The 57,671-nt window shown below is 41.1% G+C and carries 48 protein-coding genes and 2 pseudogenes (1 of these 50 running past the window's edge); 31 read left to right on the forward strand and 19 right to left on the reverse strand.

Translation table 11 applies throughout. The features are described from left to right. Nucleotides 1-605: 605 nt before the first annotated feature. Entirely contained in the window at nt 606-794 is a 189-nt protein-coding gene (locus V7K21_RS12375; protein ID WP_335174574.1) for a hypothetical protein, read from the forward strand. Here the strand turns inward: V7K21_RS12375 and V7K21_RS12380 are convergent. After that, on the reverse strand, nt 772-1,011 hold the full coding sequence (locus tag V7K21_RS12380) for a helix-turn-helix domain-containing protein (RefSeq protein WP_335174576.1): 240 nt from the start codon (nt 1,009-1,011) through the stop codon (nt 772-774). The genes V7K21_RS12375 and V7K21_RS12380 overlap by 23 nt on opposite strands. Nucleotides 1,012-1,132: 121 nt before the next feature. On the opposite strand from V7K21_RS12380, the gene V7K21_RS12385 reads away from it, so the two are divergent. Next, on the forward strand, nt 1,133-2,197 hold the full coding sequence (locus tag V7K21_RS12385) for an aldo/keto reductase (protein WP_335174578.1): 1,065 nt from the start codon (nt 1,133-1,135) through the stop codon (nt 2,195-2,197). After that, nucleotides 2,194-3,243 (forward strand): aldo/keto reductase, encoded by a 1,050-nt coding sequence (locus V7K21_RS12390; protein WP_335174580.1) that lies wholly within the window; start codon nt 2,194-2,196, stop codon nt 3,241-3,243. The genes V7K21_RS12385 and V7K21_RS12390 overlap by 4 nt, the downstream gene beginning before the upstream one ends. 81 nt (nt 3,244-3,324) lie before the next feature. Here the strand turns inward: V7K21_RS12390 and V7K21_RS30685 are convergent. Both V7K21_RS30685 and V7K21_RS12395 read right to left on the reverse strand, forming a co-directional pair. Next, nucleotides 3,325-3,524: pseudogene (locus V7K21_RS30685) on the reverse strand (IS701 family transposase); the annotation flags it as partial. 224 nt (nt 3,525-3,748) lie between these two features. Then, a complete protein-coding gene (locus V7K21_RS12395; RefSeq protein WP_335174582.1) occupies nt 3,749-4,696 on the reverse strand; it encodes a 1-aminocyclopropane-1-carboxylate deaminase/D-cysteine desulfhydrase in 948 nt (315 codons plus the stop codon). A gap of 221 nt (nt 4,697-4,917) precedes the next feature. Between V7K21_RS12395 and V7K21_RS12400 the strand changes: the two genes are divergently transcribed. From V7K21_RS12400 to V7K21_RS12410, 3 genes are all read left to right on the forward strand, one after another. Next, nucleotides 4,918-6,648 carry a diflavin flavoprotein gene (locus V7K21_RS12400; RefSeq protein ID WP_335174584.1) on the forward strand — a complete coding sequence of 577 codons (1,731 nt, stop codon included), beginning with the start codon at nt 4,918-4,920 and terminating at the stop codon, nt 6,646-6,648. Nucleotides 6,649-6,782: 134 nt separating this feature from the next. After that, nucleotides 6,783-7,295: a phosphate-starvation-inducible PsiE family protein gene (locus V7K21_RS12405; RefSeq protein WP_334797468.1), complete on the forward strand. Its 513-nt coding sequence runs from the start codon at nt 6,783-6,785 to the stop codon at nt 7,293-7,295. A 125-nt stretch (nt 7,296-7,420) separates the two neighbouring features. Beyond that, the gene (locus V7K21_RS12410; RefSeq protein ID WP_335174586.1) at nt 7,421-9,157 is read left to right on the forward strand and encodes a diflavin flavoprotein; all 1,737 of its coding nucleotides are present in this window, start codon (nt 7,421-7,423) and stop codon (nt 9,155-9,157) included. Between the two features lie 96 nt (nt 9,158-9,253). On the opposite strand, the gene V7K21_RS12415 is transcribed toward V7K21_RS12410, so the two are convergent. Further along, on the reverse strand, nt 9,254-9,580 hold the full coding sequence (locus V7K21_RS12415; protein WP_335174588.1) for a hypothetical protein: 327 nt from the start codon (nt 9,578-9,580) through the stop codon (nt 9,254-9,256). A gap of 183 nt (nt 9,581-9,763) precedes the next feature. Here V7K21_RS12415 and V7K21_RS12420 point away from each other — a divergent pair, with 183 nt between their 5' ends. The 7 genes from V7K21_RS12420 (at nt 9,764) to V7K21_RS12450 (ending at nt 16,114) form a co-directional block, all read left to right on the forward strand. Beyond that, nucleotides 9,764-10,768: an ABC transporter ATP-binding protein gene (locus V7K21_RS12420; RefSeq protein ID WP_335174590.1), complete on the forward strand. Its 1,005-nt coding sequence runs from the start codon at nt 9,764-9,766 to the stop codon at nt 10,766-10,768. Next, nucleotides 10,769-11,581, forward strand: coding sequence for an ABC transporter permease (locus V7K21_RS12425; protein WP_335174592.1), 813 nt, complete (start codon nt 10,769-10,771; stop codon nt 11,579-11,581). A 127-nt stretch (nt 11,582-11,708) separates the two neighbouring features. Continuing rightward, nucleotides 11,709-13,373 (forward strand): GldG family protein, encoded by a 1,665-nt coding sequence (locus V7K21_RS12430; RefSeq protein WP_335174594.1) that lies wholly within the window; start codon nt 11,709-11,711, stop codon nt 13,371-13,373. Nucleotides 13,374-13,475: 102 nt separating this feature from the next. Beyond that, nucleotides 13,476-14,099, forward strand: coding sequence for a DUF4340 domain-containing protein (locus V7K21_RS12435; protein WP_335174596.1), 624 nt, complete (start codon nt 13,476-13,478; stop codon nt 14,097-14,099). Continuing rightward, the gene (locus V7K21_RS12440; protein ID WP_335174598.1) at nt 14,096-14,305 is read left to right on the forward strand and encodes a hypothetical protein; all 210 of its coding nucleotides are present in this window, start codon (nt 14,096-14,098) and stop codon (nt 14,303-14,305) included. The genes V7K21_RS12435 and V7K21_RS12440 overlap by 4 nt, the downstream gene beginning before the upstream one ends. A 33-nt stretch (nt 14,306-14,338) precedes the next feature. Further along, the gene (gene purU, locus V7K21_RS12445) at nt 14,339-15,193 is read left to right on the forward strand and encodes a formyltetrahydrofolate deformylase (RefSeq protein ID WP_335174600.1); all 855 of its coding nucleotides are present in this window, start codon (nt 14,339-14,341) and stop codon (nt 15,191-15,193) included. 237 nt (nt 15,194-15,430) lie between these two features. Then, on the forward strand, nt 15,431-16,114 hold the full coding sequence (locus V7K21_RS12450; protein ID WP_335174602.1) for an ATP-dependent Zn protease: 684 nt from the start codon (nt 15,431-15,433) through the stop codon (nt 16,112-16,114). Nucleotides 16,115-16,119: 5 nt separating this feature from the next. On the opposite strand, the gene V7K21_RS12455 is transcribed toward V7K21_RS12450, so the two are convergent. Further along, a complete protein-coding gene (locus V7K21_RS12455; RefSeq protein WP_335174604.1) occupies nt 16,120-17,145 on the reverse strand; it encodes a GGDEF domain-containing protein in 1,026 nt (341 codons plus the stop codon). 911 nt (nt 17,146-18,056) lie between these two features. Then, nucleotides 18,057-18,257, reverse strand: a complete 201-nt coding sequence (locus V7K21_RS12460) for a heavy-metal-associated domain-containing protein (protein ID WP_335174606.1) — start codon at nt 18,255-18,257, stop codon at nt 18,057-18,059. 251 nt (nt 18,258-18,508) lie between these two features. On the opposite strand from V7K21_RS12460, the gene alaS reads away from it, so the two are divergent. Continuing rightward, nucleotides 18,509-21,151 (forward strand): alanine--tRNA ligase, encoded by a 2,643-nt coding sequence (gene alaS, locus V7K21_RS12465; protein ID WP_335174608.1) that lies wholly within the window; start codon nt 18,509-18,511, stop codon nt 21,149-21,151. 275 nt (nt 21,152-21,426) lie between these two features. Here alaS and V7K21_RS12470 read toward each other — a convergent pair whose 3' ends face one another. From V7K21_RS12470 to V7K21_RS12490, 5 genes are all read right to left on the reverse strand, one after another. Further along, nucleotides 21,427-21,921: an ureidoglycolate lyase gene (locus tag V7K21_RS12470; protein WP_335174610.1), complete on the reverse strand. Its 495-nt coding sequence runs from the start codon at nt 21,919-21,921 to the stop codon at nt 21,427-21,429. Between the two features lie 116 nt (nt 21,922-22,037). Next, nucleotides 22,038-23,057, reverse strand: a complete 1,020-nt coding sequence (locus V7K21_RS12475) for an RpoD/SigA family RNA polymerase sigma factor (protein ID WP_335174612.1) — start codon at nt 23,055-23,057, stop codon at nt 22,038-22,040. 647 nt (nt 23,058-23,704) lie between these two features. Beyond that, nucleotides 23,705-23,893: a DUF3172 domain-containing protein gene (locus tag V7K21_RS12480; RefSeq protein WP_335174614.1), complete on the reverse strand. Its 189-nt coding sequence runs from the start codon at nt 23,891-23,893 to the stop codon at nt 23,705-23,707. A 285-nt stretch (nt 23,894-24,178) separates the two neighbouring features. After that, nucleotides 24,179-24,607: a bifunctional diaminohydroxyphosphoribosylaminopyrimidine deaminase/5-amino-6-(5-phosphoribosylamino)uracil reductase RibD gene (locus tag V7K21_RS12485; protein WP_335174616.1), complete on the reverse strand. Its 429-nt coding sequence runs from the start codon at nt 24,605-24,607 to the stop codon at nt 24,179-24,181. A 72-nt stretch (nt 24,608-24,679) separates the two neighbouring features. Further along, nucleotides 24,680-25,096, reverse strand: coding sequence for a hypothetical protein (locus tag V7K21_RS12490; RefSeq protein WP_335174618.1), 417 nt, complete (start codon nt 25,094-25,096; stop codon nt 24,680-24,682). 1,222 nt (nt 25,097-26,318) lie between these two features. On the opposite strand from V7K21_RS12490, the gene V7K21_RS12495 reads away from it, so the two are divergent. From V7K21_RS12495 to V7K21_RS12545, 11 genes are all read left to right on the forward strand, one after another. Beyond that, entirely contained in the window at nt 26,319-28,523 is a 2,205-nt protein-coding gene (locus V7K21_RS12495; RefSeq protein ID WP_335174620.1) for a GumC family protein, read from the forward strand. An 80-nt stretch (nt 28,524-28,603) separates the two neighbouring features. Further along, on the forward strand, nt 28,604-29,557 hold the full coding sequence (locus V7K21_RS12500) for a glycosyltransferase family 2 protein (RefSeq protein WP_335174621.1): 954 nt from the start codon (nt 28,604-28,606) through the stop codon (nt 29,555-29,557). Between the two features lie 106 nt (nt 29,558-29,663). Continuing rightward, entirely contained in the window at nt 29,664-30,986 is a 1,323-nt protein-coding gene (locus V7K21_RS12505; protein ID WP_335174623.1) for a flippase, read from the forward strand. A 24-nt stretch (nt 30,987-31,010) separates the two neighbouring features. Further along, complete coding sequence (locus V7K21_RS12510; RefSeq protein ID WP_335174625.1) at nt 31,011-31,955, forward strand: glycosyltransferase family 2 protein; 945 nt, start codon at nt 31,011-31,013, stop codon at nt 31,953-31,955. Between the two features lie 5 nt (nt 31,956-31,960). Continuing rightward, a complete protein-coding gene (locus V7K21_RS12515) occupies nt 31,961-33,199 on the forward strand; it encodes an O-antigen ligase family protein (RefSeq protein WP_335174627.1) in 1,239 nt (412 codons plus the stop codon). A gap of 47 nt (nt 33,200-33,246) precedes the next feature. Then, nucleotides 33,247-34,518, forward strand: coding sequence for a glycosyltransferase family 4 protein (locus tag V7K21_RS12520; RefSeq protein ID WP_335174629.1), 1,272 nt, complete (start codon nt 33,247-33,249; stop codon nt 34,516-34,518). 24 nt (nt 34,519-34,542) lie between these two features. Continuing rightward, nucleotides 34,543-35,559 (forward strand): hypothetical protein, encoded by a 1,017-nt coding sequence (locus V7K21_RS12525; protein ID WP_335174631.1) that lies wholly within the window; start codon nt 34,543-34,545, stop codon nt 35,557-35,559. A gap of 51 nt (nt 35,560-35,610) precedes the next feature. Beyond that, nucleotides 35,611-36,591: a glycosyltransferase gene (locus V7K21_RS12530; protein ID WP_335174633.1), complete on the forward strand. Its 981-nt coding sequence runs from the start codon at nt 35,611-35,613 to the stop codon at nt 36,589-36,591. A gap of 61 nt (nt 36,592-36,652) precedes the next feature. Further along, a complete protein-coding gene (locus V7K21_RS12535; protein ID WP_335174634.1) occupies nt 36,653-37,546 on the forward strand; it encodes a glycosyltransferase family 2 protein in 894 nt (297 codons plus the stop codon). 11 nt (nt 37,547-37,557) lie between these two features. Continuing rightward, nucleotides 37,558-38,760, forward strand: a complete 1,203-nt coding sequence (locus V7K21_RS12540; protein ID WP_335174636.1) for a glycosyltransferase family 4 protein — start codon at nt 37,558-37,560, stop codon at nt 38,758-38,760. Between the two features lie 41 nt (nt 38,761-38,801). Continuing rightward, nucleotides 38,802-39,626, forward strand: a complete 825-nt coding sequence (locus V7K21_RS12545) for a WecB/TagA/CpsF family glycosyltransferase (RefSeq protein WP_442948875.1) — start codon at nt 38,802-38,804, stop codon at nt 39,624-39,626. A gap of 449 nt (nt 39,627-40,075) precedes the next feature. On the opposite strand, the gene V7K21_RS12550 is transcribed toward V7K21_RS12545, so the two are convergent. Continuing rightward, nucleotides 40,076-41,155 carry an endo-1,4-beta-xylanase gene (locus V7K21_RS12550; RefSeq protein ID WP_335174638.1) on the reverse strand — a complete coding sequence of 360 codons (1,080 nt, stop codon included), beginning with the start codon at nt 41,153-41,155 and terminating at the stop codon, nt 40,076-40,078. Nucleotides 41,156-41,543: 388 nt separating this feature from the next. Between V7K21_RS12550 and V7K21_RS12555 the strand changes: the two genes are divergently transcribed. The 4 genes from V7K21_RS12555 (at nt 41,544) to V7K21_RS12570 (ending at nt 50,464) form a co-directional block, all read left to right on the forward strand. Further along, entirely contained in the window at nt 41,544-42,941 is a 1,398-nt protein-coding gene (locus V7K21_RS12555) for an aromatic ring-hydroxylating dioxygenase subunit alpha (protein WP_335174640.1), read from the forward strand. Between the two features lie 488 nt (nt 42,942-43,429). Further along, entirely contained in the window at nt 43,430-47,020 is a 3,591-nt protein-coding gene (gene nifJ, locus V7K21_RS12560) for a pyruvate:ferredoxin (flavodoxin) oxidoreductase (RefSeq protein WP_335174642.1), read from the forward strand. A 553-nt stretch (nt 47,021-47,573) separates the two neighbouring features. Continuing rightward, the gene (locus tag V7K21_RS12565) at nt 47,574-50,057 is read left to right on the forward strand and encodes a beta strand repeat-containing protein (protein ID WP_335174644.1); all 2,484 of its coding nucleotides are present in this window, start codon (nt 47,574-47,576) and stop codon (nt 50,055-50,057) included. Nucleotides 50,058-50,221: 164 nt separating this feature from the next. Then, nucleotides 50,222-50,464: a hypothetical protein gene (locus V7K21_RS12570; RefSeq protein WP_335174646.1), complete on the forward strand. Its 243-nt coding sequence runs from the start codon at nt 50,222-50,224 to the stop codon at nt 50,462-50,464. A gap of 28 nt (nt 50,465-50,492) precedes the next feature. Here V7K21_RS12570 and V7K21_RS12575 read toward each other — a convergent pair whose 3' ends face one another. Continuing rightward, nucleotides 50,493-51,404 carry a DUF1338 domain-containing protein gene (locus V7K21_RS12575; protein ID WP_335174648.1) on the reverse strand — a complete coding sequence of 304 codons (912 nt, stop codon included), beginning with the start codon at nt 51,402-51,404 and terminating at the stop codon, nt 50,493-50,495. Nucleotides 51,405-51,578: 174 nt separating this feature from the next. After that, nucleotides 51,579-52,910 (reverse strand): acetyl ornithine aminotransferase family protein, encoded by a 1,332-nt coding sequence (locus tag V7K21_RS12580; RefSeq protein WP_335174650.1) that lies wholly within the window; start codon nt 52,908-52,910, stop codon nt 51,579-51,581. A 465-nt stretch (nt 52,911-53,375) separates the two neighbouring features. Between V7K21_RS12580 and V7K21_RS12585 the strand changes: the two genes are divergently transcribed. Beyond that, complete coding sequence (locus V7K21_RS12585; protein ID WP_335174652.1) at nt 53,376-53,552, forward strand: hypothetical protein; 177 nt, start codon at nt 53,376-53,378, stop codon at nt 53,550-53,552. A 10-nt stretch (nt 53,553-53,562) separates the two neighbouring features. On the opposite strand, the gene V7K21_RS12590 is transcribed toward V7K21_RS12585, so the two are convergent. Further along, the gene (locus tag V7K21_RS12590; protein ID WP_335174654.1) at nt 53,563-53,805 is read right to left on the reverse strand and encodes a hypothetical protein; all 243 of its coding nucleotides are present in this window, start codon (nt 53,803-53,805) and stop codon (nt 53,563-53,565) included. Nucleotides 53,806-53,927: 122 nt separating this feature from the next. Between V7K21_RS12590 and V7K21_RS12595 the strand changes: the two genes are divergently transcribed. Then, a complete protein-coding gene (locus V7K21_RS12595; RefSeq protein WP_335174656.1) occupies nt 53,928-54,629 on the forward strand; it encodes a DUF1003 domain-containing protein in 702 nt (233 codons plus the stop codon). A gap of 75 nt (nt 54,630-54,704) precedes the next feature. On the opposite strand, the pseudogene V7K21_RS30690 reads toward V7K21_RS12595, so the two are convergent. The 4 genes and pseudogenes from V7K21_RS30690 to V7K21_RS12610 all read right to left on the reverse strand — a co-directional run. Beyond that, a pseudogene (locus tag V7K21_RS30690) lies at nt 54,705-54,836 on the reverse strand (IS701 family transposase); the annotation flags it as partial. A gap of 42 nt (nt 54,837-54,878) precedes the next feature. Continuing rightward, nucleotides 54,879-56,096: a M20 family metallopeptidase gene (locus tag V7K21_RS12600; protein WP_335174658.1), complete on the reverse strand. Its 1,218-nt coding sequence runs from the start codon at nt 56,094-56,096 to the stop codon at nt 54,879-54,881. A gap of 267 nt (nt 56,097-56,363) precedes the next feature. After that, a complete protein-coding gene (locus V7K21_RS12605; RefSeq protein ID WP_335174660.1) occupies nt 56,364-57,056 on the reverse strand; it encodes a DUF4337 domain-containing protein in 693 nt (230 codons plus the stop codon). Between the two features lie 138 nt (nt 57,057-57,194). Beyond that, nucleotides 57,195-57,671 carry the 3' portion of an undecaprenyl-diphosphate phosphatase gene (locus tag V7K21_RS12610; RefSeq protein WP_335174662.1) on the reverse strand. The gene runs 426 nt beyond the window's last position, so the window shows 477 of its 903 coding nt (coding positions 427-903); its start codon lies beyond the right edge, outside the window; the stop codon is at nt 57,195-57,197.

Here is a 57,671-nt window from a genome sequence, read left to right on the forward strand (position 1 = left end):
ATTTAAATGCTATGTATGCAGCAAAACTCACATCTTTTAGCGATCGCCTACATTTGTGATGACCCATAGGGAAAAATGGATAAAGTCGAGCTTAGGTTTACTTCGGAATTTTGATATCCATCTCTATGTCAGCCTACCTGAGAATTATTTCAACATAAATATCACAATTTCTTTATTACGATACAATTTTGCATTTCCTTTTACTAGGAATTGCTGCTTACTTGAGTCATCTAGCATTAAACAAACGTCAAATTCCAATATCGAACCGCCAAGCCGCCTTCTCTACAAAAGGCTTTGCCAACGCGTAGCGTCTCGTAGATAAGAGCGCCTTTCCTTCGGAACGCTTTGCGTTCCGAAGGAAAGAAAAGAAAAGGATTTCAGAAATCATTTAGGACTGCTATATAGATAGCAAATTTTACTTCATCCTCTGCACTTTTGTCCTTTCTGTGGTAGCTTGCGGTAATTCGCTACATGTGTGCGTTAATCAAAATCACGCAATCCGGTGAATCAAAAGGGTGAGGTACAAGAAATATAAAATATAGTAGCTTAAGGCTATAAATGGTTGCTAAATACACCAATTTATAGCCTCAGGAATTAGAAAGTGGATGATAACTATAAACCAAATTATTGGAGATTCACCAAATCAGATTTGTGCCAACTTTGGTAAACGTTTTTTCGCCTGGATGATGGCTCAAAGTAGCGGCACTGCTGGCTTTGCTAGTGTGAATTATGAGCGATTTGATACACAAGTGCCGATTATTAGTTTTCATATTATTGGTGTAGCAACAAAGTGAAAGAACCTTTTGCAGTTGCTGAATAAAACGTCGGTATAAGATGAGAGCGTCGTACTGTCTCTAAACCAGGCTTGTCATATTCTTTTAGATAAGGCGATCGCATGGCATGGCTCAAGGCAGAGGCAGACATGCCCAACTTCGCGGCGGCGCGTGTAAAGCTCATCTCGTCGGCAACTACGACGAAGGCGGCTAAGTCGTTCAGTTCATCCCGCTTCATTACTGCATATCTTTCATTAGTCCATGCTGATTATGCCATCTAGTTAAGAAATTGTATTCGATCTATTGTTAAAGTTCAGTTAGTATTCAAAGTTGCAATACCCATTTATTCGGAGCTATCAATGCGCTACAACAAATTGGGTTCTACAGGACTCTTTGTTTCAGAACTGTGCTTCGGCACCATGACCTTTGGAGGCAGAGGACCTACTAGTGTCATCGGCAAGGTGCAGCAGACAGAAGCAGATACCTTGCTCGCGCGGTCCTTTGAGGCGGGCATCAACCTGATCGACACCGCCGATATTTACTCAGAGGGTAATTCCGAGCGGATCACCGGACAGGTTTTGAAGAATTTGGGGACAAAACGCGATGAGGTGATCGTAGGGACCAAAGTATTTGGCAACATGGGTTCAAAGCCGAATCAGCAAGGATCTTCACATGGTCATATTCTCGATGGCGCAAAGGCAAGCCTTGAACGGCTGCAATTGGAGTACATCGATTTGTATCAGCTCCACGGGTTTGATCCCGCCACTCCGATTGAGGAAACCCTCGCAGCCTTGAACGATCTGGTCAGACAGGGACTGGTTCGCTACATCGGGGTTTCAAACTGGGCGGCTTGGCAGATTGCAAAGGCATTCGGCATCTCCAACCTCCACAACCTGGCAAAATTTGCTTCGCTTCAGGCTTACTACTCGATCGCAGGTCGAGACTTGGAACGTGAGATCGTGCCAATGCTGAGTAGCGAAGACCTCGGTCTGCTGGTCTGGAGTCCTCTAGCTGGAGGACTGTTGAGCGGTAAATATAATCGAGAGCAGCAGGAGCATGAAGGAAGCCGCCGCACTACATTCAAGTTTCCGCCTGTGGAGATGGAGCGCGCTTACAACATTATTGATGTTTTGAAGGAGATGGCTCAACACAAACAGGTTTCTGTGGCACAACTTGCTATTGCGTGGTTGCATCAGCCCCACGTCACGAGCGTCATCCTCGGAACAAAACGGATTGAGCAGCTAACGGACAATTTGGGCGCGATCAATATTCTTCTCTCCGAAGAGGAGTTGCGATCGCTAGATCAAGTGAGCCAACTTCCTGCCGAGTACCCTGGTTGGATGCTGGACTTTTGGAGTCAAGCGAGAGTCCAGCAGTTAAAAAATTCACGCCCCGTTGTTCCAGTTAAAAGAGAAACTCCATGAACCTTACTGCTTTTCGCACCCTCGGTCGCTCTGGCTTGATTGTCAGCCCGATCGCCCTTGGCACTATGACCTTCGGCACACCGCAATGGGGTGCGCCCGACGAAGTTGCTGAGTCTATCTTTCACGCCTACGTCGATGCGGGCGGCAACTTCATTGATACGGCTGACGTGTATGCCAAGGGACGCAGCGAAGAATTGATCGGCGGCTATGTACGTGATCGCAGTCTGCGCGATCAACTGGTACTAGCAACTAAGTTCAGCTTTCACGGCGGCGAACCTAGCAATCCCAATGCAGGTGGTAACGGACGCAAGAATATGTACCGGGCGATCGAAGGGTCACTGCGCCGACTGCAAACCGACTACATCGACCTCTACTGGATGCATGTTTGGGATCTGGTGACACCCGTTGAAGAAGTCTTACAGTCGCTCGGTGATCTCGTCCGTGCGGGTAAGATACGCTACTTTGGATTTTCAGACTTACCTGCCTGGTACGCTACCAAAGCCGTCACACTAGCGTCAGCACACAACCTTCCCGCACCGATCGCCCTACAGCTTGAGTACTCGCTCGTCGAGCGCAGCATCGAGCGCGAACATTTGCCTGCCGCGCGCGATGGTGGACTTGGCGTGTGTCCTTGGAGTCCTCTAGCAGGCGGCTTTCTGGCGGGTAAGTACCAGCGTGCAGATGCCGGAGCCACTGGAGAGGGGCGGCTTGGCGGCAGTAATCCGTTTGGCAACACAAAGTTTACTGAGCGCAACTGGCGCGTACTCGACACCCTGCGGATAGTAGCGGCACAGGTCGATCGTCCACTGGTGCAGGTTGCCCTTGCCTGGATCTTGGCGCAGTCCGGCGTTACCTCGCCCATTCTGGGTGCCAGCAAGCTAGAGCAACTGCACGACAACCTGTCCTCGTTAGAGATTCGCCTCACCCCCGAACAGTTTCAGATGCTAGACGAGAGCAGTGCGCTCGACCCCGCCTTTCCCTACGGCATCTTCACGAGCGAGGTGAACCGTAGCATCTTTGGCGGCGTGATCGTTCAGGGTTGGTAAGTCTTGCAAAGAGCGATCGCACAGTCTTTGTTCTACAAAAGCCAAAATCATCACGCTACTGCGTGAGTTCTTAGCCCTCTTTGGGCTAACTTCATTAAATAAATCCTCGGGTTCATTCCGCTCACGTAACAAAAATCTGTTGACACTATCGAAAAGACAAATCTTCCATTATTTCTGCCAAACGTGTACAGCCAGGATACAAAGATTGCTGCCAGTAGAAACAAAGTATCCTGGTTCAGGCCACACTTGGCGGTGGATGGCTTGGTATTCGCACGGAACAGTCTGAACCCTATAATACAAGATGACCTCAATTATCCGTCTTTCCAGTCCAAGAGTGGTTAGCGTAGGCGTAGGCTGCCGTAGGCATCCCCTGTTTTTCCCTGATTCTCCTAATCGCATTTTTTGTCTAATTTGTCCATGTGTAAGTTCTATGACCCTCAAGAACAGCGCATTGTCTATACTAATTTTGAGGATGAGCTAGGAGAGATTGTTGAGACTGATGTACTTAGTAGCTCTGTAACCTTTCCTCCATCCCAATGTTGCCCTGTAAGCCACCTGTGTGTACCAGCAGCAAGCGATCGCCTTGATAAAAAAATCCTTGCTTTAGTAAATCCATCACTCCGTAAAACGTTTTAGCGGTATATACGTAATCAAGGGGTACGCCATGTTCCTCCCTGAACTGTTGGCTGAACAGTAGCAGCTCATCGTTTACCTTTGCATAGCCGCCAAAGTGGTAATCACATACCAATTCCCAAGATGCCGGACTATATGTTGCGGGTAAACCAGAGGCGAGGTAATTTGCCAGCAGACTTTCGATTTCTTGTGCAAGAAAAGCTCCATTTTTCAATACTGGAAAAGCGATCGCTTTTTGTCCTTGATGCAACGAAAGCGCAATACCAGCCAGTGTGGTAGCTGTACCGCAGGCTACGCATATATGATCAAATGCGTAGGCGTAGCCAGCCGTAGGCATCGCATCACCAATTATCTCTGTACAACCGCGCACACCATTTAAATTACTTCCACCTTCGGGAATGATAAACACCTCACCGAAACGTTGTTGCAGATATTCCTGTAACGCTGCTGTGTTGCGCTGTCGATACATCTCACGGTTGAGATACACAAGCTGCATACCCTGCTGTACAGCAAAACTCAGTGTCGGATTCAATGGTAGCCTCTCCTCTCCACGAATTACACCAATAGTGCGAAAACCGAAAAGATTACCAGCAGCCGCAGTTGCATAGATGTGATTGGAATAAGCGCCGCCAAAGGTGAGTAACCTCGTGAAATTTTTCTGCTTGGCTTCTAAAAGGTTGTACTTTAGCTTGAACCACTTGTTGCCGTTAACCCATCGGTGGATCAGATCGAGGCGCAGTACATACAGATCAACACCAGCGTGGCGGACAATTTCGCTGTTGATTTGTTGTAGAGGAGGAGAAAGAAAAGTTAACGACATGCCTAAATATTATAACTTATTATTCACATTTTCTCACATTCATTATTAAAGATAAAAGTAATGATAAACATTGAGTAATTCCAATGGTAAATCAATTTCAATGACCAATAAATCTTTCTGATGATTAGCTTTAGAAATTAACATTTTACTAATTGAGTATTTCAGGTAAATATAATAAACATAACTTTCGCTTCAAATAATAATCTTTTTGGAGAAAACAAATGGTTGCACTCATCCAGCCCACTCAAGTTACTCCCAACCCAGGACGTTTGACGATTCAAACTGTTGAAATTGCTCCTCAAACGACTGCTATCCGTTGTCTCGACTGGGATAGAGAACGTTTTGATATCGAGTTTGGTTTACGGAATGGGACAACCTATAATTCTTTCTTAATTCAAGGAGAAAAAGTTGCTTTAATTGACACATCTCACCGCAAGTTTGAGCAGCTATATCTTGAGATACTGGTGGGATTAATTGATCCGACTAAAATAGATTACTTGATTATTAGTCATACAGAACCCGATCACAGTGGCTTAGTGAAAAATATTTTGCAATTAGCTCCCTCCATTACTATTGTCGGTGCTAGGGTAGCTATTCAATTTTTAGAAAATATGGTTCACCAGCCTTTTAAATCAATCCAGGTGAAAAGTGGACAGCTATTAGATTTAGGCAAGGGACACCAATTAGAATTTGTTTCTGCACCTAACTTACACTGGCCTGACACAATCTTCACTTATGACCACAAAACTCACACTCTCTATACCTGTGATGTGTTTGGGATGCACTACTGTGATGACCACACCTATGATGAAAATCTTACCTTAATAGAGGAAGATTTTAAATATTACTATGATTGTCTCATGGGCCCCAATGCCCGATCTGTTTTGGCAGCTTTAAAGCGGATTGAAAAGTTAGAAATAGGAACAGTTGCCACAGGACATGGCCCTTTATTACAAAATTATATCTCGGAATGGCTTGCACACTATCAAAACTGGAGTTTAGAACAAGCAAAAACAGAGACTTTAGTGACTCTCTTTTATGTAGAAGATTATGGGCATAGCGAGCATTTAGTCCGTAATATAGCACATGGATGTGCAAAAACAGGCGTGGCAGTAGAATTATTTCCTCTCAATAGTTCTGAGCCTCAAGAAGTTCGAGAATTAGTTGCCCAATCTTCTGGTTTAATAATTGCAATGCCACCCCAATCTTCGGTGATGGCTCAAGCTTCTTTAAGTACAATTTTAGCTGCTGTTCACAAGAAACAGACAATTGGTTTATTAGAGTCGGGAGGAGGAGAAGATGAACCCGTTTACCCTTTACGTAATAAGTTTCAAGAACTAGGATTAACTGAAGCTTTTCCACCTATATTAGTTAAGGAAATTCCTAGCCAAACAATGGAACAGCTTTGTGATGAAGCGGGGACAGATATGGGTCAATGGTTAAATCGCGATCGCACCATTAAACAGATCAAATCTATCAATAGCGAGCTAGAAAAAGCTTTAGGGCGTATTAGCACAGGATTATACATTATCACCGCCAAAAAAGGAGAAATTCAGAGTGCTATGTTGGCCTCTTGGGTGACACAAGCGAGTCTTGAGCCTTTAGGAGTAGCGATCGCAGTATCCAAAGATCGGGCAATTGAATCTTTGATGCATGTTAACGATCGCTTTGTTTTAAACGTTTTAGAAGAAGGTAAATATCAAGGATTAATGAAACATTTCCTGAAGCGTTTTGCTCCTGGTGCAGACCGCTTTGCTGGAGTGAAAACATATCCAGCAAACAATGAATCGCCCGTTTTAGCTGAAGCCCTAGCTTATATGGAATGTGAAATCACTAGCCGTATGGACTGTGGAGATCATTGGGTAATTTATAGCACAATCCAAACTGGAAGAGTTGCCAAGCTAAATGCACTTACCGCCGCCCATCACCGCAAAATTGGCAATCATTACTAAATAGGGCATTGGTCATTCTCCTTGTCCCTTTGCCTCCCTTATTTCCCCGACTTCTACTGCTTCTTAGAGATGCGATTCATCGCGTCTCTACCCACTCTTGTACAAACGCGATGAATCGCGTCTCCCCAAAAACTATGTATAAATCTGTTGAAAATGCCCCGATTACCATGTACGAAATCAATCGGGGGCGCGTTGTGCGAACCTTGGAATTTATCCAAGATGTAATTGTAATTTCTTTGTGTATCGGTTTATTTTGCTTCATGGTGCTTCAGGTGAAAGATATGTTTCTCTCCTTACTTCCGCCTCTAGATTTTCATGCTGTTACTGCCGATATTCTCTTTTTACTTATCTTAGTTGAGTTATTCCGACTGCTAATTATTTACCTACAGGAACATCGAGTATCTATTGGGGTAGCTGTTGAAGTTTCCATTGTTTCTGCTTTGCGAGAAGTCATTGTTAAAGGGGTTTTAGAAACAAATTGGAGTCAAGTTTTAGCAACTTGTGCCTTTTTATTAGTGCTGGGAATACTACTGTTCCTACGAGTTTGGCTACCCCCGACCTTTGAAGGTATCGATCCGGAACAAGAAGCATCTAAACGCTATAGAAATCTAGCAAAATCTGAATTAACACAAACCAATAGTCATTAGGAACAAGCAGGGGGAGTAGGAAAGGCAGACAGAGAAAGAACTATTAATTATTCATCCATCCCTAATGTCCAATCTCCAATCCCCAATGCCCAATGACGCCACTTGCCCAATTAAGAGAGGTTATTATGTCTGCTGTCACATTAACGCCCAACCATAGCAGAGATGTACAAGTTGCTGAAATTGGTAAAAATACTCTGATTCTGCGATCGCGGACTTGGGACCGACTAAAATTTGAGGTGGAGTATTCCCGCCAACGGGGAACTACAGCAAATTCTTATCTGATTCAAGCTGATAAAAAAGCTTTAATTGACCCTCCCGGCGAATCTTTTACCGAAATTTACCTTGAGCAACTAGCACAACATCTAGATTTTATCTCCCTCGATTACATTGTTCTCAGTCATGTCAACCCGAACCGCAGAGCAACCTTGCAAGTATTACTCTCTCTGGTTCCTCAAGCCACTCTCATTTGTTCTCGTCCCGCCGCCAATGCTCTAAAAACTGCCTTTCCCGAATTTGAATCAACTATTCAAGCGATGCGATCGCAAGATACTCTAGATTTAGGACAAGGACATCTTCTATCATTTATCACTGTACCAACTCCCCGGTGGGCAGATGGACTTTGTACCTATGATTCCGCCACAAAAATTCTCTACACAGACAAACTTTTCGGCGCTCATATTTGCGAAGATACTTTGTTTGATGAAGATTGGAAGGGATTAGATGCGGAACGTCGTTATTATTTTGAATGTCTTCATGCACCCCAAGCCAAACAAGTTGAAGTAGCCTTAGATAAATTGTCAGTTTTGGGAGCCAGATGTTATGCCCCAGCACACGGTCCGGTTGTCCGTTACAGCCTGAGTCGTTTTACCTATGATTATCGTCAATGGTGTCAAGGACAAAAATCTCAGGAGTTGAGCGTCGCTTTGCTCTATGCTTCTGCTTATGGTAATACAGCAACTCTGGCGAATGCGATCGCTCAAGGTTTGATCCAAAATGGAGTTAATGTAGAATCAATCAACTGTGAATTAGCCGATTCTGCGGAGATTAACCGCATTGTTGAAATTTGCGATGGCTTGATTATCGGCTCACCTACATTAGGCGGCCATGCACCGACTCAAATTCAAACTGCTTTAGGAATCGTCCTCTCGGTGGCGGCTAAAACTAAGTTAGCAGGGGTGTTTGGTTCCTACGGTTGGAGTGGAGAAGCAATTGATTTAATTGAAAGCAAGCTCAGTGATGCAAATTATCAACTAGGGTTTGAAACAATTCGGGTGCGTTTTAACCCTACTCCTGAAATTCTTCAACAGTGTCAAGAAGCAGGTGCTTCCTTTGCCCAAAACTTGAAGAAAACTAAAAAACTGCGGACTTCCCGTCAGGTTGTGACAGAAACTCATGTAGATCGTACCGAACAAGCGGTGGGGCGGATCGTTGGTTCTCTGTGTGTTGTGACAACTCGTGATGAAGAAACCCACAAAGGGGTTTTAACTTCTTGGATATCTCAGGCAACTTTTAACCCGCCAGGAATTATGATTGCGATCGCTCAGAAGCAAAATGCTGATTTAATGCATCATCCTGGTGATAAATTTGTGCTGAATATCCTCAAAGAAGGAAGAAATGTGCGACGATATTTTTCTCGTCATAGCACTTTAGGAGATAATCCCTTTGCAAATCTTGCCACACAAACTGCTCTTAATGGTTGCTTGATTCTAAATGAGGCATTAGCCTATTTAGAATGTACGGTACAAAATCAGCTTGAATGTGGCGATAGATGGTTAATTTATGCCGTCATCAATCACGGTGAAGTATTGGAAAATGATGGTGTCACTGCTTTAGAGCATCGGAAATCTGGCAGCTATTATTAACCTGCCTTTTCACGGTATATAGAAAACCTCTCTCTAAATCTCTCTCCTAAAAGGAGAGAGACTTTGATTTTCCCCCTTCCCGCGTCGGGAAGGGGGTTAGGGGGTTAGGTTTTTCGTGGGCTTTCCTACATAACGTAAAAAGTCATCTGCACACAAGTCTTTTAGAGTTGCAATGCGATTGTTTTGGCTGACAATGCGATTGTTTTGGCTGACAATGCGATTGTTTCGGCTGACAATGCGATTGTTTCGGCTGACAATGCGATTGTTTCGGCTGACAATGCGATTGTTTTGACTGACAATGCGATTGTTTCGGCTGACAATGCGATTGTTTCGGCTGACAATACGATTGTTTTGACTGACAATATGATTGTTTCGGCTGACAGTGCTAGACTTTTCACCGGATCTGGAAAACCTCACTTTCATTCCTCTCTCCTCTTAAGAGGAGAGAGGGTTTTATTTTTCACCTTTCCCTAGTACGGAAGCTTGCTTAGTAGTTAAGTTTTTCAGGAATACCCATTGTCGGCGAATCTTAGTGCCAATCCCCCATGCTGAATATCGTGATCTAATATTGTTGGGTATCCTATAAATTACGATCGCTTGATACCGATGATTGAAGTTGAGCATCTAAGTAAAATATACGGTTCCACCCCAGCGATTACTGATGTCACTTTTAGCGTCGAGCCAGGGGAGATTTTAGGGCTTCTGGGCCCCAATGGCGCTGGTAAAACTACAACCATGCGGATTCTGGCTGGTTATTTACCGGCAACGAATGGTAATGCCCGGATTGCTGGTTATGATGTCCATGAAAATTCTCTGGCTGTGCGCCAACGAATAGGTTATTTACCGGAAACACCACCGTTATATCCAGAAATGACGGTGGAGGGATTTTTGCATTTTGTAGCCCGAATTAAGGGAGTTCCAGCAGGCGATCGCACCAATAAGGTAATAGCCGCTATCGAACGCTGCAACTTAGAAGATAAGCGGCGGGTAATTATTCGCAAACTTTCTAAAGGATATCGCCAAAGGGTAGGAATTGCTCAAGCGATCGTCCACGATCCACCAGCGATCATTCTGGATGAACCCACCGTCGGACTCGATCCCCGACAAATAATTGAGGTGCGGAATTTAATTAAAAGCCTCGCTGGAACTCACACAATTATTCTTTCCACGCACATTCTGCCAGAAGTAAGCATGACTTGTAACCGTGTAGCCATCATCAATCAGGGCAAAGTTGTGGCAACTAATACACCAGAAAACCTGATGACTCAGTTGACAGGTGGCTCAGGATATGAATTGGAAATAGAAGGAGAAGCTGCGTTAGCCAAACAAGTATTGCAAAATGTCGCGGGTGTGAGTCTAATAGAATCAATTCCGGCGGGAATGCATGGTCATCAACCCCAGACAAATCGCGCTTACCTGCGGGTGATATCGCAACCGGGAAAAGAACCAGGAAAGGATATTGCCACAACATTAGTGCGTGCAGGATTTGGTTTACATGAACTGCGGCGTGTTAACGCCACCTTAGAAGATGTGTTCTTGCAACTGACCACACAAGAAAAGAATTTCGATACTGAGGTAGACTTAGCAGACAACGAAGGAGAGGCAGCGTAAATGGGTATAGTACTGAGTAATATTATTGCCATTTATCGCCGAGAGTTACAGAGTTATTTTGTATCGCCTTTAGCTTATGCGATCGCAGGCATATTTTGGTTGCTCGCGGGGTTATTCTTCGTGATGATTTTGCTAGGGCCAGATGGCATATTGGTAGGAGTCGCGGCAATAGATTCACAAGGGCAACAACTAGGAGTGCCAGTACCGCCGATAGATGTCCCCTACGAATTTGTCAAGGTATTTTTGGAGCGTATGGAGTGGCTATTGCTGTTTATCCTGCCAATTTTCTCAATGGGACTCTATGCCGAAGAACGTAAGCGGGGCACTTTAGAACTGTTAGCCACGTCACCAATCACCAATTGGGCAGTAGCTGTAGGTAAGTTATTAGGCGTGCTAACATTTTTTACCACGATAATTGCACCTATGCTACTGTTTGAAGCGATCGCCATCAGCGGATCAAATCCACCAATGGCGCTCTCAATTCCCTTGCTGGGTCATTTTGGATTAATCTTGCTAGCAGGGGCAATTTTATCTTTAGGAATGTTTATTTCCTCCTTAACAGACAGCACAATTCTGTCTGCTGTTCTCACATTTGCAGCAGTTTTATTGTTGTTATTGATTGATTTAATCGCTAAAATTATCCCTGGTCCGGTGGGTGAAGCTTTAGGTTATCTCTCGTTGCTGAAACATTACAACACTTTAATTCAAGGCATTTTTGATACCAGCGCTTTGATTTTATTCGTCAGTTACATTTTTTTGGGCATCTTTCTCACAGCTCAATCAATTGATGCATTGCGCTTTCAAAGGCAGTAGTCATATAAGTTATGAGTTAACCCTTCGGCTTCGCTCAAGGTTAAAGCCGAGCAAAGTCGAGGCTTTAAAAGTTAGAAGTTATGAATTTTAACTTATAACTCCTAACTCCTCACTTCAGTTTAAGAATATGAAGATAGTTGCAAAAAAGAAACTGTGGAAATATCTGTTTTGGTTGGGCCCGTTCTTAATTACTGTCGGCTTAACAGTTGGGTTAGTCTCTCAACAGTGGGGACTAATTTCATTAGCATTTCTGATTGCAGGAATTGTGATCAGTGGGTTGGGGATAATATGGCAAAGCTACCAGAGTAACTGGTGGGGGCGTCGTTCTACCCAAGCTGGGACTAATGCCCTAGTGGCAACTCTAGCAGTGTTGGCAATTTTGGGATTGATTAACTTTTTGGGAACTCGCTACCACTTGCGGGCAGATTTAACAGAAACTCAATTATTTACCCTTGCGCCCCAGTCACGGGAATTGGTGAGGGTATTACCACAGCCAGTTAAGGTGTGGGTGTTTGATACTAACCAAAATCCCCAAGACCGGGAATTGCTAGAAAATTATCAACGGCAAAGCTCAAAATTTAAATATGAGTACATCGACCCCCAAGCTAGACCAGGACTTGCAGAAAAGTTTGGTGTTAAAGATTATGGGGAAGTTTACCTAGAATCTGGGGATAAACGGCAATTAGTACAAACAGTAAATGAAAATGAACGCCTGTCGGAAGTCAGATTAACTAGTCGCCTGCAACAACTAACAAATTCAACTACAGCCAAAGTTTACTTACTCCAAGGTCATGGCGAACGCCAACTTTCGCCTGGTAAAGGTGCAATATCACAAGCAATTCAGGGATTAGGCGACAAAAATTTCACAACATCACCCCTTAATTTAGGAGAAACTTCCAAAGTTCCTCAAGATGCAGCTGTGGTGATCGTGGCTGGCCCCAAGCGAGGACTGTTTGAAGGCGAAGTCAAAGCTTTACAAGAGTATCTTAATCGCGGCGGTAACTTACTGCTGATGATTGATCCTAATACCGATCCCAAAGTTGACAGCTTGCTACAAGAGTGGGGTGTTCGTCTGGATAATCGTTTAGCAGTCGATGTCTCTGGCGAAAGTGTAGTGGGACTTGGCCCTGCTACGCCCTTAGTCACAGAATACGGACAACATCCGATTACCAAAGATTTCCGTAACGGCAATTCTTTTTATCCGATTGCCCGACCCCTGGAAATTATCTCTGTGCCTGGAGTTGAAGCTACTCCACTGCTGCGAACGAAACCCTATCCCAAAAGCTGGGCAGAAAGCGACCTTCAAAGCGAAAAATTGGAGTTTAATGCAGATAAAGACCTGAAAGGGCCTCTAACTTTAGGCGTAGCCTTAACAAGGAAAGCAGCTAAATCTGCTTCCACTCCCCAAGCTGCACCGACACCTTCACCCCTACCATCACCAACCACTCAAAGCAAGGCTTCCCCTGCTCTCCCTCCCCCCCCTGCTCCCACTCCTTCCCCCGCTCCCTCATCTCAAACAGCTACTGAATCACGGTTAGTGGTTTTAGGAAATTCCAATTTCGCCACTGATGGCTTGTTTCAACAGCAATTAAATGGAGATGTATTCCTCAACTCAGTTACTTGGCTGAGTCAGCAGGAAAAGCAACCCCTTTCTATTCGCCCCAAAGAACCGAAAAACCGTCGGATAACCCTGACAACCACACAAGCCAATCTTTTAATATTGTCATCTCTGTTAGTTTTACCCTTAATTGGGTTTGCGATCGCAGTTATTATTTGGTGGAAACGAAGGTAAGAAAGGAGTTAGAAGTAGAGACGCGATTAATTGCGTCTCTACAGGAGTTAGGAGTTAGAAATATTAACTCTTCACCAATGCTCAATGCCTAATGATTAAAAAATGAAATTGCCGCGAACGACTTTAATTTTGATACTGCTAGCGCTGGGATTAGGTGGTTTTGTTTACCTCTATGAAATTCGCGGGGCGACTGTGCGAGAAGAAATCAACGAGCAAAAGCAGCAAATTTTCTCTTTTGCAGAAGATGATGTGCAATCTTTAACAGTCAAGACAAAAAAACTCACCTTGAATCTGGAACGTAGCTCTGAATCTAGTAATCCAAAGTGGTTAATCAAATCTCCGATATTGGCCCCAGCAAATGATGCTATTGTTTCTTATTTAATGGATTTGTTGGTCAAAGGTAAGAGCGATCGCACTCTATCAACTCCAGTAAAAGAGCTTAGAGAATTTGCCTTAGATCAACCCCAAGCTACTATCAATATCACCCTGAAAAACCGACAAAACCATCAATTGATTTTGGGTAAATCTAACTTTAACAGACGTTTCTTGTATGCTCAAGCTGACTCTGTTGCTAAACCCGATGGTAATATAAATGTGTTGTTAGTATCTACAGATTTTGCAAATGCTGTGAATCGGGAACTATCAGAGTGGCAGCAACCTGTAGATAATAGTCAGAAACTACCTGGACTCAGCACTCCTTTACCAACTCCGACAAATGGTAAATGAGCATAGCGGCTACACAGGCAAAGTCCCTCCGAGTTCACCAGTCGCCTACGGCGGGAAACCCGCCTACAGCGCTGGTCTCAGCGCCTCCGCAGACTAAGGAAAAATTTGAGGGTTTGAAACCCACGTTTGCCCTTGGCTTCCCGCAGGGGAGGTGGGTAAAGCTTGGTGTCGAGGCGGTTTTTACCGCCGATTTAACGTTAAGTTAACACTTCAAATCTTACTATTTTTTATAATTTATTATGATAAATCCGACAGCAACATTGCTGATTTCCTGCCCAGATCAACGGGGACTAGTGGCAAAAATTGCCAATTTCATTTATTCTAATGGTGGTAATATTATTCATGCAGATCAGCATACAGACTTTGTTGCTGGGTTATTCCTTACTCGCATTGAATGGCAGTTAGATGGGTTTAATTTACCGCGAGAATTTATTGCACCTGCTTTTAATGCGATTGCACAACCTTTAGACGCTAAGTGGGAAATACGTTTTTCTGATACTATACCACGCATTGCTATTTGGGTAAGTCGGCAAGACCATTGTCTATTTGACTTAATTTGGCGACAACGCGCTAAAGAATTTGTGGCTGAAATTCCTTTAATTATTAGTAACCATTCTAATTTAAAGGTAGTCGCAGAACAGTTTAATATTGACTTTCAGCACGTTTCCATCACTAAAGACAATAAATCAGAACAAGAAGCCCAACAATTAGAATTACTCCGTCAGTACAAAATAGATTTAGTTGTATTGGCGAAATATATGCAGATTGTTAGTGCAGATTTTATTAATAAATTTCCGCAAATTATTAATATTCATCATTCATTTTTACCAGCTTTTATTGGAGCCAATCCCTATCACCGAGCTTTTGAACGTGGGGTAAAAATTATTGGAGCGACGGCGCATTATGCCACTGCTGATTTAGATGCAGGTCCGATTATTGAACAGGATGTGGTGCGAGTTAGTCACCGTGATGAAGTTGATGATTTGGTGAGAAAAGGGAAAGATTTGGAGAGAGTTGTATTAGCAAGAGCGGTGCGATCGCACTTGCAAAATCGTATATTAGTATATGGAAATAGGACAGTAGTATTCGAGTAAATTATGCTCAGGCAAATGGAAGTCGTGGCTATACAAACAAAGTCCGCTTAGGCGGACTTTAGAAAAACAGTTATTTTAAGAATCGCCGTAGCTGTTTTACTTAGCTGAAACTACCTCTGTCTCATCTTTCGATTTATCTCTAATGTTAGTCAAGGGATTTGTAAAGACACTTGATACAGAAGGTGTGCGATTGCCTCATAATGAAGAAAGACTAAGCAGATTCTCAGAAAACTCTCAATGAGCCAGACTAGTCTAAATTTAGTTGCAATATCTATTTTTCTCATGACCCTATCGGTACTGCTGGGGCCATTCTTCAACTTATCGCCAGCAGTACCTGCACTTGCTACCTTCACTATCTTAGGCATAGCTACGTTAGATAGTTTCAGCTTGCAAGGCAAGGGTGGTACTATCTTTTTAGATTGGATTGCTGGTTTTTCAATTGAACACCGCGATCGCATCGTCCACCACGAAGCAGGTCATTTTTTGGTTGCTTACCTGTTGGGTATTCCCGTTACTGGCTACACACTCAACGCTTGGGAAGCCTGGAAACAGGGGCAATCTGGGCAAGGCGGCGTTAGCTTTGATGATGGCGAATTAGCATCTCAACTAAAAGTGGGTAAAATCAGTGCCCAAATGCTAGACCGCTACTGTACTGTTTGGATGGCGGGTATTGCTGCTGAAACCCTAGTTTTTAATAATGCTGAGGGGGGATCTGATGATAAAAACAAGCTGATAGGAGTATTGACAATTTTGGGCTTTTCTGAATCAGTTTATCAGCAGAAACTGAGGTTTCATACTCTTCAGGCAAAAACCCTACTGCAAGAAAATTGGTCTAGCTACGAGGCTTTAGTTAATGCCATGCGACAACGCACTTCGGTAGAAGATTGTCATGTTGAGTTAAGAGTAGGGAGTGGGGAGTAGGTAGTTCACGAAGAAACAGCTTTCAAACGTGAGACATGAGGTATGTAGTTCGAGTTAATAACCCGATTACGCCCAGCAGTTTTAGCCTGTAACAGACATTGATCCGCACGATACAGCAGACTTTCTCCTTGATCATCATCCTCAGCTTGCAGACAGGCTGTGCCCAGACTAATAGTGATATTAATTGTCAGTTTATCGCTGAGTGCAAATGGTTCGTCGCTGACTAAGCGATTGAGACGACGGGCTACTGATAGTGCTTCGTCGTCGGTAGTGTTAGCCAGAAGAATCACAAATTCTTCGCCACCATAGCGGAATGCTGTGTCTTGAGAGCGCAGATTATGTTGTAGACGCTGACATAGCAACTGCAAAACGCGATCGCCTACTAAATGCCCATGAGTATCGTTAACTTTCTTGAAATGATCTATATCCAGAATAATCAAACTCAGGGAAGTTTTTTGAGTCCTAGCTGTTTTAATTTGACTGGGTAAGTGCCGTGCTAAAGCGCGACGATTTTTTAATTCTGTCAAGGAATCGGCTAAGGCGATCGCTGATAACATATCATTTGTCCGAATCAAATCTTGGTATTTTTGCGCTTTCCGCAAGCCAACAGTTAATTGAGCAAGTATTAAGCCGTGGTTAGCGGTCAACTCTGCTAAGGTATAGTCTGTTTTTTCTTCAATAAGATACCAAATATAAGCATCGGCTCCCTGCTTTAATGCCGCAGCACTCATCTCTAATTCCCTTTGCCAACCATACTTATTTCTATCAGTAAGCTGCTGGGGACGATCCTCAAACAGAATACAGTATATCCAGGATAGTTTTGTCTGCTTTTTCAACCAACTGCACAGTTTCATACTGCCATCCAGGCTAGCCTGCACAAATATTATATCGGGGGGCGTCATTTGAATTCGTGACACTGCCTGATTAAGATTGTCTATAACTTCTACAATAAAAGTAGTCGCATAACGAATCTGATCTGGAAGTGTGGCGCTAAAGTTATTCTTTCCAAAGACCAGAATAGAAATCTTCATGGCTTTATTTTTTATCATATTTAAATTTTCAAGAGATTAACTTAGTAAAACTTGCTGGGATTGTTGCTTAATACTAAATATGATATTTTGACTAAGTTATGTTTCTTGATATCTCGATTTTTTGACACTAAATTCACAATAACTTTCCAAGTTCAATATCCTCTTAAAACTTGACATTTATTACTAGACTTTCTAAAAGCTTCACTTCTGACAACTAATGTCTTCTTTACAGAATATTTTTAAATCAGTAAAACTACTGAATATTATTTGCTTGTCTAAAAACCCTTACAGTAGTTTCTTAAGTGTTATTTTCCGGAGGTAATTACCACAATAAATAGTTTGTAATAACTGTCACACTAGCCCATAATTTTTATTCCTAGAAAAAAAAATAAATTATAAAAACTAATATTTTCTCATTGAATTAAAAATATTATTACCCATAGAAGATTTTAGCCTTTTCTTTAATGAATCGGCTTTAATCAAGGATTAAGGTAGGGATTGAATTGTATAAAAACGTTAATAAAATATGCAGCAAAACCCACTCACACTAAGGTAAGTAGCTTTTTGCAACTAACATCATTATGATTATAGGTCGAATTTATAGCATAAAAAGTCTCCAATCTAAATAAGGTCTAAACTTAAGTATCACAATGTGTTAGAAGGATAAAAAATGTCTCTGCTTAACCTTTATCTGTGTTTGTTTGTCTACATAACTCACATCTTTTTTAATTTGCCCAAATATCATAAATCTAGAAAAAAAGCTAAATAAAAAACCCCATGTCAAAACCTGCCCCTAATGTAGAAATATTCGTTTAATTCCGTCTGGAGAAAGGGTAGAAAAATATAAAAAAATCTTCTGAGTGTAACCTAAGATATTAAAATCTAAACTTTTGTGAAAAGCTAGAATTAGATCAATAACCTTCAACTGCGTAACCAGCAGCAACAATTACCTGTTTGATTGACTCCTCAGAAGCTGCGGATTCTACCGTGACAGTTTTAGCATTAACATCGACATCCACCTTGGCTTCAGGTTGCATAACGTGAATGGATTCAGTAATTGTTTCTGCACATCCCTCACAAGCAATATTTGATACCTTCAGTTTTAGTGCCATTTGTTACCTCACTAGGAAGATTTTAAATCATTTCTTAAGGATTAATCTTAACGACCAAAATGCGCTCCTGCATCCTACTAAAGTTAGGTAGTGGGGTAAAAGCATCACAATAACTGTATATAGCTTATCGACTGGTACAATTCGCTAGCACTAATATGAAACAAAATGCAAGAATATATAAAGCTATTTATGAAAATACACCTACCTAGTGCCGCTACGCCCAAGTCTAAAGTCTAAAGCTAAAAACACCCATGTCTTCAAATCCTCAGTACCTAAGCGGTAACGAAATTCGCAACATATTCCTCGACTTCTTTGCCCAACGGAAACACCAAATTCTCCCAAGTGCCTCCCTCGTGCCAGAAGACCCAACCGTGCTGCTGACGATCGCGGGGATGCTACCATTTAAGCCAATATTCTTGGGGCAACGCACACCAGAGTTTAAGCGGGCTACGACTTCGCAAAAGTGTATCCGTACCAACGACATCGAAAACGTCGGACGCACCAAACGGCATCACACGTTTTTTGAGATGCTGGGCAATTTCAGCTTTGGTGATTATTTTAAAGAACAAGCGATCGCTTGGGGTTGGGAAATCTCTACACAAGTTTTTGGCTTTTCCCCCCAAAATCTCGTCGTCAGCGTTTTTGAAGATGATGATGAAGCTTTTGGGATTTGGCGTGATCAAATCGGTGTGTCGATAGCAAGAATTAAACGCCTGGGCGAAGATGATAACTTTTGGGTATCTGGGCCGACTGGGCCTTGCGGGCCTTGTTCAGAAATATATTACGACTTTCACCCAGAACGCGGTGACGAAAATATAGATTTAGAAGACGATTCCCGGTTCATCGAGTTTTACAACCTCGTCTTCATGCAATATAACCGGGATGCTTCCGGCAATTTAACGCCGCTGCAAAACAAAAACATCGACACTGGCATGGGTTTGGAGAGGATGGCGCAAATCCTCCAAAAAGTGCCCAATAACTATGAAACTGACCTAATTTTTCCAATTATCCAAACAGCCGCGCAAATTGCTGGTGTTGATTACCACAGCAGCGACGAAAAAACCAAAGTCTCTTTGAAAGTCATTGGTGATCACGTTCGTTCAGTTGTCCACATGATCGCCGATGAAATTCGCGCCTCTAACGTGGGACGGGGTTATGTGCTGCGGCGATTAATTCGGCGCGTGGTGCGTCATGGGCGATTAATTGGGATTTCTGGCGAATTTACTACCCAAGTTGCCGAAACTGCGATCGCTCTTTCGGAATCAGCTTACCCCAATGTGCGCCAACGGGAAGCAGCAATTAAAGCTGAGTTGCAACGGGAAGAATCCAATTTCCTCAGAACTCTGGATAGAGGCGAAAAACTCCTAGAAGAAATCATCCAAGAGGTGAAACAGCAAAGGAACACTCAAATTAACGGTGAAAGCGCATTTACCCTCTATGACACCTACGGATTTCCCCTCGAACTTACTCAAGAAATTGCCGAGGAAAATCATCTGACAGTCGATGAAGCCGGATTTGATGCCGAAATGCAAAAGCAGGTGGAACGTGCCAAAGCAGCACATGAAACCATCGACTTAACTGTACAAGGTTCCCTCGACAAATTAGCAGAAAACATCCAAGCCACGGAGTTCTTAGGCTATACCCAACCTGCAACGACGGCGAAAGTCGAAGCGATATTAGTAGAAGGTGTTTCCCAAGAGGAAGCAGAAGCGGGGACACAGGTGCAAATTGTTCTTGACAAAACGCCATTTTATGCGGAATCTGGGGGACAAATCGGCGATCGCGGTTATATCTCTGGTGATGGTATTCTAGTCCGGGTGGAAGATATGAAGAAAGAATCTGATTTCTTTGTTCACTTTGGACGCATCGAACGCGGTACACTGCGCGTCGGTGATTATGTTACAGCCCAAATTGATCCAGCTTGTCGGCGTCGCGCCCAAGCTAACCATACCGCAACGCACCTGTTGCAAGCGGCGTTGAAGAAAATTGTTGATGATGGCATATCTCAAGCTGGTTCTCTAGTTTCCTTTGATAGGTTGCGCTTTGACTTCAATTGTCCCCGCGCTTTGACAGCAGAGGAAGTGCAACAAGTTGAAGAACAGGTGAACACTTGGATTGCTGAAGCACATGCTGCAAAAGTGGAAGTATTACCTTTAGCAGAGGCGAAAGCTAGGGGTGCTGTTGCTATGTTCGGCGAAAAATATGGCGAGGAAGTGCGGGTGATTGACTTCCCTAGCGTATCAATGGAACTGTGCGGTGGAACCCATGTGAGTAACACGGCTGAAATTGGCGTGTTCAAGATTATTTCAGAAGCTGGCGTAGCTTCTGGGGTGCGGCGTATTGAAGCTGTTTCGGGACCGGCAATCCTAGATTATCTCAACCTTCGGGATAAAGTAGTTAAAGATTTGAGCGATCGCTTTAAAGTTAAACCGGAAGAACTACCAGATAGAATCACAAGTCTGCAAAGCGAACTCAGAACCAGCCAGAAAGAACTGGAAACCTTGAAGGTACAGTTAGCGATCGCAAAATCTGACAGCTTGCTGCAAACAGCCCAAACTATAGGCGATTATAAAATCATCGTTGCCCAATTAGAAGACGTTGATCCAGAATCATTGAAAACCGCAGCCGAACGCTTGCTGCAAAAAATCGGTAATGGTGCAGTGGTGCTGGGTTCTGTTCCCGAACCAGGAAAAGTTAGCATAGTTGCAGCTTTTAGTCAAGAAGTGAACAAAAAAGGTTTGCAAGCTGGTAAATTTGTAGGTGCGATCGCTAAAATCTGCGGTGGCGGTGGCGGTGGAAGACCGAACTTAGCCCAAGCAGGCGGACGTGATCCGAGTAAATTACCAGAAGCGTTGGAACAAGCAGAAAGTGAGTTAAAGTCCGCGTTGGATTAACCATCTTCCTCACTTTAAGAATTACTCCCCTTCCCTGCAAGGGAAGGGGCTGTTCTTGTTAGGTCTGTATTGAAATCAACCCAGAAGCCCTATTAGACATGAAATGAATACAGCGATCACAAGTGTAGGATAACGACTGCTATCTATAACTAGTTTATGCCTATAAGGGACTAAAAATCCTCTCTATTTATCCTCTCTGTGTTCTCTGCGTCTGGAGTAGTTTGTTTCTTTGGATAATTTATTTCTTGAAAATCTCTAATTAAATCCAATCTCATCTATACCATCTCAAACTGCAATTGATGACTCTTAAAAAAATCATGAGTGAAATGATCCACCACATTTGTATCAACTAATTCCAAATTATAAAAATCCACAGCTTCATGGTCAAAATGGGGGCCAGCGTGCCAAGTACCCTCATGTAGCTTGATAAAACAATTCCCTGGAATGCGAAAAGCAGCAATCTCTTCTAATGCTGGTTCATTCAGATTATTATCAGGAGGACAAACTGCAATTAACCAATCCTTCCCTGACAAAGAACCCAGACATTGAGTGCATTGGACATGGCGAGTAATTTTATGAAACTTTCGCCCTCTCTTCTCCAATCGCATAATATAAAATCGTGGAATCCCGTTTTGCAGGTTTAACTGGGCATCTTCCCCATTGTAAACTTTGCCATCAAGACTCGCAAAAATTACCTGTCCATAACGACAAAAATTTTCAGAACTCACCCACTGTGCTTGCAATTGTTGCACTGTCTTTAATGTGCCCATATCAAATCTTTGAGAGATTACTTAGGTTTATTTTCCCCCAAAATGACTGAATTTTATATAGCCATTCTGGTGACTTCCTGAGTTTAAACACCCTACATTATTGTGAAAAAATAACCTCAGCTAGCTAGATAACTACGTACTTGTTCCTTTTGGCGTCGGAGGAGACTGAGAGCTTTTTGTTCAATCTGACGCACCCGTTCTCGACTAATACCCATGCGATCGCCAATCTGTGCTAAAGAAAGTTCATATCCATCACTCAGACCAAAGCGCAAGGTTAATATTTCTCGCTGCTGGGGAGACAGCTTTGCCAATAAGTCTTGTAAGTCTTGGTGGAGAGATTCTTCAACGGCATAGTCTTCCGGAGAAGGGCCATCATCCTCCAGTATGTCCTGTAATTCTGTATCCTGTTGTTCACCAACTCGCGCCTCTAAGGAGAAGGGTTGACGGGCCAAGTACAAACACTCTCGAACTTGACTGGGTGTCAAAGATAACGCATTGGCAATTTCAATAGTAGTGGGAACACGACCTAGCTGTTGAGATAATTCTCGCTGTACCCGTTTAATTTTGTTCAGTTTCTCAAAGACGTGGATAGGTAAGCGAATTGTCCGTCCTTGTTGAGCTATCGCTCGTGTGATTCCTTGACGAATCCACCAGTAAGCATAGGTAGAAAACTTATAACCTAGAGCTGGATCAAATTTATCTACCCCTCGCTCTAAACCCAAAGTACCTTCTTGAATTAAATCCATAAATTCCAGGTTACGGTGCTGGTATTTCTTCGCCACTGCTACCACTAACCGGAGATTAGCCTGAATCATTTTCTGCTTGGCTTGGTGTCCTAAATTTAGCTGTTGCTCTAACACCTCAACACTTAACTCCACCTGATCTGCCCATTCTTGCAGCGTAGGTTCCTGCTTTAATTTCACAGCCAATTCTTCCTTAGCAGCTAGTAAAATCATCATCTGCTGCACTTGTTGGGCAAAAATAACCTCTTGTTCGCGAGTCAACAAATCTACACGCCCGATCTCTTGCAGATAACTACGCACAATATCATCTGTAGCTCGAGGTTTTTTATCTACGGCTAGACTTTTTTTCTTCGTTTTTTGAACTTCGGTATGTGGAGATGTTAAGTTGCTCATGGTTATTTGCTCCTCTGTAACCTCATCAATTTATTGGTATCAAGTCTAGATATTCAGACCCTTAGCCATTTCACACTGCTAATCAATCAATTGGCAATACTGATGAATTCTGGTCTATGATACATTACAAGTCAATTGTTGGAGATAATAAACCCAAAATCAACCCACCCCTTAATAATAACATCATCACCACTCACAAATCAATTACCTAAACAATCATCAGCATATCCTTTGAAGTAATTACACTCCTTTATTGTTTATTTTTGCATATTTTTAAACCATAATTATATTTATTTTAATTCTCCAATGCAGTTCATGAAAAAAATGAAAAGTTTGCCGGACAATGATTTAATGAGCTAAAAAATAAATTAATAACAGTAACTCTTAAAATAATTACCAATAGTTAAGCCATCAGTAATTTATTTTTTAAATATTAATAGTCTGGTTATACTTCAAGAGAGTTTCCATTCAATTTAAATTAATTAAATATAAAATATCCATTTGTTGACCTCTAATCTTTTTCTAGATAATCCAATCATTTGAAGCCGGGTACGTAGCGGGCATTCATTAAACATCAAAGAAAGTCCTTCTCCTGCTGCCCCTGCTCAAGAACAGCTTTCTTTAAGAGTCTGGTTAAACACTTGTAATTAGGGATTTAGGATGACAAAGACGTGGGTATCTGTGACAATTGCACTTATGTGATACTGCACGCAGACATCTGCATCGAGTGCGGTATTATCAATGTAATTACTCCTGGAGACATTTTCTGGACTAAAAGTAGTAACAGTGGTCACATTAACATCAAGGATAATACTTGGCAAGACAGCAACACCCACGGATCGCCATTAATATCTTAATTGAAGCGAAAAGATTTACGTTTAAAGGTGGGTGGTTGATTGTTATACAGGATACTTGAACGGACAAGATTCCCCACTTATCCAATGAGTCGGAAATCATCTGAGAATCTTAAGGAGACAACATCTTAAAGCTTTCTCTTTTACTAGTTTTCAGCTTAATTTGACACAATTACACAGTTATGCGTCCATATAAATGATTGACTTTTTACAAAGATTTTTGGGAAAATGGTACTACGATGCAATTTTAATCTAACTCTTCAACTATCACTTTATTAGATATTGGTTAAGAAAAGCATTCACATCATTGGCGCATAACCCGACATTAACTGTCTTTCCTGCGTTTCTGAGAATGTCTAATCCTTGACCATTATTACGGGGGTCTGGATCAACTATAGATACATATATTTCATGTATCCGCCGATCTTGAGCGATCGCTAAAGCACATGCGGGTGTGCGTCCATGAAAAGAACAAGGTTCAAGAGTTACATACATTTTCAAGAAGTCGAAAGCTTTGTCTTGAATCTGGTTAAGTGCGTCAGCCTCTGCATGGTGTTTTCCCGGTGCTTGCGTGTATCCTTGAGCTACTATCTCTTGGGCATCTACGATCACACAGCCTACTGGTGGGTTGGGCAAACATTCCGGCAAAGCTTTTCTGCTTTGAGCTAAAGCAGCCAGCATAAATATTTCATCCATGTATTAGCGGAAATTATCTAGATAAATTACAGTACGAAGAATTAGTTATCTCTTCTTAAAAAAGTTATTATATCAAAATTTAGTGACTGTCACACTAATACCAGAATCGAGTTTAGGAACCTTGAGATACTCAATTGGCTCACTACTTTGATAACTTTGGGTATTTGTTGGTTTCTGACATTGCTTAAAAAAAGCCTCTGGGTTATTGATCAACTCAAGCGGGTTGATTTTTTCGCATCCTCGCTCTCGCACTAGCAAAATTGATTCAGCAGTTTGTTTTCGATTATTAGTCTGTCCGATAAAATTACTCCATGTAGTGTTAATTGTGGCTGGTTCCGTCAATAAAACTCCAGCCTGATTGCGATCGTGAAACGGCTCCTTCAGAGCATCGCCTGTTGTCATGGGAACATTCTCTTGGTTAGCATAGGCACTTTGGGAGAGAGGAAGTGCGCTAATCACAAGGGCTAAGATAATGGAAGAGGATTTCATAATTCAATTTCTTAACATTTAATATCAGTTTAATATTTACAATTGGATAAATACAGAAAAAAATAGCAGTCTGGTTTGAGTCCTTTAGATTAACACAGGTAATAAGAAGTATAGCTAAACTTCATTAAAAATATAGTGAAGTCTAGTCAGATGTAGACTTTTGTCTGGGAGGAGACAGTTGAGCAATCCATGCTCTAACCACATCGTGATTTGACACTTGCCTATTATCTGCTTCCTGCTACAACTGTACTAACTGATATTCTGTTAAACGTATTAATAGCTAAGTAGGCGTAAAAATTTGTTGTTGACACAAGACAGTAGGCAGCCGAAAAGAGGGTTATAGCCTAATTTATCTTTATTAACATAGTTTGGTTCTATTGTTCCAACTTACTTACTAGCCGTTTATCTTTCCTATATTACTACTAGGTTACATTCATGGTACAATATTATATAAATTTTCGAAGGTTCACTGGGTTGTAATTTCCACACCTCAAGCCAAATTAAGAAAAGTCTTTCATCAGTCTGGGCAAATTAAGCTGATAGCAAGTCTTTACAAGTTAAATACTAAAATCACACAATCTTAATATTGCCAGTCCCTTATCGTTCCCAATATTGACCATTATTCAGAGCAATAATTAGTTGTTCCTGAAAGCTTTTAAGCAGCTTACGTAAATATCCATCCAGTCTTTCCAAATGTCTATTTTAACTGGACAAAGCCTATCTCTGAAGTAGTTCCATTGCTTCTAGGCTGGCACAGTGGTTCTATTCATTACCCTTAAGTAATTAATTCCTCTTGCCCTTTAAAAATCAGTAAATCGACAGCTAATATACAGCATGTTCTATAAATTTTTTGTAAAGTTATCCCATTCAGTGTTCTTACATAATATGATGTTAAATATTAGATTATTAATCAATCCTTGGATCATTAAGACCACAAAAATAAGTTAATCCCAAAAATTGAAAGCTACTAAATCATGGAGAAAGTTGTTAGTTATCCTGTTTTTGCTTTCAGGATAATATCAAACAATCTAAGTTGAAATAGCGACTGCTCAAACTATTAGTTTACTTCACCTCTTGAACAACCTCAGGAAAAAGACATTAGCCGACAATTAACGCAAATATTACCATCGCAAAGTCGCCTACAGTGCTACTGTCAGGAAAATGCTGAGAAAAACTTGCTGTAATAAAATAGTCTTTTTTTATAAAATTTTGCATATATATTATGACGATAGAATCTTTGCCCAACTTTGAAGAAGTAAATATTCAGAAATATTTAGAAGTTTTTCAACGCCGTTGGCTACCTCTAGTCGGAATTGTTGCCATATCTGTTACCTTTGGATGCTTGTATGCATTTTCACTAAAACCCTCATACAAGGCAGAAGGAAGTTTGATGATTAAAACAAATCGCTCTTCCTCACTCACAGGCTTACCAGAAGACATCGGACGCCTAGAAGCTTTGAATATGAACGACAATCCCCTGGAAACTCAGGTGAAAGTTATTGGATCAAATCCAGTGATTGAGAAAACAATTAATTCCCTCAACCTCAAAGATAGTCAAGGGAAACTGCTCTCGATTCCCAGTTTGGCAAAACAACTAAAAATAGAAGGAATCAAAGGCACTGATGTTGTACAACTTTCTTATCAAGGCGGTGATCCGGAACAGGCTGCCAAAATCGTCAATGAAGTTATCGACAGTTATATCGACCTAAATATCAAGGCTAATCAGAATGAAGCGCGGACAGCCAAAGAGGTTCTTGTAACCGAAGTACCCAAAGCTGAAGAAATTGTTAGAAGAGCCGAATCAAAACTGCGGCTATTTAAAGAAACAAATAAAGTTGTTGTCCTAGAACAAGAAGCAACCGCAGCAGTCGATACAATTTCCAAGTTAGGAAACCAAATTTCTCAATCTCAAGCTCAACTAGATGATGTCAAAGGTCGTTTAGAACAGTTAGGCAATGAAGCTCAGGTAGATTCACAGCAAGGTGTAATCTCATCTGAATTGAGTCAAGCACCTGGAGTTCAAAAAGTGCTTGCCCAACTCCAAGAAACAGAAAGCCAACTGGCGCTAGAGCGTACCCGTTTTGAACCTGAACATCCTACAATTACTAGTTTAGAAGAAAAAGTCGTAGCTCTTAAGAGCTTGCTAAAACAGCGGACAACACAAGTTGCTGGTACAGCGCAGATAACAGAGAGAAGTTTGCAGGTTGGACAACTGCGGCAAAGCCTAATTGCAGATATTACTCGTGCTCAGGCAGACCGCGTTGGTCTAGAGAGACAAATTGGCACACTCCAGCGACAGCAAGATACTTACATAAAACGAGCAAATAATTTGCCAAGGCTAGAACAGAATCAACGAGAATTAGAACGGAAGCTGAAAGCAGCTCAAACAACTTACGAAACGCTCTTAAACAAACGCCAAGAAATTGATATTGCACAGAACCAAAAGATTCCTAATGCTCGTGTCATTTCCTATGCCCTAATCCCGGAAAAAGGAGAAGGACCTCGCAAAATCCTGTTTATTGTTGGTGGAGGAGGAATTGGTCTTTTCTTAGGTATCATTGTCGCCTTTAGTTTAGACTTGATAGACCGCTCGGTGAAAACTGTCAAAGAAGCCAAAGAAGTCTTGAAATACAGTGTTTTGGGAGTAATTCCCACACAAGGTAGAAATGGTAAAGATCATTCTTTTATAGCAGGACTTGATAGAGCTATTCCCAAAATCATTGGCAGAGATATTCCTTACTTCCCTCTTGGTAACGCATACCAAATACTACAAGTTAACTTGAAGTTCCTCCGTTCTGATAAACCGCTCAAAAGCATTGTAGTTACAAGTTCCGTTGCCAAAGAAGGAAAGTCTGACGTATCTGCAAATTTAGCTGTAACTATGGCTCAGGCGGGGCGTCGGGTGTTATTGGTGGATGCAGATATGCGTCATCCCATACAGCATCATATCTGGGGACTAACAAATACAATAGGACTAAGTAATGTCATTGTTGGGCAAGTATCTTTAGATGTAGTTGTGCAAGAAGTGATGCCTAATCTTGAGGTTCTTACTTCCGGAGCTTTGCCTCCCAATCCAGTAGCAATGCTAGATTCTCAACGGATGGCAACATTAGTTAGTAACTTCGGGAGAGATTACGACTTTATTATTTTTGATACTCCTCCTCTGTCAGGAATAGCAGATGCTGCTGTTTTAAGTACCCTGACTGACGGTATGTTATTAGTTGTTCGTCCTGGAGTGGTTGACCTCAACAGTGCGAATTCAGCTAAAGAGTTTTTAACTCAGTCAGGTCAGAAGGTATTAGGGATAGTCATCAATGGTGTGAATATTAAAAATGAACCTAATAATTATTTTTATGACACCAAAAAACGACAAATTGAACAAGATTTAGTATCTAGTAGCTTAACAAAATTTTCCAGAGAGCGTTAAGTTCTCCTAGAAATCCTGAAAGTGACCCTTACTACAACCATCTCAACCAATTTAATTTTTTATTAGCAAGAAAATTTTACATGGATACAAATAAAATCAAAACATCTTGTTTAATTAATAACTACAATTACGCTGAATTTTTATCAGAGGCAATTGATAGCGCTTTAAATCAAACAGTGAAGTTTGATGAAATTATTATTATTGATGACGCATCCACAGATAATTCTGCGGAAGTCATTACTAAATTTACTCAGTTAGCTAATGTTAAATCTATCTTGAAACAAAAAAATCAAGGACAATTATCATCCTTTAATGAAGGGTTTTCAGCTGCAACTGGTGACATTATATTTTTTTTAGATGCCGATGATATTTATGAACCTCAATATTTAGAAACAACCTTAAAGTTTTATAAGGGACGTAGTGAATGTGATTTTCTATTTTGTGCGTATAAAAAATTTGGAATAGTAGAAGGAACGTTTCAAAATGATACAGTTGATTTAGATTTAGGTTATTCAGTAATCAGAACTTTATATAATGGTGAATGGATTGGTTCCATAACTTCAACATTATCAATACGTAGAGAAATAATCAGAAAATTTTTACCTATTCCATATATAGAAGATTGGCGTGTAAGGGCTGATGACTGTCTGATATGGGGAGCTTCTTTGGTAGGAGCTAAAAAGTTTTATCTGTCTAAACCTTTAGTAATGTATAGAATCCATCAAAATAACCAGTATCATAATAAAAAAAATTTAGATATAGACAATAACTATGAATATAAGAGGTTCTGGAAACGCAATTCACTATTTAATTATATTATACAAAAAAATAATTTTAGTTTACCATTTTTCTTGGCTTTCACATCTCTCAATGAGTTACAAACAATCCCATATCCAAAATATAAAGATTTTATTTTATATTTAAAAATAATATTCTTGTTTGAGCAGAGTTTTTTTTGGAAAATAAAGGGCATAACGTTATTATTTAGCTATTTTGTTAAAATTTTGATGACTGGTAAATTAAAAATATTATAAGCGATAAATAATCTAAATTCATGCATGATGTACGTTGTTTTATCCATTAAAAGATTCACGGTATTGAAAGAAGTAGAGAATTTTAGATGATTAATTCATAAAAATAATGTTAAGTAAATTAAAAATTAAAAACTTCTCAAAATTTAAATCTCGTTCTGGGCTGCGTGCAATTATTGCCAATACAGGTTGGTTGTTTGCTGACCGCATTCTACGTATGGGTGCAAGCTTGGTCGTAGGAGTATGGTTAGCACGGTATTTAGGAGTACAGCAGTATGGTCTCTTTAACTATGCTTTAGCTTTTGTTAGCTTATTTAGCCCAATTTTTACTCTAGGACTGGATGACGTAGTAATTCGCCATATTGTCCGTCAATCATCAAACAAAGAGGAAATTTTAGGAACCACTTTTTGGCTAAAATTGCTGGGTGGAATTGCTTCTGTCTTATTGGCAATTAGCACTATGTTTTTCTTAGGTGAGCATGAAATACTGAAGATATGGCTAGTTACAATTTTAGGAATGGCAGGAATTTTTAGGGCAACTGATACTATTGAACTGTGGTTTCAATCACAGGTGCAGTCAAAATACACTGTGATTGCTAAAAATACAGCATTTTTGCTAAATAGTGTCATCAAAATCGCACTAATTTTAACAAAAGCACCATTGCTAGCTTTTGCTTGGGTAACATTAGCAGAATTTGCGATGAGTGCAATTAGCTTGCTGATTGTTTACCAACTCAAAGGGTCTTCATTGTGGTTATGGCGTTGGAGTTTTACGGCTGCCAAAATTCTTTTGAAAGAGAGTTTACCTCTAATTTTTTCAGGGTTCGCTATCATGATTTTTATGAGAATCGATCAGGTGATGTTAGGTCAAATGATCGGAGATAGCGAGGTTGGAGTTTATTCTGCTGCTGTACGTATTTCTGAAATTTGGTATTTTATTCCGGCAGCTATTGTTTCTTCTGTTGCTCCTGCAATTTATGCAGCCAAGGAAAAATCAGAAAGTCTTTACTATCACAGAATAGGACAATTACTCAGTTTAATGACATGTATATCTTTGGCAATTGCTCTTCCAATGACATTCCTGTCTGACAAGATAATTATGGTGATGTTTGGAAGTGGATATGCGGAAGCGGGGCGAATATTAGCAGTTCATATTTGGACTTCTTTGTTTGTATTTATGGGTCTTGCAACATCACCATGGTTTATTGCTGAAGGTTTGAACCACGTTTCGTTAGGTAAGACTTTATTTGGGGCCATACTAAACATTATTCTCAATTTATTATTGATTCCTAAATATGCAGGATTTGGGGCTGCGATCGCAACCATAATCTCTCAAACTGCTGCTACTTTTCTATGCAATGCATTTGATTCAAGAACACAAAAAATATTTCAGATTCAGGTGCGCTCGCTTCTTACTTTTTACAAATATTGAGGATTTATATTTAAGTTTTCTATTATGCAAACAGCAGTAACTTTTATTATTTTTAAGCGTCCAGAAACAACAGAAAAAGTTTTTAATGCTATTCGCCAAGCAAAGCCAACAAAACTTTTTGTAATTGCAGATGGTCCCCGCACTGACTGTGAAGGTGAGGCAGAAAAGTGTGAAGCAACTCGGGCAATCATCGAAAGAGTTGATTGGGACTGCGAAGTGATCAAGAATTACTCTAATATCAACTTAGGTTGTGCAAAACGAGTATCTAGTGGTTTAGATTGGGTATTTAATAATGTTGAAGAGGCAATTATTTTAGAAGATGATTGTATCCCTCACCCAACATTTTTTAGATTTAGTGAAGAACTGCTGGAAAAATATAGAAACGATACTAGAATCGCGACAATCTCTGCTCAAAATCTTCAATTTGGACGAAAACATACAAATTACAGTTACTATTTTTCTCGCTATAACCACTGTTGGGGTTGGGCAAGTTGGAGACGTGCTTGGCAACATTATGATTTGACCATCAAACTCTGGAAAGAGGTACAAGCAGAAAATCTTTTACATGACATTCTTATAGACCCAAAAGCAGTAAGTTTTTGGCGACGAATATTTCAGTCTGTTTATAATAATCCGACAGGTATAACCTGGGATTACCAATGGACATTTGCTTGCTGGATACAGGGTAGCTTAAGTATTATTCCCGATATCAATTTAATCTCTAATGTTGGTGTTGGTGCAGACGCAACTCATTTCACTTCCAATCAAAAATTTTCCTTCATCAATATGGCGATGCAAGCGATGGAATTTCCTTTAAAACATCCACCGTTTATTGTGAGGAATATAGAGGCAGATAAATTTACCCAAAAAACAGTCTATAAAGCAACCGCATTGGATATTTTTAAAGAGGAAGTGAAGAAAAGATTGAATTACTCAATGATAAACAATAGTAAAACATTTAGTAAATAAATTAAATGTCAGCAATGAAGGTAAAATTAACAGAAAAAATATTAACTATTTTGCTATTACTCATTGCTGTAGGGGCATTAACAATCCACCCTGCACAAGAAGTTTCTATGTCTACCCTTGGAGGCGATAAGGTAGATACTTTATTGAATATAGTTTCATATTTAATTTTATTTTATTTCATAAGTTTATACTGGAAAGGTTTTATTTATGTAATTGCCAAAAGTCCATTAGAGTTTTTTCTACTAACAATAGTTATCTTTTCTATATTATGGTCAGAAGACCTAAATTCTACTCTAAAAGATATAAAAGGTCTAATCAGAATATATTTTATTGCAATCTATTTGGCAATGCGTTATCCCCTTAGGGAACAAATGAGGCTAATAGCTTGGCCACTTGGTGTAGCAGCATTATTATCTATGATATTTTCTGCATTCATACCAGGTTATATTCACCAATCGCCTGAATTAGTAAATATGTGGAGCGGAATTTTTGGTCATAAAAATGAATTAGGTTACATGATGGCTTGGAGCGCAGGAGTCTTTTTACACCTTGCTCTTAGTAGCCATCAATATCGCTGGTTGATGTGGGCACTATGTGGGATATCTATATGTCTAATTATTCTCTCACGTTCAACAACATCTTTAACGATACTATTAGCAATGATATTATTTTTACCTTTCTACAAATCCCTGAAGAAAACTAATTATAAATTACAAGTTATTATGATAACTTCAGCTTTAATGTTACTCATTATTTTTTCAATATTACTTCTCAATAATGCTGAAACTGTAGTTGGTACTTCTGGTAAAGACCTTACATTCAATGGACGCTCTGACCTCTGGGGGCTAGTAATTTCCAAGATTTTAGAAAGACCTTGGCTAGGTTATGGATTTTCAGGATTTTGGACTAGTAATACTGCATCTAATCTCAGAGCTACTTATGATTGGGCAAGTAATGCTCACAATGGTTTTTTAGAACTATTGTTAGAATTAGGGTTATTAGGTTTTTTGACTTTTGCAGCAGGGTTTATCCGGTTCTTTGTAATGGCATTGACTCGAATTACTTATATTGCCAAAAAACCGGAAGATTATTGGCCAATGCAAATGCTACTTATCATTGTCATAGTGAATTTCTCAGAAGCCAGATTATTAACTCCTAGTTGGAATTGGTTAATGTATGTCACAACGTCGTTATCTTTGACTCTTGAATATCAACGAAATCATAAAAATATTTTAGTCGATTAGCTATTAGGGCAGTCAAAAATAATTTGAGTAATTATAAGGTTAATAAAATGAAAGTTTTACATATTAGTACCAATGATATTAGTGGAGGTGCAGCGAGGGCTGCATATCGTTTGCACACAGGTTTAGAGGATATAGGACTAGAGTCACAAATGCTAGTTCAAGAAAAATATAGTAATGATAAAACAGTAACTGCACCTAATATTAGACTCTTTCAAGGTATTACTAAGGCAAAGTTGACAATTGAAAGTTTACCATTAAAGCTTTATCCGAAAAAGAAAAAGACTCCATTTTTTATTCAATGGTTGCCAGATAGAGTTATTCCTAAAGTTGCTCATATTAATCCAGACATAATCAATTTGCATTGGATTAGTGCAGGTTTTATGCAGATAGAAACATTCCCTAAACTGAAGCGTCCTCTAGTTTGGACTCTCCATGACATGTGGGGGTTTACTGGCGGGTGTCACGTTACTGGAGAATGCGATCGCTATAAAGTATCCTGTGGAGCTTGTCCTCAACTTAACAGTGGTAAAGAATGGGATTTATCCCGTTGGGTATGGCAACGCAAAGTAAAAGCTTGGAAAAATTTGAATTTAACTTTAGTTTCACCAAGTCATTGGTTAGCGCAGTGCGCTCATTCCAGTTCTTTGTTTCAGAATTTGCGAGTTGAGGTAATTCCACATGGACTGGATACTCAAAAATATCGACCTATTAATCAACATTTTGCACGAGAAGCACTCAATCTACCCCAAGATAAGAAGCTGATGCTGTTTGGAGCGATAGAAGCAACAAGCGATAGAAATAAAGGATTTCATTTGTTGGAACCAGCTCTACAAGAATTGAGTAAATCTGGCTGGAAGGATGACTTGGAAGTCGCGATTTTTGGGGCATCTCAACCAGATAATTCACCTGATTTGGGCTTAAAAATACACTATTTGGGACACTTACACGATGATATATCTTTAGCAACTGTTTACTCAGCAGCTGATGTGATGCTTGTACCGTCTCTTCAAGAATCTTTTGGACAAACAGCTTCTGAATCACTCGCTTGTGGTACTCCAGTTGTTGCGTTTAATTCTACTGGCTTAAAAGATATTGTTGATCATCAGCAGAACGGGTATTTGGCTAAACCTTATGAAGTTGAAGATTTTGCCAAAGGAATTACCTGGGTACTTGAAAATGAGCAGAGGCTGCACAAGCTGTCATTCTATGCACGTGAGAAAGCTGAACAAGAATTCACTTTGGAACTTCAAGCACGTCGTTATTTAGCTTTGTTTCAAGAAATATTGATTACAAAAAATAAATATTCATTCATTCATTAACTTAGTAAATAAACACTTCATAATATGTCAATACCTATAGCGTTTATAATTTGTACAGAACCTGGTCGTTTAGAAGGTCAATCTTTGATGCTTGCAGAAAGTATTCGTAATTTCTGCGGTGAATTGAAAAATACACCTATATATAGTTTTCATCCTAGAGTAGGTGAATCGATATTAAAGCAAACCCAACAAGCGTTTGAAGCGTTGCAGGTAACTCATCAACAAGTTCCTATAAATCAAGAATTTCAGGAATATTATTTAGCCAATAAACCCCTGGTTTGTGCCTATGCCGAGCAACATATCGATGCAGAAATATTAGTTTTTTTAGACAGTGATAAATGCTTTTTTTATGAGCCAAAGGAATTTTTATTGCCAGTAAATTGTAACATTCGCATACGTCCTGAGTATGGTCAAGGAATTGGTTCTACAGGTCTGCGAGACCCTCAAGAATGGTACTGGCAAAAACTATATGAAGTGCTAAATGTGAAGCGTGAGGTATTTGTTGACACACCAATTGGTAATAAAAAAATCAGAGCATACTGGAATTCTGGTTTAGTTGCTGTCAGAAGGAGTGCAGGTATATTTACTGCCTGGAAAGAAAACTTTGAGAAGGTAATGCGTATGAATATTACCCCTCCTCAAGGGATTTATTTTGTGGAACAGTCAGTCTTATCTGTGACTTTATGCTCGCTGGAAGAAAATATTTCTCATTTTTCTTCTGCTTATAGTTATCCATTACCTTTACACAATCGCTTATCTAAAGAATCAAGGCTTAAAGCTTGGGATGACATAGTGTCGATACATTATTTTAATTTGTTTTTTTATAATGATTGGAATGCACAAATTCAAAGCTTAAAAAAGTTTAATCGAAGTTCACATAAATATCAATGGTTATGTGAAGGAGTTGTTAGACATAAGATGCCGCGCACATCAGTAATGCACCGATATATGTTGACTGTGAAGAAAATAGAACAAAAGCTACGAGTGTTTAAATTGAATAGTCAAGTAAGTAATTGGATAGAAAAAATTGCAAAGTTTTAAATGATTATCATCACTTTTAAGTTACATAGTTAATTAAGGAAAGGTATTTAAATGTTATTTCACGGTTTTTATATTTTTAGTACTCGGCCGCTTATTGTTTCCTTTCTTGGAAGCTATCCTTTATTGGGGGGAGTGGTTTACGAAAAAAGCAAAATTACATATCAAGCTCTACCTAAATGGTTTCGTCCCAAACACGTTCTAGAACATATCCCTGGGTGGTGTGGAACACCTAAACAAATGTTACTAAGAAAGATAAAGGCAACCATACATGGCATTGAGGGAAGAACGCATCACTTAATGGTAAATGCGTCAGATGAAGAAGAATTGCGAAAACGTTTTTTAATTCGTGGAGCGCACTTCAACCAGAACTTTTATATTAATGAATATTTATATCAAGTTCTCGAGCAACCAAAGCTTTATGATGCAATTTACACGGCACAACTCAATCAATCAAAGCGTCTTGGACTAGCAAAAAACGTAGATAAATTGATGGTTGTGTCCTATGGTGGTGACTTACATAAATTTTGTCCGGAATTGAAACATGCAGATTTCAACAAAGACTTTATTGCACGTACAGAGTTAGCAAAAAAGTATAATCAGTCCTCTGTCGGTTTGATTCTTTCAGCAGTCGAAGGAGCAAATCTAGCATCAAGTGAATACTTACTATGTGGAATTCCTGTTGTCAGTACTCCAAGTAAAGGTGGACGAGATGAATTCTTTACTTCTGAAAACTCCGTTATTGTCGCTCCAGAGTCTGAGAAAGTTGCTGAAGCTGTGCAAACTTTAAAACAGTTAGCACCTGAACCAAAAAAGATTCGAGAACAAACTCTGAAAAAAATGAATGATTGGAGGTTAGCTTATTGCACTTATATCGCTAATCTTATTGAAGAAGAAGGTGGAAGAAAAATACAACCAGATGTCATGAGGGAAAAATACTTTGCTGCGCCGAATGGCATTCAATCTCGATATATCAAATTAGAAGAATTGCATAAATATAATTGGAAAGATTTTCGAGATTTTTTTTCTATATAAAAAACGAAATAGCACTTTAATTTTTAATGCAAAAAAATAGATTAGTATAAAAAAATATTATATGAAGCAATCACAGTTAGCAGTAATAATGACTTGTTTTAATAGGCGTGAGACAACTTTGAATTGTCTGCGTGCCTTAGCTCAACAAACAAAGTCTTTTGATGTTTACTTAACCGATGATGGAAGTTCTGACGGTACTTCAAAGGCAGTGAAAGTTTCTTATCCACAAGTCCAGATTCTTCGTGGCAATGGGAATCTATTCTGGGTAGGAGGAATGAGACTAGCGTTTGCTGAAGCAATGCAAAAAGATTATGACTATTATCTCTGGTTAAATGACGACACAATACTAGAATCAAACACCTTAGAACGTCTATTGACGCTTCATCAACAATTATTAGAATCTGTCCGAGAAAATTCAATATTAGTTGGTACGACTCAAGATTTAATAACAAGAGAAGCTTCATACGGCGGTGCAGTGAAATCCCGCAAATGGTACTCTAATAAATATGAATTTTTAGGCTCAACTCAGGTGTTTCAAGAATGTGACACAATGTTTGGCAACTGTGTGCTACTTCCTCGTGCGGTTGTAAAAAAAGTAGGGAATCTTGATGCAGCATTTATTCACAGTTTAGGAGACCTAGATTATGGTTTAAGAGCAAGAAAAAATGGTTGCTCGATATGGGTTGTACCTGGATATGTCGGAACCTGTGGTAAAAACTCAATCCGCAACAGTTGGGTAGATACAAAATTATCTGTTTTAGAACGCTTAAGAAAGGTAATTCAAGTCAAAGCATTTCCGCTCAAACCTTGGACTGAATTCTGTCGTCGGCACTCTGGGTTTTTCTGGGTAATTTATTGGTGTTTACCTTATCTCCGAGCCATTATTGGTTACAAAAATTTGGCTGCATCTCCCACATTTGCAGAAGAAATTCCACAAAGTAGTTCGCAATCTTAAGGAGTTCCAAAATGCAGCGACGGCTTGGTTTTTTAGCAGCAGCACCTCGGATTTCAACACATCCTGATGCAGAAATGTCTGGCCCCCGTTCCCGAATTTTAGGAATTCTGAAGGGCTTTCAAACACTTGAGTGGAAAATCGAAACATTTATTGTTGGAGATAAAGTTTCAAAAAAATGGTCGGCAAATGGTTCCGGTGAATTAATCAGCAAAGGATTTTTTTACACCTTAGCAGTAGATTTTATCCGTCTCGGCCTTGGTGTCATTAACTCATGGAGAAGCTACCAAGAACTTAAAAATCAAGTTGATTGGGTGTATGAGTACGCGGCGACTTTGCAATGTCTGGGCTGGATATTCCAACGTCAGGGAATACCTTGGATTTTGCAAGCTGAAGCATTACTTTTTTATGAAGCAAAGGCAGAACGAAAAGCATTGATCCTGTATAGATTAGCTCAATGGATAGAAATTAGAGCATATCAAAAATGCGATGTTGTAGCTTGTGTAAGTGAAACTTTAAAAGAAATTTTAGTACATGATTTTGGGATTTCAAGTGAAAAAATTGTTTTGATACCAAACGGAGTTGATATTGATTTTCTTAATCCTAAAATACATGTCCCAAAACGAATATTTTCCGGTTTTACTATAGGTTTTATAGGTAGTTTATATGCTTGGGCTGGTTTAGACTTATTAGTAGAAACAATATCTGAATTACGAGCCGAAGGCTTAGACATTTCGCTGGTAGTAGTAGGCGATGGTGCAATGAAATCTGCTTGGGAAAAGCAGAGTCAAGAATTAGGTATTTCGCCTTATGTAGCTTTTATAGGTCGAGTTTCTTGGCTAGAAGTACCCCAGTATATCGCTGGATTTGATGTTGGTTACTCTGGGCAAGTTCAATTAAAAATGGGAAAAATGTATCTCTCACCTATGAAACTTTATGAATACATGGCAATGGCTAAACCAGTCATAGCATCAGCTTTTGAAGATGCTAAACGTTTGATTTGCGATCGCAAAACAGGTTTCCTATTTAAACCAGGTGATAAAAATGATTTAAAACGTACCTTATTGGAAGCTTATCATCAAAGAGAAACACTGCCAGAAATGGGACAATTTGCTTGCACTGAGATAGTAAATCATCACAGTTGGGCTGCTAGGGTACAGAACTTAGTTGAAGGTGCTGAACAAATATTGAAAAAACAGCGATCGCATACTCAGTAGTATTAAACCTTTACTCATACAATATAATACTAAAAAAATTTATGATCCGGACTTCATCTTATAAACTTCTTGGTGTTCAAGTGGATGCCCTTTCCATCCCTGAGTTGAATTTTTTAATTAAAGAATCTATTGAGCAAAATCAGAAATTGATTATTGCTAATCACAACTTGCATAGTCTTTATCTCTTCCATAATGATCCAACAATGCAAGCTTTTTATGCCAAAGCAGAATATATACACATTGATGGTATGCCTCTATTGTTTATTGGAAAGCTGTTGGGTTTTCCAATGAAACGAGAACAAAGAGTAACCTATGCTGACTGGGTATGGCCTCTGATGGCAGAAGCAGCTGATAAAGGCTGGCGTGTATTTTATTTAGGTTCAAAGCCAGGAGTTGCTGAACAAGGAGCAAGTATTTTGCGCCAGAGATTTCCTGGTTTACAGATTTCTTGCGCTCATGGCTACATTGATATGGATAAAGATAGTCAAGAAAATCTTGCCACTCTGGCTGCAATTAATGCTTACAAACCCCATGTATTAATGGTGGGGATGGGTATGCCACGCCAAGAGTATTGGATTTCCGAAAATCTTGAACATATTCACACCAACACTATTTTGACTAGTGGAGCCTGCATGGACTATGTAGCAGGAGCAATACCCACTCCTCCTCGCTGGATGGGAAAGGTCGGCTTGGAATGGTTGTATCGCTTGTTATGTGAACCTAAAAGACTTTGGAGACGTTACTTACTTGAGCCTTGGTTTGTTAGCACATTATTTTTACGAGAAATTTGGAGTATCTCAAGTAAACAAAAAAGAAATAGAATGCTGCTATTTCTTAGTACAAGATTTCACAAGTTTGTAGCGTGATTGAGTCTCGCAAGCCTTACCAGTAGGTCGGTCAATTCGTCATGAATTTATAAAATACTGCTAAGGCTTAATCATTAATAATGCTTCTCAATTGAGCGCAATATAAACCTAACAAGAACAGCCGCAACCCTTGTAGCGTTGAGGAGTAAGATTCAAAGCCTCTGACACCACATGCTTAAAGTCGGCAGAGCCGGACGCCAGTCGCTCATGGGGGAAACCCCCTTGGCGTTAGCCTCTCACGAATGGGAGAAGACCGCGCTGGCTCCCCAACGCAGTGGCTCCTCCTTTTAGGAGAGAGGTCAAAGTGTATTGCGTACGAACGAAAAGCGCTACAGTCAAGATGTTTTATTCAACTTTCATCCTCTTAAATAAGGAAGAATCTCGCCACATACTTCGTTCATAATGACACTTAAAAGCGCTATTTACATCTGGGTGCGAGTATAAGTTGCTTACTGAAAAGCCTGGGCAATAGCCTTGCGGGCAAGTTTAGGTTTGAGGTTCTCATCGAAGGGAAGCGGACGCAGAAATTTCTGGAACTCTGGATTCTCCTTGTATTTTTGTGGCATCCATTGAGGATAACGTATCCAGGTGTGACGATCAGTAATTCCCCATGTAATCACAGTATCAACTCCACCTACAAAGCACAGCTCAAGAAATCGTTTGTAACTATCTGCTATCATTTGATCGAGCTTTTCAATACTATCAGGAAATGGAGTATCAATAATAATATCTAATTCAGTAATTACTGGTTTAACTTCCAGGTCTTTTAACCGTTTTAAAACGTTACTAAATCCTTTCTCATCAAAAGGATAGTTCTTAGAAAACCATAGATGCGATTGCAGACCTGCCCAGTCAAGTTTGACCCCATTATTTTTCAGATATTCCACCATTTTTAAATAATGGTCTGATTTCCATGTAGCGCCTTCAATCCCAAAATCATTTAGGCAAAATTTCTTATTTCTATCAACTTCAGCTGCTATTAAAAATAAGTCTCGAATCAATTCTGGTTTTACCCCTCTACGCAAACCATAGCGGTTATCAGTTCCATCTGGAGTATCAGCGATAATTTCGTTGGCAATATCCCAAGATTTTAAAACCGGACTCTTGCGATAATGCCCCATGACACCAGTAACATGGCGTTCGAGCATTTTAAGAGTAGGGGGGTAAGGAACCCAGTCTGGTTTTGACAAGTGCCAAAAAAGGGTATGACCATGCATTGTCATATTATGCTTTTGGCAGAAATTGGCGATCGCATCTGCTGATTCAAAGGTAAATTTTCCTGGCTGTGGTTCAGTGCCGGCCCATTTTAATTCACCATTTGGTGTCGCAATCGAACATTCACGAGCAATCAAGTCAGCGTAATCCCTTTCTTTTCGCAAAAAGTCACCATCAATTGCTGTGCCATAACGCTTTCCTTTGGCGGCAGCTAATTGCCGAAGTGGAGAATTTACATTTTTAATTGGATTATTTGCTGCGATAGAATTCGTACTCTGGTCTTCTCTTTGCTTATCCTTTTGTAAAAACCCCATAGTCAATAAGGCAGAAAGGGTAGTGTATCCTGCTCTTGTTAAAAATTTTCTCCGATAAGGCATAAATTGTATTTCATAAAAAACACATAGTTTATTATATTGCAGAATAATTTTTGATACTTTTTGGTGGTTTAGTAATGATTCTCACAAAGTCATTGCACTCCAAAGAGCTTCAGCTACTTTTTGTCTCCCCCTTCAGTAATTTTTTGATAAATACTGTGCTAATGCTAACAGAAAACTTTACAAAGCGATGTCTACGACGGGCTATGACGCTCGAAGACTCGCTAACGCTTCGCTATTCGGCGTCGCCTTTGATTCATTCAGCAAAAATCGTTCAACAGCTTAGTGTACTAATATAGTTTTATAAATTAGGTTTCTAGCTCTTGTTATGACAACTCAGTTCTCATGGGCTAAACAGTGGTATCCTATTATCCCTTTAAGCTACTTAGATATTTTTAATCCCACTCCTATCACTCTTCTGGGGAAAAAATTGGTGATTTGGAGAGACAAAAATCAAAAGTGGATAGTAATGGATGATGTTTGTCCTCATAAATTGGTGCGACTATCTATGGGAAGCATCACTGAAGATGGAAACTTAATGTGTAGACATCACGGTTGGTGTTTTAACAGTGAAGGGAAATGCACTCATATTCCCATGTTGGCTGGTAACCAAGCAGAAGTAACTGCTTGTGATAGTTTAAGGTCAAGAATTACTACATATCCTACACAAGTGATTCAAGAATTGCTTTGGGTATGGCCAGATGATAGTTCAACAGCCTTTGAGGATTGTAACTCCAAGCAGCCAGCAATCATACCTGAGTCCGAACTAGATATATCTTCTACCTCCTGGCACATGACAGAAGTTCCAGTTGGTTATAGTGTGTCTGTTGAAAGTACTTTTGATCCTTCTCATGCAGAATTTCTTCATGAAGGAATAGGTATTTTTTCACCTAAAACAGCTGTGCCTATGGAACATTTTGAATCTGTTGGAGAAATATCTGCTCAAGAAGGTTTTACTCTCAAACATCAAGGCTACAATCTCTTCAACAAAGATATGGAAGCGATGCGGAAGTTTATTCCACCCTCTTCTAATACTACGATATATCGTTACCCCAACGGCAAAACTAATATTTTTCAGTTGTATTTTGTTCCTACACAACCAGGTTACTGTAGGTACATAGGCAAGTTTATTTCTGATGGAAGTTTAGTTAAAAGAAATTTTAGGTTAGAGATTCTCCCAAAGGATTTACAAACTGGGTTACAGCACTTATCTACGTACAAGTTAAGTGACCAAGATTTATCAGCTATGCATTCCCAAGAAGTAAATCAGTCATCATTAGATAAAAAATGGCAAAGGGCATACTTTATGCCTTCTCCGGCTGACGTGGGCATCATAACTTTTAGAAAATGGCTGGACGAATTTGCTGGAGGTAGTCCTTCATGGCAAGGGTGTGTAGAAGGCAGTTTTAAACAATTGAATGATGAACAACTATATGACCGATGGCATAGACATACAAAGCACTGTCCAAGTTGTCGTAATTCTTTGGTTTTTATAGAAAAGGTACAAAGATTTTCTAATATTTGCACTTTGATATTTGCACTCTTCACATTGGTTTTTATCTTGACAGGTCTTCATCTAAGTTTTGTATTGATATCAACTATCATTGCAGTCTTGAGTTGTTTATTATCGTATAAATCGAACGATATTAAACAACTTTTTCTTAGTAGTATTCCCAATAAAGGTTTACCTTTGGTCAAACTTTATGATGGCAATGCAGAAAAGTGAGTTTATAGCTCAAACTCGATAAGCATTATTTGTCAACAAATCTCTTGTGGCAAGCCTCCAAACTTCGGAGGCTGCTTTGTATCAAAAGCAAATGGAGATTTATGTTGTGGTCGAATTGAGAAGTCAAAAGTCAATAAGATTTCCTCATTTCGGGAATATTTTGTATCAGAGATTCCCGACCCTATACCCCACAAAAAAGAAGAAACAGCCTGAAAGTCTTATCAAACAGAGACTTAAGTTATTGAGTACATTATTAATACATATTAATAGATGCAGTATTGCGGATGAGATATTAATAGATGCAGTATTTGTTGAAAGTAAACTTAAGAGCCAAAAGCCATCAATAAATTATCCTTGAACACGGAGTAAATCCTACCGATAATTCTTTAATGTATATCATACATTCACTTTCTAGTTCTGGCTATTTCTGATTCTTATATTCACGTGTTCTGATAATGCATCTTAGAGGCGGGGACAAAAATCATATTATGAACAAAACTTTTGCAACCATTGATGGGAATGAGGCTGTCGCCCGTGTTGCTTACAAATTAAATGAAGTGATTGCTATTTATCCCATCACCCCCTCTTCAGCAATGGGTGAATGGGCAGATGCTTGGTCAGCAGAAAGTCGTCCAAACCTCTGGGGTACTGTTCCCAGTGTTGTGCAAATGCAGAGCGAGGGAGGAGCCGCAGGTGCTGTGCATGGAGCATTGCAAACAGGTTCCCTGAGTACCACTTTCACGGCATCTCAGGGATTATTGTTGATGATACCCAACTTCTACAAAATTGCTGGTGAACTGACTAGCGCCGTGGTTCACGTTGCAGCCCGCTCCCTGGCTACCCACGCTTTATCAATTTTTGGTGATCATAGCGATGTGATGGCAGCTCGTGCTACTGGTTTTGCTTTGCTGTGTTCCGCTTCAGTGCAAGAAAGTCAAGATTTTGCTCTCATCGCCCATGCTGCTACCCTAGAAGCAAGAGTCTCGTTTATGCACTTCTTTGACGGGTTTCGCACATCACATGAAGTGCAGAAGGTCAAACTGCTCTCAGATGGCGATTTGCGATCGCTCATCCACGATCACCTCATACTTGCCCACCGCAGTCGTGCGCTCACCCCAGATCGTCCAGTTTTGCGGGGTACTGCCCAAAACCCCGATGTCTACTTCCAAGGACGTGAAGGCGCTAACCCTTACTACAACGCTTGTCCAGAAATTGTCCAGCGGATCATGGATCAATTTGGAGAACGCACGGGAAGGCATTATCAAATCTATGAATATTACGGGGACAACAATGCCTCGCGCGTTATCGTTCTTATGGGTTCAGGTTGTGAAACCGTCCATGAAACAGTAGATTATCTTAACGCCCGTGGTGAAAAACTTGGTGTAGTCAAAGTGCGACTTTACCGCCCCTTTGATGTCCAAAGGTTTGTTGCAGTATTGCCAACTAGTGTAAAAGCGATCGCAGTTCTTGACCGCACCAAAGAAGCAGGTAGCGCCGGGGAACCATTGTATTTGGATGTTGTAGCTGCTATCCATGAGGCGTGGGCAGAGAGAAGCGCTGGGGAAGCAGAGGGAGAAAATACTCTCTCATCCCCTAAAATCATTGGTGGTCGTTACGGTCTTTCTTCTAAAGAATTTACTCCGGCGATGGTGAAGGGCATTTTTGACAATCTTGCCCAAGCTAAACCAAAAAATCACTTTACTATTGGGATTAATGACGACGTTAGTTATACTTCCTTAAATTTTGACCCTAACTTCTCTACAGAATCGGATAATGTTGTTCGGGCAATGTTCTATGGGTTGGGTGCTGATGGCACTGTTGGGGCTAACAAAAACTCCATCAAGATTATTGGTGAAGAAACCGACAATTACGCCCAAGGCTACTTTGTCTTTGACTCAAAGAAATCTGGCTCAATGACCGTCTCTCACTTACGCTTTGGTAAAGAGCCAATTCGCTCCACCTACTTAATTGACCAAGCCAACTTTATTGGTTGTCATCACTGGGGATTTTTAGAACGCATAGATATTTTGAAGACTGCTATTCCTGGGGCGACTTTGCTGCTTAATAGTCCCTATGATGCAGATAGCGTTTGGGAAAATCTGCCGTTCAAAGTGCAGCAGCAAATTATCGATAAGCATTTGAAGTTATATACCATCAATGCTAGCGAGGTTGCCCGCGAAAGTGGCATGGGTGGGAGAATTAACACTATTATGCAGGTATGCTTCTTTGCCTTAGCGGGTGTCTTACCGCAAGAAGAAGCGATCGCTAAAATCAAACAAGCGATTGACAAGACTTATGGTAAAAAAGGTGCAGAAGTTGTCCGCATGAACTTGCAAGCTGTAGACAATACTCTAGACAACTTGCATAAAGTAGATATCCCACAAACAATTCTCACAGACGCGATTAATCGCGTCTCTACTCTTAACTCCGCTCCCGAATTTGTGCGGGAAGTTCTGGGCAAAATCATGGTGTGGGAAGGTGATGACTTACCTGTTAGCACACTACCTGTTGACGGCACTTTCCCTGTAGGTACTGCCAAGTGGGAAAAACGTAACGTTGCCGAAGAGATACCTGTATGGGAGCCTGATGTCTGCATACAATGTGGTAAGTGCGTCATGGTTTGTCCCCACAGTGCCATTCGTGCAAAGGCTTATCAAGCGGATGAGTTAGTTAATGCACCAGAAACTTTCAAGTCAACAGGTGCTAAAGATAAAGACTTTGCCAATCAAAAATTTACCATTCAAGTTGCCCCAGAAGACTGCACGGGATGCACTATTTGTGTAAATATTTGCCCTGCTAAAGATAAATCTGAGCCATTGCTGAAAGCGATTAATATGGCACAGCAGTTGCCATTGCAGGAACAAGAGCGAAAAAACTGGGATTTCTTCTTGAGTTTACCTAATCCTGACAGGCGATCGCTAAAATTAAACCAGATTCGCCAACAACAACTGCAAGAACCTTTATTTGAATTCTCTGGTGCTTGTGCAGGTTGTGGTGAAACACCTTATTTGAAATTATTAACACAATTGTTTGGCGATCGCGCCGTCATCGCCAATGCTACAGGTTGTTCCTCAATTTATGGTGGGAACCTCCCTACAACTCCTTGGACAACCAACGCCGAAGGACGCGGCCCCGCATGGTCTAACAATCTATTTGAAGATAACGCCGAATTCGGTTTTGGCTTCCGCCTTTCCCTCGACAAACAAGCTGAGTTTGCAGCGGAATTGTTGCAGCAGTTGGGGAGTGAAATAGATGAAAATTTTGTCTATTCCATCCTCAAAGCTGAACAAAAATCTGAGGCTGACATTTGGGAACAGCGGGAAAGGATAGAACTGTTGCAGCAGAAGTTAGATGAAATCGTAACTCTCGATCCTAATCTAAAGTCTAAAATCCAAAATCTCAAATCCCTTGCAGACTACTTGGTGAGAAAAAGCGTTTGGATTGTTGGCGGTGACGGTTGGGCTTATGATATTGATTTTGGCGGCATCGATCATGTAATTGCTAGTGGTCGAAATGTGAACATCTTGATCATGGATACAGAAGTGTATTCTAATACAGGCGGTCAATCTTCTAAAGCTACGCCACGAGCAGCAGTTGCTAAATATGCCGCCAGTGGCAAGCCTGCACCGAAGAAAGACTTAGGCATGATTGCCATGACCTACGGAAATGTTTACGTAGCGAGTGTAGCGCTTGGTGCTAGAGATGAACATACCCTGAAAGCATTTCTGGAAGCAGAGGCTTATGATGGGCCATCAATAATTATTGCTTACAGCCATTGCATCGCCCACGGCATTAATATGACCACAGGGATGAATCACCAAAAAACTCTGGTAGAATCAGGTCGTTGGTTGCTGTATCGGCATAATCCAGAGTTGCTCAAACAGGGTAAAAATCCTTTGCAATTGGATATGCGATCGCCTAAGCAATCTGTAGAAGATTCGATGTATCAAGAAAATCGCTTCAAAATGCTCACCAAAAGCAAACCCGACGTTGCCAAGCATTTGTTAGAACAAGCGCAAGCTGAGGTTGATGCACGTTGGCAGATGTATCAATATTTGGCAAAGCGCGACACTTTCTGAACATCTACCCTGGTTTTGGTTACAAACATCGCGATGTTTGTCACAAATATTGCAATTTACCTCACTAAGTACAGCATTTCATTAATTCGTAGCGAATTAAATTTGCTAATACCTTGCAATGGCAATGCATCGGCTGCAATGTTAATGCATCGCTTTACAATGGCAATGCATCGGCTGCAATGTTAATGCATCGCTTTACAATGGCAATGCATCGGCTGCAATGTTAATGCATCGCTTTACAATGGCAATGCGTCGGCTGCAATATTAATGTGTTTTTTTCACTAAAAACGCTACGTTTTTACGCAAAATTGTACTAAGGCTGTGGTTTTAATTGTGTAGAACGCGTGCGGGGGAGGCTGAGGGAGCAAATTGGATTAGGATTTTTGTGAAAAATTCTGACTGAGTAGCTTGATATTCATCCTTTTAGTACAGTGGACGCGTAAATATGCCACCCATTTGAAATCTCTAAAACCCTTAGGCGATCGCAATTACAAATTATGAATTACGCCTTGCGGCATTAGTGTCTTTGCTAATGATTAACGACAAGTAACTCATGAAAACTAACACCGGAGAAATGATGGCAAAATCAACTTTTAACCTTTCCGATCTCAATGGCGCTAACGGCTTTGCCATCAACGGCATCAATGCATCTGACAGATCAGGCAACTCTGTCAGCAGTGTCGGAGATATCAACTCAGACGGCATCGACGACCTGATTATCGGCACCTTATCAGGGCCGAGTTACGTGGTGTTTGGCAGCAAAGGGGGTTTTGGTGCCCAACTAAACCTCTCCACTCTCAACGGCAGTAATGGCTTTGCTATTAATGGCATCAATTCAGGCGTATCTGTGAGCAGTGCAGGAGACATCAACGACGATGGCATCAACGACCTGATTATCGGGGCAAGCGATGCCTCCCCCAACGGCACCTTATCAGGGCAGAGCTATGTGGTGTTTGGCAGCAAGGGGGGTTTTGGTGCCCAATTCAACCTCTCCACCCTCAACGGCAGTAATGGCTTTGCCATCAACGGCATCAATGCATATGACAGATCAGGCATCTCTGTCAGTAGAACGGGAGATATCAACAACGACGGCATCGACGACCTGATTATCGGCACCTTATCAGGGCAGAGCTATGTGGTGTTTGGCAGCAAGGGGGGTTTTGGTGCCCAATTCAACCTCTCCACCCTCAATGGCAGTAATGGCTTTGTCATCAACGGCGACGGCTATCCTGTCAGTAGTGCAGGAGATTTCAACGGCGACGGCATCGACGACCTGATTATCGGGGCATTCGGTGGCAGGCGCGGCTACGTGGTATATGGCAGAAGCAGATATGCAGATTTTGGTGCCCAATTGAACCTCTTCAACCTCTACGAAATTTATGGCTTTGCCATCAACAGCATCAATACACGTCAGTTAGGAAGTTCTGTCAGCAGTGCAGGAGATATCAACGGCGACGGCATTGACGACCTGATTATCGCCGGAGCACCTTATGCCGAGCCCAACCCTGATGTTTCAGGGCAGAGCTACGTGGTGTTTGGCACCAATAAGGTTTTTTATTCCCAATTCAACGTCTCCACCCTTGACGGCACTAACGGCTTTGCCATCAACAGTATCATTGATGGATCTGTCGGTTTAGGCAACTCTGTCAGCAGTGCGGGAGATGTCAACGGCGATGGCATCGACGACCTGATTATTGGGGCACCTTATGCCTCCCCCAACGGCTTTAGTTCAGGGCAGAGCTACGTGCTGTTTGGCAGCAAGGGGGGTTTTGGTGCTCAATTCAACCTTTCCACACTCAACGGCAGTAATGGCTTTGCCATCAACGGGATTAATGAATTTGACCAATCAGGCACGTCTGTCAGCAGTGCAGGAGATATTAACGGCGACGGCATCGACGACCTGATTATTGGGGCACCTTTTGCCTCCCCCAACGGCGACGGCTCAGGGCAAAGCTACGTGCTGTTTGGTGGAAAAAATATCGGCAGTGGCACCAGCCCTATCCTAACGGGAACTGCTGGTACAGATACTCTTTTCGGCACAATTGGCAATAACATCATCGACGGTAAAGCTGGTAATGATATCCTCACGGGCAACGGTGGTCAAGATAAGTTTGTGATTCGCTCTGGCGATGGTAATGATATCATCACCGATTTTAGTGGCGTAGGAGGTAAAGGCTCAAACCCATCAGCAGCAGTAATTGCCAATGCTGATACACTGCAATTTATCGGTTCGGGACTAACTGCTCGAAATTTACAACTAACTGAAAATGGCAACAACTTGGAAGTCACTTTTGAAAATGTGGCATCCACCAAAGTAACTCTGCAAAACTTCAAATTACCAAACCTGGATAACCTGCCAGCAAGTTCTTCAAGACCTGCACTCGGCAATATAGAGTTTGACGGGCAAAGCAGCATCACCGACAGCTTCGATGTGATTACTGCTAACTCTACTCAAGCTAACATTTTCAATAAAAACACTGTCACCTTCCTGAATGACTTAAACAATAACATCGCGGGTTTTGACAACTCCAATGATGTGATTAATGGTCAAGGGGGTAACGACATTATTAATGGCAACAGTGGCAATGACCTGTTGCGGGGCGGGTCAGGCGATGATATTCTCATCGGTGGAGAAGATAATGATACTCTTGTGGGTGGTGTAGGCAATGATGTTCTCGTTGGCGGTGCGGGTGCTGACAGATTCCTTTACAACACCGATGCAGCCTTTGCCCTAACTGCTGTTGGTGTAGATGCCATTAGTGACTTCAACAGTTCTGAAGGTGACAAGATTATCTTAGATAAAACTACCTTTAATGCAATTACTTCAGCTGCCGGAACTGGTTTTAGTAACAAGAGTGATTTTCAAATCACTTCTTTAGCCGGGACTAGCACGGCGAAAATTGTGTACGATCCTGTGAGTGGGCAGTTGTTCTACAACCCTAATGGCAGCGCGACTGGTTTTGGCAGTGGTGGTCTATTTGCGACTCTAACTGGTGCGCCAACTCTGGTGGCATCTGATTTTGTCTTGCAAGCATAATTCGTTCAAAACACAGAGTTTCAAGCTTGGAACATGAAAGTTCAAGCTTGAAACACTGGTTTTGGCAGCGGTGGTCAATTTGTGACTCTAACTGGTGCGCCAACTCTCACGGCATCTGATTTTGTGTTGCAAGCGTAGTTCGCCCAAAACACGAAACTCCGAGCTTGGAACACGAAACTCCAAGCTTGGAACATGAAACTTCGAGCTTTGAACATGAAACTTCCAGCTTGGAACACAAAACTCCGAGCTTTGAACACAAAACTTCCAGCTTTGAACACGAAACTTCCAGCTTTGAACATGAAACTTCCAGCTTGGAACACAAAACTCCAAGCTTGGAACATGAAACTTCGAGTTCAGAACATGAAACTTCGAGTTCAGAACATGAAACTTCGAGTTCAGAACTTTGAAGCTTATTTCTTCACTAACAACTTTAGGCTATTTAGATAAACGAGTCATTTCAAATAATTGCTGGGCATTACTTCCTAAAAAAGCATCGAAAAGTACCTGCTCTCCAGATTCCACTTCTACTAGATAGCGCTGGGCAATTTCATAATAGGCGTAAGTCCAAGGGATCTGAATTTCTGCGCCACTGTTATCATCTAACACTGTGACCATTTCTGTTACTGCTTGAGTTGCAGTTTGCCGCAAACCACAAGCAATATTTCCCTCTATCTCTGCTTTCATTGGTACACCCAGGTTAGCCAAAGCACTGGCGGTAGTATCAATGTCTGGATATTCTGGAGTATTCTGGCCGTTGACGTAGCCTGTAAAGTGATTGACACCATATCCGTGCAGCAATACCCAAGCCCCATACTGAGTAACCTGATTCACCTCTTCGACAACAGAACGCTGGGGAGGTAGCCAAGGGCGGGTGAAGACTTGCTGGAGTTTGGCAATAGTTTCAATGTTCCCGTCTTTTTGTAGAAGAGTAAGGGATGAGGTCAGTTCGTCTAGGATTGAAGATACTGTTTTAGAGATGAGTTGGGCAATATTAGCAGGCAATTCATCGACAATCAACTCGCTGATAAACAGCTTGGGTAAATTAAATTCCTCTTGCTGTGGATGACGATAATAACGGGCATACAGATGAGTTTGAGCAAAATTATACTCTCCAGCCGCCACATAACCTAAAGCTTCTGCAAGTTGCCCAAGGTTGTCAATTCCCAAGTTAAGTTGACCCTGTGGACTATCTACTAATAAACGCAAAGACCGAAAGGCGATGTGGTCGTTGGCGACAGTTCCACCCGCAGCAGTAATCATTTGCTGGTAGGTACGGGCATGATTTACCCTGGCGTTATATTCTTGCCAAAGTAATTTCCATAAATGAAGGGCAATTTCGGGTTTCATAAAGTATTGGATATTGGGCATTGGGGATTGGGCATTAGGTATGGGGCATTGGTTATTTCCTTCCTCGCTGTACCCTGTACTCTGCTCCTCTCCCCTAAGAACTTACAGCTATTTTCAGATAAATAGACCACGCTGTAGGGGCGCAAGACCTTGCGCCTCTATAACAAATGTGGTTCAAATAAATGAAAAATCCTGTAACACCTCGCTGATAATCTGAAGGGCTATCTGAATTTGGTCGCTGTCGATAACCAAAGGTGGACAGAAACGAATTGCTGCTTTCCCACAACCTAGTAACAATAAACCGCGTAAAAAAGCTTCTTGGATAATGTGATCGCGCAATTTATAATCAAGATTACCCTGTTCATCCAATAAGTCCACCGCTACCATCAAACCCTTACCTCGTGGCGGCGATACTTTGGGAAATCTTTGATGCAACTTGGTCAGACTAGCTTGTAATAATTGTCCCATTTGGGTGGCGTTAGTCATCAAACCACTTTCCAGCAGTCGCAGTGTGGCAATACCAGCAGCACAAGATACGGGATTACCGCCAAATGTGGTAGCGTGAGAACCGGGAGGCCAAGTCATTAACTCAGGTCTGGCAAGTATCGCTCCTAATGGCAGACCACTGGCAATGCCTTTGGCAGTAGTAATGATATCAGGCATCACTTTCCAATGCTCGATCGCAAATAGGCGTCCAGTCCGCCCCATCCCTGCTTGCACTTCATCCACTACCATCAGAATACCGTGGCGATCGCAAATATCCCGAATCCGCGGCAAAAAACCGTCCTCTGGTACGATATACCCACCCTCCCCTTGAATCGCTTCGACTACGATCGCCGCTACTTCTTGCGGTGGTAAAATTGTGCCAAATAGCTGTTTTTCCAGGTAATCTAAGCTCGTGTGAGTGCCGTAGGGGATATGAGTCACCCCAGGAACTAAAGGCCCAAAATTAGCTCGCTGCACTGCTTTGGAACCGGTGAGAGACATTGCCCCATAGGTGCGTCCGTGAAATGCACCTAAGAAGGCTACGATTAGCGATCGCTTGGTGTAATATCGAGCTAGTTTGATGGCTCCTTCGTTGGATTCTGCCCCGGAATTGGTGAAAAATACTTTTGCAGGGAACTCAGCGTTATTCTGTGGATTGGGAAAAGGGGCACGAATCGCTAGTTGTTCTGCTAGTTCCACCATCGGCTCATAATAAAAATCCGTCCCTGACATGTGCAGTAGACGCTCCGACTGTTCTTGAATTGCTTTGATGACTTCCGGGTGGGCGTGTCCGGTGGCGGTAACGGCAATACCTGCGGTCATATCCAGAAATACATTGCCATCCACATCTTCCAGCATACAGCCCTGACCGCGAGATACAACTAAGGGATAATCGCGGGTATAAGAAGGGGAAGTTACAGCGCGATCGCGTTGTACAATTGCTTGAGCACGAGGCCCAGGTAAGGAAGTTATTAAACGGGGTGTACGAGGTAAATTTAGTTGAATAGGAATACTTAACATTATTTTTTCGATTTTTTAAAGATTACTGAATAATTAAACGCTAAAGGTTGATTGCTTACAGTAGCATTTGATTCCATTAGTGTAGGAATTACGCATTTAACTAAAAATTAGAGTATACGTCAGCGATTATGGAAAATTACAGAAATCCTCAGAGGTTGCCCGTTTTCATAACACAACTTCTGCGATCGCGTCATCTTGTATTTTTTGAAGCATAATAGCTTCTCTATTAGATGTCAGGGTACAAGCTACAGCACATTTTTGAGAAAAAGGTGTATTACATCCACAGGAGAATTGCTTTATGCAAAAATTAATATAAGTCTCTGAGATAATCAACCAATAACTTGGGCATCTGGACAAAAGTTACACTGCGAGCAGTATGAAATTAAACAAGAGTTAGGACAGGGACACTTCGCAATTACTTATCTTGCTGAGGATCGGGATGGAAAGAATGTTGTAATTAAAACATTGAATCCCAATTTGCTTAACCAACTGACTGACCAAGACCGCAATCGCTTAAAATCGGGTTTTGCAGATGAATCCCTTAAACTAGTAATATGTAAATACCCCAATATTGTCGAAGACAAACCAGCACCCCCGACACAACAAACCCCATCGTCTTCGACTCAACCACAAAACAGGTAGTAGGCCACGTCTACGCAAAAGTTAGTTTTGGAGTCACATTTGTTGCTTTTGCGACTTCAATAGTTAGTTTTAAAGTCACATTTGTTGCTTTTGCGACTCCGAAAGTTAGTTTTGAAGTCGCATTTGTTGCTTTTGCGACTCCAAAAGTTAGTTTTAAAGTCACATTTGTTGCTTTTGCGACTCCAATAGTTATTTCAGCAGTAGCCAGAAGACCATGAATAAACTCCAAAAACCTTGTTTGATTCAGTAGCAATAGTAATCTACCAAAATCTATCTGTAGGTACTTTCATGCATTTTTCCTTTCTTCAAGTATCGCTTTCCAGTCAAAATTGAAGTTAGTCAGTTGAAGGAATCATTTATAACGCCAGACTACTAATGCAAACCAACGATCAACCAAATCCAAGTGATTCGCCCTCCGGGTTCAGCAGTTCGGACTCGACGGGAGCCGCCATCGCCCTTGGCGTCTCCCAAGGGGAGAAGACTCCGACAGCCTCACCGCAAGCATCGCAAAAAATTCTGCCCACTGCCCCATTACCAGAATCTATTAGTCAAAATATCGAGACTATTATCGCATTGCACAGACGTTCTGAAAAAAATGTCCCACAACACCAGCGCCTTGTAGAAACGATAACCATCTTTTTTGGTCGTCCTGTATTCCTGTATAGCATTGTGCTTGGGATTATTCTTTGGGTAGCACCCAATGCCTTACCACGACGTTTAGGTGTACCTAGATTTGAGGAAGTTCCATTTCCTTGGTTACAATTTTCACTGACTGCGGGTTCATTGTTGGTGACAACAGGGGTATTGATTAAACAGGAGCGACAAGAAAAGTTAGCAGAGCAACGGGCGCAACTTAGCCTTCAACTCAACCTGCTCTCTGAGCAGAAAATTGCTAAACTCATCGCTTTGATTGAGGAATTACGCCAAGATATTCCCAATGTCAAAAATCGCTCTGACCCGGAGGCTGAAATAATGAAGTCCCCTACTGATGCACACGCAATTGTAGACTTATTGGAAGAAACCTTAGCATCAGAGTTAGCAAATTTATCGCAGCAAGAAATATCAACTCAGGAGTAACAAAGTAAGCGTAGTCAGGACTTACGCAACTGTCACAAGCGATGGCGCGGTGCAGATGCGCCGTGCGCCAAACAACTAGGCGAGAAACATGGGAATAGCCGGACGTTTTAGTTGCTGAACTAAATAATTTGATAATAATCTATGCTTAATTTGATAGATTGTTTGACCAGTTTGATCAGCTAAATCTTTGAGCCTAAGCCAGAGTAAAAAATTGTAGTTATTAAAAACAGCTAATTTACACCCATTCAATTAATTTAAAAAGTTTTCCACGCATCTGACAAATATTTCCACACCCATTCCCAACGCCGTTTCATCAAAATCAAACCGGGGATGATGATGAGGATAGGCCAAGTCTTTCTCAGGGTTAGCAGAACCTAAGAAGAAATAGCAACCAGGAACCTCTTGCAAGAAGAATGACATATCTTCAGCAGCCATAGTTTGACATTCTGGCACAATACCCATCGGGGTTTCTACCACTTCTTCTGCTACAGTTCGCACCAATTCTGCCATCTTAATATCATTAATTACTGGTGGATAAAGTGACCAATATTCTAAGTCATAACTCGCACCATGACTTTGACAAATTCCAGCAATAATCTGCTCGACACGCTGGTTGAAAAAGCCTTTCAAACTAGGATTAAAATACCTGACAGTGGCACTCATTCTCGCTGTATCAGCAATCACATTCCGCTTGGTTCCAGCATGAAGTTCGCCTACTGTCACCACAGCCGAATCAATGGGATTAACATTCCGAGCGACAATGGTTTGCAAAGCACTCACAATTTGAGCAGCAACTACAACAGAGTCAACAGTTTGATGGGGTAGTGCGCCGTGTCCACCTTTGCCCAAAATTGTGCAGTTAAAGCACTCCACAGCTGCCATCAACGCCCCAGCCCGCACACCCACTGTTCCCAAGGGCAAATTATTCCATAAGTGCAAACCAATAATTGCGTCAACATCAGGATCTTTCAGGACTCCAGCTTCAATCATCGGCTTTGCGCCTCCTGGTGATTCTTCCGCGGGCTGAAAGATAATTTTCACGGTACCGGAGAAATCTTGGCGATGCTGCTGGAGATAATAAGCTGTACCTAAAGCGATCGCTGTATGTCCATCATGTCCACAAGCGTGCATCACTCCATCATGCTGCGATTTATACGGCACTTCGTTGAGTTCTTGGATTGGCAAAGCATCCATATCTGCCCGAATCGCTAAAACTTTCTTTGTGCCTAATTTGTTACCCTTGATGGTGGCAACAATGCCAGTGTGAGCAATGCCAGTTTGATGTTCAATTCCCCATTCTTGTAACTTTTTTGATACAAACTCAGCAGTCAGTTTTTCTTTAAAACCCAACTCTGGTTGTTGATGCAATCGCCGCCGCCACTCTATCAATTGTGGTTGCAATGAGCGGATTGAAAGTCGGATGCGAGATGGGTCAACAGAAGAAGGATTGGGAAAAGTAGAAACCATTATGAAGACAAGCTATTTTGAGTACAGCTAACTTAGTTTATTTTCCCAGTTTATCGTAGGGAATGCGGACTAGGGACTGGGGAAGAGTCAGAATCTTTTTAATCAATAAACCAAAAAGTTTTTCTTTAAAGAGCGATGCCTGCGGTGGTCACTGAGCTTGTCGTTCGCGCAGCGTCTCGTAGAGAAGTGCAGGCTATTCGGCGTCACTAATAATCAGTTATGTAGACCACAAGTAGTTCATCATTCCGCTAGCTTGCGAATAAGACTTCACAACACTTTGGGATTTGGGGGAGTACCAGTGAAAAGCACTATTTTTTTTTCGGCTGGCTTTTCTAAGGAATTTTCCGATAGTAATTTGGTCAATGCATCAGGGTGTAGTTGCCAGTTTAATAATCCGGATAACCCCATGACCAAGCCAAATATAGTTGGAAACAAGGCGAGATAGAACAACCATTTTTTCTGAGATAAAGATGTGATGGCAAATAGCGAGACAGAGAGCGATAAAGAGGCATCAGCTAGGTCAAACTGGTCGTCATGGTAATTAAGCTGGTCATAGGTTGTTTGATCTTTTTGGGCAACTACCTTCTGTTCCTGCTTTTTCTGGTCTTCTTTATCAGCAATTACTTGCTCAACGGCAATCTCTTTTTCATAGTCAGCCCTTACAGCAGCAGGTTGAGAAATAGATTGCAATTTGAGTTCTGTCACATTTGATTTAGCTATTTCTTCACGAATATTACGAGCCTGGTATAATGCCCAATCGTCAATTTTATTTGCTTGAGCTTGCTGCATTGCCTGAACCAGATTATCATCTTTGACTTTGCAGATCCCTATAAAGGTTGCTATCAATGCAACTGCAATTGCAACAGCACTATTTAGACGACTTTTGCGTTTTTCACGTTTAGCTGACGTTTCGGTTTCATCGTTTTCCTCCTCAAGCAGGTCAATCGGGTTTATGTCCATATCGTCATACCAATTTTACTTAAAGATAAAACAAGGGTTTCAGTGTCAAAAAACTTTTGTATTATTCATCTAATACTGCTGCTCACAGTTTTCTGTTCTTCTGTTCCGATGCTACTAATACTCCATTATCAGTTAAAATCAATTCTGCAACCAACCAGCCATCACACTAACTATCAAAAATATACCCATTGCAAAACGGTAGAAAACAAAAATCCAGGTACTGCGTTTTTCCAAGTAGCGTAGGAGTCCCCAAATTGCTATAAAAGCGGAAATGCTGGCGGAGATTAAGCCCACCAACAAAGTCAACCAACCAGCCGTACTCAGTCCTGCTTTCGTAAGAGTGTGGAGTTCTACAGCACCTGCCAAAATCACGGCTGGTAAGCCCAACAAAAAAGAAAATCGGGCAGATGTCTCCCGTTCCATACCCAAAAATAACCCAGCAGTGAGGGTGGAACCAGAACGAGAAACGCCAGGGATCAGGGCAAAAGCTTGAGCAACTCCTACCCAAATACCATCCCAGAGGGTGAGGTTGTCAAAAGTGCGATCACGTCCTCCGCGTTTTTCTGCGATCGCCAGCAATCCTGACATAATAATTGAAGCCGCACCGATAACTAC

Source organism: Nostoc sp. (genome assembly GCF_036919595.1).
In the GTDB taxonomy this organism is placed as follows: Bacteria; Cyanobacteriota; Cyanobacteriia; order Cyanobacteriales; family Nostocaceae; genus Nostoc.

Coding starts and splice junctions, on each gene's coding strand:
- V7K21_RS12375 (WP_335174574.1), top strand. CDS start 606: ATGATAACTATAAACCAAATTATTGGAGATTCACCAAATCAGATTTGT.
- V7K21_RS12380 (WP_335174576.1), bottom strand. CDS start 1,011: ATGAAGCGGGATGAACTGAACGACTTAGCCGCCTTCGTCGTAGTTGCC.
- V7K21_RS12385 (WP_335174578.1), top strand. CDS start 1,133: ATGCGCTACAACAAATTGGGTTCTACAGGACTCTTTGTTTCAGAACTG.
- V7K21_RS12390 (WP_335174580.1), top strand. CDS start 2,194: ATGAACCTTACTGCTTTTCGCACCCTCGGTCGCTCTGGCTTGATTGTC.
- V7K21_RS12395 (WP_335174582.1), bottom strand. CDS start 4,696: ATGTCGTTAACTTTTCTTTCTCCTCCTCTACAACAAATCAACAGCGAA.
- V7K21_RS12400 (WP_335174584.1), top strand. CDS start 4,918: ATGGTTGCACTCATCCAGCCCACTCAAGTTACTCCCAACCCAGGACGT.
- V7K21_RS12405 (WP_334797468.1), top strand. CDS start 6,783: ATGTATAAATCTGTTGAAAATGCCCCGATTACCATGTACGAAATCAAT.
- V7K21_RS12410 (WP_335174586.1), top strand. CDS start 7,421: ATGTCTGCTGTCACATTAACGCCCAACCATAGCAGAGATGTACAAGTT.
- V7K21_RS12415 (WP_335174588.1), bottom strand. CDS start 9,580: ATGAAAGTGAGGTTTTCCAGATCCGGTGAAAAGTCTAGCACTGTCAGC.
- V7K21_RS12420 (WP_335174590.1), top strand. CDS start 9,764: ATGATTGAAGTTGAGCATCTAAGTAAAATATACGGTTCCACCCCAGCG.
- V7K21_RS12425 (WP_335174592.1), top strand. CDS start 10,769: ATGGGTATAGTACTGAGTAATATTATTGCCATTTATCGCCGAGAGTTA.
- V7K21_RS12430 (WP_335174594.1), top strand. CDS start 11,709: ATGAAGATAGTTGCAAAAAAGAAACTGTGGAAATATCTGTTTTGGTTG.
- V7K21_RS12435 (WP_335174596.1), top strand. CDS start 13,476: ATGAAATTGCCGCGAACGACTTTAATTTTGATACTGCTAGCGCTGGGA.
- V7K21_RS12440 (WP_335174598.1), top strand. CDS start 14,096: ATGAGCATAGCGGCTACACAGGCAAAGTCCCTCCGAGTTCACCAGTCG.
- purU (WP_335174600.1), top strand. CDS start 14,339: ATGATAAATCCGACAGCAACATTGCTGATTTCCTGCCCAGATCAACGG.
- V7K21_RS12450 (WP_335174602.1), top strand. CDS start 15,431: ATGAGCCAGACTAGTCTAAATTTAGTTGCAATATCTATTTTTCTCATG.
- V7K21_RS12455 (WP_335174604.1), bottom strand. CDS start 17,145: ATGAAGATTTCTATTCTGGTCTTTGGAAAGAATAACTTTAGCGCCACA.
- V7K21_RS12460 (WP_335174606.1), bottom strand. CDS start 18,257: ATGGCACTAAAACTGAAGGTATCAAATATTGCTTGTGAGGGATGTGCA.
- alaS (WP_335174608.1), top strand. CDS start 18,509: ATGTCTTCAAATCCTCAGTACCTAAGCGGTAACGAAATTCGCAACATA.
- V7K21_RS12470 (WP_335174610.1), bottom strand. CDS start 21,921: ATGGGCACATTAAAGACAGTGCAACAATTGCAAGCACAGTGGGTGAGT.
- V7K21_RS12475 (WP_335174612.1), bottom strand. CDS start 23,057: ATGAGCAACTTAACATCTCCACATACCGAAGTTCAAAAAACGAAGAAA.
- V7K21_RS12485 (WP_335174616.1), bottom strand. CDS start 24,607: ATGGATGAAATATTTATGCTGGCTGCTTTAGCTCAAAGCAGAAAAGCT.
- V7K21_RS12490 (WP_335174618.1), bottom strand. CDS start 25,096: ATGAAATCCTCTTCCATTATCTTAGCCCTTGTGATTAGCGCACTTCCT.
- V7K21_RS12495 (WP_335174620.1), top strand. CDS start 26,319: ATGACGATAGAATCTTTGCCCAACTTTGAAGAAGTAAATATTCAGAAA.
- V7K21_RS12500 (WP_335174621.1), top strand. CDS start 28,604: ATGGATACAAATAAAATCAAAACATCTTGTTTAATTAATAACTACAAT.
- V7K21_RS12505 (WP_335174623.1), top strand. CDS start 29,664: ATGTTAAGTAAATTAAAAATTAAAAACTTCTCAAAATTTAAATCTCGT.
- V7K21_RS12510 (WP_335174625.1), top strand. CDS start 31,011: ATGCAAACAGCAGTAACTTTTATTATTTTTAAGCGTCCAGAAACAACA.
- V7K21_RS12515 (WP_335174627.1), top strand. CDS start 31,961: ATGTCAGCAATGAAGGTAAAATTAACAGAAAAAATATTAACTATTTTG.
- V7K21_RS12520 (WP_335174629.1), top strand. CDS start 33,247: ATGAAAGTTTTACATATTAGTACCAATGATATTAGTGGAGGTGCAGCG.
- V7K21_RS12525 (WP_335174631.1), top strand. CDS start 34,543: ATGTCAATACCTATAGCGTTTATAATTTGTACAGAACCTGGTCGTTTA.
- V7K21_RS12530 (WP_335174633.1), top strand. CDS start 35,611: ATGTTATTTCACGGTTTTTATATTTTTAGTACTCGGCCGCTTATTGTT.
- V7K21_RS12535 (WP_335174634.1), top strand. CDS start 36,653: ATGAAGCAATCACAGTTAGCAGTAATAATGACTTGTTTTAATAGGCGT.
- V7K21_RS12540 (WP_335174636.1), top strand. CDS start 37,558: ATGCAGCGACGGCTTGGTTTTTTAGCAGCAGCACCTCGGATTTCAACA.
- V7K21_RS12545 (WP_442948875.1), top strand. CDS start 38,802: ATGATCCGGACTTCATCTTATAAACTTCTTGGTGTTCAAGTGGATGCC.
- V7K21_RS12550 (WP_335174638.1), bottom strand. CDS start 41,155: ATGGGGTTTTTACAAAAGGATAAGCAAAGAGAAGACCAGAGTACGAAT.
- V7K21_RS12555 (WP_335174640.1), top strand. CDS start 41,544: ATGACAACTCAGTTCTCATGGGCTAAACAGTGGTATCCTATTATCCCT.
- nifJ (WP_335174642.1), top strand. CDS start 43,430: ATGAACAAAACTTTTGCAACCATTGATGGGAATGAGGCTGTCGCCCGT.
- V7K21_RS12565 (WP_335174644.1), top strand. CDS start 47,574: ATGAAAACTAACACCGGAGAAATGATGGCAAAATCAACTTTTAACCTT.
- V7K21_RS12575 (WP_335174648.1), bottom strand. CDS start 51,404: ATGAAACCCGAAATTGCCCTTCATTTATGGAAATTACTTTGGCAAGAA.
- V7K21_RS12580 (WP_335174650.1), bottom strand. CDS start 52,910: ATGTTAAGTATTCCTATTCAACTAAATTTACCTCGTACACCCCGTTTA.
- V7K21_RS12595 (WP_335174656.1), top strand. CDS start 53,928: ATGCAAACCAACGATCAACCAAATCCAAGTGATTCGCCCTCCGGGTTC.
- V7K21_RS12600 (WP_335174658.1), bottom strand. CDS start 56,096: ATGGTTTCTACTTTTCCCAATCCTTCTTCTGTTGACCCATCTCGCATC.
- V7K21_RS12605 (WP_335174660.1), bottom strand. CDS start 57,056: ATGGACATAAACCCGATTGACCTGCTTGAGGAGGAAAACGATGAAACC.